The sequence below is a fragment of the Winogradskyella sp. genome, assembly GCF_028282165.1.
Lineage (GTDB): Bacteria > Bacteroidota > Bacteroidia > Flavobacteriales > Flavobacteriaceae > Winogradskyella.
The window spans coordinates 1-57671 of sequence record NZ_JANQIM010000048.1; the positions used below are offsets into that span (position 1 = coordinate 1).

At 35.3% G+C, this 57671-nt stretch carries 52 protein-coding genes and 1 pseudogene (1 of these 53 running past the window's edge); 16 read left to right on the top strand and 37 right to left on the bottom strand.

Features of this window, described 5'->3' with window-relative positions; all coding sequences use genetic code 11:
• The 3 genes and pseudogenes from Q0972_RS17500 to Q0972_RS17510 all read right to left on the bottom strand — a co-directional run.
• Positions 1-2224: pseudogene (locus tag Q0972_RS17500) on the bottom strand (CUB protein); the annotation flags it as partial.
• A 107-nt stretch (positions 2225-2331) separates the two neighbouring features.
• Positions 2332-3156 (bottom strand): ABC transporter permease subunit, encoded by an 825-nt coding sequence (locus tag Q0972_RS17505; RefSeq protein WP_299368556.1) that lies wholly within the window; start codon positions 3154-3156, stop codon positions 2332-2334.
• A 165-nt stretch (positions 3157-3321) separates the two neighbouring features.
• Positions 3322-4221 carry an ABC transporter ATP-binding protein gene (locus Q0972_RS17510; RefSeq protein WP_299368559.1) on the bottom strand — a complete coding sequence of 300 codons (900 nt, stop codon included), beginning with the start codon at positions 4219-4221 and terminating at the stop codon, positions 3322-3324.
• Positions 4222-4345: 124 nt separating this feature from the next.
• Between Q0972_RS17510 and Q0972_RS17515 the strand changes: the two genes are divergently transcribed.
• Positions 4346-5401, top strand: a complete 1056-nt coding sequence (locus Q0972_RS17515; RefSeq protein WP_299368562.1) for a hypothetical protein — start codon at positions 4346-4348, stop codon at positions 5399-5401.
• Between the two features lie 3 nt (positions 5402-5404).
• Here Q0972_RS17515 and Q0972_RS17520 read toward each other — a convergent pair whose 3' ends face one another.
• The 4 genes from Q0972_RS17520 to Q0972_RS17535 all read right to left on the bottom strand — a co-directional run bounded on the left by Q0972_RS17520 (position 5405) and on the right by Q0972_RS17535 (position 9031).
• Positions 5405-5926, bottom strand: a complete 522-nt coding sequence (locus tag Q0972_RS17520) for a hypothetical protein (RefSeq protein ID WP_299368565.1) — start codon at positions 5924-5926, stop codon at positions 5405-5407.
• A gap of 183 nt (positions 5927-6109) precedes the next feature.
• On the bottom strand, positions 6110-7126 hold the full coding sequence (locus tag Q0972_RS17525; RefSeq protein WP_299368568.1) for a COX15/CtaA family protein: 1017 nt from the start codon (positions 7124-7126) through the stop codon (positions 6110-6112).
• Positions 7113-7580, bottom strand: a complete 468-nt coding sequence (locus Q0972_RS17530; protein ID WP_299368571.1) for a GNAT family N-acetyltransferase — start codon at positions 7578-7580, stop codon at positions 7113-7115. The genes Q0972_RS17525 and Q0972_RS17530 overlap by 14 nt, the downstream gene beginning before the upstream one ends.
• Positions 7581-7615: 35 nt before the next feature.
• Positions 7616-9031: an HD domain-containing protein gene (locus tag Q0972_RS17535; protein ID WP_299368574.1), complete on the bottom strand. Its 1416-nt coding sequence runs from the start codon at positions 9029-9031 to the stop codon at positions 7616-7618.
• A 128-nt stretch (positions 9032-9159) separates the two neighbouring features.
• Here Q0972_RS17535 and asnB point away from each other — a divergent pair, with 128 nt between their 5' ends.
• From asnB to Q0972_RS17550, 3 genes are read left to right on the top strand one after another with little or no spacing between them, the layout of a single operon-like run.
• Positions 9160-11031 (top strand): asparagine synthase (glutamine-hydrolyzing), encoded by a 1872-nt coding sequence (asnB, locus tag Q0972_RS17540; RefSeq protein ID WP_299368577.1) that lies wholly within the window; start codon positions 9160-9162, stop codon positions 11029-11031.
• Positions 11024-11770 carry a glycosyltransferase domain-containing protein gene (locus Q0972_RS17545; protein WP_299368579.1) on the top strand — a complete coding sequence of 249 codons (747 nt, stop codon included), beginning with the start codon at positions 11024-11026 and terminating at the stop codon, positions 11768-11770. Before asnB ends, Q0972_RS17545 begins: the two co-directional genes overlap by 8 nt.
• Positions 11771-11774: 4 nt before the next feature.
• Entirely contained in the window at positions 11775-12728 is a 954-nt protein-coding gene (locus tag Q0972_RS17550; protein WP_299368582.1) for a hypothetical protein, read from the top strand.
• Here Q0972_RS17550 and Q0972_RS17555 read toward each other — a convergent pair.
• Positions 12725-13393 carry an FkbM family methyltransferase gene (locus Q0972_RS17555; RefSeq protein WP_299368585.1) on the bottom strand — a complete coding sequence of 223 codons (669 nt, stop codon included), beginning with the start codon at positions 13391-13393 and terminating at the stop codon, positions 12725-12727. The genes Q0972_RS17550 and Q0972_RS17555 overlap by 4 nt on opposite strands.
• 11 nt (positions 13394-13404) lie before the next feature.
• Entirely contained in the window at positions 13405-14253 is an 849-nt protein-coding gene (locus Q0972_RS17560; RefSeq protein WP_299368588.1) for a glycosyltransferase, read from the bottom strand.
• A 70-nt stretch (positions 14254-14323) separates the two neighbouring features.
• Here Q0972_RS17560 and Q0972_RS17565 point away from each other — a divergent pair, with 70 nt between their 5' ends.
• Positions 14324-15097 carry a lipopolysaccharide kinase InaA family protein gene (locus tag Q0972_RS17565; protein ID WP_299368591.1) on the top strand — a complete coding sequence of 258 codons (774 nt, stop codon included), beginning with the start codon at positions 14324-14326 and terminating at the stop codon, positions 15095-15097.
• Position 15098: 1 nt separating this feature from the next.
• On the opposite strand, the gene Q0972_RS17570 is transcribed toward Q0972_RS17565, so the two are convergent.
• Entirely contained in the window at positions 15099-15860 is a 762-nt protein-coding gene (locus tag Q0972_RS17570; RefSeq protein ID WP_299368594.1) for a glycosyltransferase family 2 protein, read from the bottom strand.
• A 41-nt stretch (positions 15861-15901) separates the two neighbouring features.
• On the opposite strand from Q0972_RS17570, the gene Q0972_RS17575 reads away from it, so the two are divergent.
• Together Q0972_RS17575 and Q0972_RS17580 are read left to right on the top strand one after the other, a co-directional pair.
• The gene (locus Q0972_RS17575) at positions 15902-16723 is read left to right on the top strand and encodes a glycosyltransferase family 2 protein (protein WP_299368597.1); all 822 of its coding nucleotides are present in this window, start codon (positions 15902-15904) and stop codon (positions 16721-16723) included.
• Positions 16724-16726: 3 nt separating this feature from the next.
• On the top strand, positions 16727-17548 hold the full coding sequence (locus Q0972_RS17580; protein ID WP_299368600.1) for a glycosyltransferase family 2 protein: 822 nt from the start codon (positions 16727-16729) through the stop codon (positions 17546-17548).
• Here Q0972_RS17580 and Q0972_RS17585 read toward each other — a convergent pair.
• Both Q0972_RS17585 and Q0972_RS17590 read right to left on the bottom strand, forming a co-directional pair.
• Positions 17545-18612 carry a glycosyltransferase family 9 protein gene (locus tag Q0972_RS17585; protein WP_299368603.1) on the bottom strand — a complete coding sequence of 356 codons (1068 nt, stop codon included), beginning with the start codon at positions 18610-18612 and terminating at the stop codon, positions 17545-17547. The two genes, Q0972_RS17580 and Q0972_RS17585, sit on opposite strands and share 4 nt — an antisense overlap.
• An 86-nt stretch (positions 18613-18698) precedes the next feature.
• Positions 18699-19514 (bottom strand): 2,3,4,5-tetrahydropyridine-2,6-dicarboxylate N-succinyltransferase, encoded by an 816-nt coding sequence (locus Q0972_RS17590; protein ID WP_299368606.1) that lies wholly within the window; start codon positions 19512-19514, stop codon positions 18699-18701.
• Between the two features lie 608 nt (positions 19515-20122).
• Between Q0972_RS17590 and ruvX the strand changes: the two genes are divergently transcribed.
• The 4 genes from ruvX to mazG all read left to right on the top strand — a co-directional run bounded on the left by ruvX (position 20123) and on the right by mazG (position 22682).
• Complete coding sequence (gene ruvX / locus Q0972_RS17595; protein ID WP_299368609.1) at positions 20123-20536, top strand: Holliday junction resolvase RuvX; 414 nt, start codon at positions 20123-20125, stop codon at positions 20534-20536.
• Positions 20537-20574: 38 nt separating this feature from the next.
• Positions 20575-21165 carry a peptide deformylase gene (gene def / locus Q0972_RS17600; protein ID WP_299368612.1) on the top strand — a complete coding sequence of 197 codons (591 nt, stop codon included), beginning with the start codon at positions 20575-20577 and terminating at the stop codon, positions 21163-21165.
• 125 nt (positions 21166-21290) lie between these two features.
• Complete coding sequence (locus tag Q0972_RS17605; protein WP_299368615.1) at positions 21291-21725, top strand: DUF5606 domain-containing protein; 435 nt, start codon at positions 21291-21293, stop codon at positions 21723-21725.
• Between the two features lie 183 nt (positions 21726-21908).
• Positions 21909-22682: a nucleoside triphosphate pyrophosphohydrolase gene (gene mazG, locus Q0972_RS17610; RefSeq protein ID WP_299368618.1), complete on the top strand. Its 774-nt coding sequence runs from the start codon at positions 21909-21911 to the stop codon at positions 22680-22682.
• 231 nt (positions 22683-22913) lie between these two features.
• On the opposite strand, the gene Q0972_RS17615 is transcribed toward mazG, so the two are convergent.
• From Q0972_RS17615 to Q0972_RS17675, 13 genes are all read right to left on the bottom strand, one after another.
• Positions 22914-23300, bottom strand: coding sequence for a hypothetical protein (locus Q0972_RS17615; RefSeq protein WP_299368621.1), 387 nt, complete (start codon positions 23298-23300; stop codon positions 22914-22916).
• 20 nt (positions 23301-23320) lie between these two features.
• Positions 23321-25408 (bottom strand): DUF349 domain-containing protein, encoded by a 2088-nt coding sequence (locus Q0972_RS17620; protein ID WP_299368624.1) that lies wholly within the window; start codon positions 25406-25408, stop codon positions 23321-23323.
• Between the two features lie 150 nt (positions 25409-25558).
• Positions 25559-26320, bottom strand: coding sequence for a shikimate dehydrogenase (locus Q0972_RS17625; protein WP_299368627.1), 762 nt, complete (start codon positions 26318-26320; stop codon positions 25559-25561).
• The gene (locus Q0972_RS17630) at positions 26289-27308 is read right to left on the bottom strand and encodes a DUF368 domain-containing protein (RefSeq protein WP_299368628.1); all 1020 of its coding nucleotides are present in this window, start codon (positions 27306-27308) and stop codon (positions 26289-26291) included. Before Q0972_RS17630 ends, Q0972_RS17625 begins: the two co-directional genes overlap by 32 nt.
• Positions 27308-28276 carry a DUF368 domain-containing protein gene (locus Q0972_RS17635; protein WP_299368631.1) on the bottom strand — a complete coding sequence of 323 codons (969 nt, stop codon included), beginning with the start codon at positions 28274-28276 and terminating at the stop codon, positions 27308-27310. Before Q0972_RS17635 ends, Q0972_RS17630 begins: the two co-directional genes overlap by 1 nt.
• Positions 28277-28313: 37 nt before the next feature.
• Positions 28314-29720: a tetratricopeptide repeat protein gene (locus Q0972_RS17640; protein WP_299368634.1), complete on the bottom strand. Its 1407-nt coding sequence runs from the start codon at positions 29718-29720 to the stop codon at positions 28314-28316.
• A 251-nt stretch (positions 29721-29971) separates the two neighbouring features.
• Positions 29972-31147, bottom strand: a complete 1176-nt coding sequence (locus Q0972_RS17645) for an aspartate aminotransferase family protein (RefSeq protein ID WP_299368637.1) — start codon at positions 31145-31147, stop codon at positions 29972-29974.
• Complete coding sequence (locus Q0972_RS17650) at positions 31148-33274, bottom strand: OstA-like protein (protein WP_299368640.1); 2127 nt, start codon at positions 33272-33274, stop codon at positions 31148-31150.
• Between the two features lie 86 nt (positions 33275-33360).
• Positions 33361-34641, bottom strand: a complete 1281-nt coding sequence (locus Q0972_RS17655; RefSeq protein ID WP_299368643.1) for an adenylosuccinate synthase — start codon at positions 34639-34641, stop codon at positions 33361-33363.
• A 13-nt stretch (positions 34642-34654) separates the two neighbouring features.
• Positions 34655-35107 (bottom strand): Fur family transcriptional regulator, encoded by a 453-nt coding sequence (locus Q0972_RS17660; protein WP_299368646.1) that lies wholly within the window; start codon positions 35105-35107, stop codon positions 34655-34657.
• Positions 35108-35292: 185 nt separating this feature from the next.
• Positions 35293-37500 carry a RelA/SpoT family protein gene (locus Q0972_RS17665; protein ID WP_299368649.1) on the bottom strand — a complete coding sequence of 736 codons (2208 nt, stop codon included), beginning with the start codon at positions 37498-37500 and terminating at the stop codon, positions 35293-35295.
• A 235-nt stretch (positions 37501-37735) separates the two neighbouring features.
• A complete protein-coding gene (locus Q0972_RS17670) occupies positions 37736-37945 on the bottom strand; it encodes a hypothetical protein (protein WP_299368652.1) in 210 nt (69 codons plus the stop codon).
• Positions 37946-37974: 29 nt separating this feature from the next.
• A complete protein-coding gene (locus tag Q0972_RS17675) occupies positions 37975-38397 on the bottom strand; it encodes a helix-turn-helix domain-containing protein (protein ID WP_299368655.1) in 423 nt (140 codons plus the stop codon).
• Between the two features lie 99 nt (positions 38398-38496).
• Between Q0972_RS17675 and Q0972_RS17680 the strand changes: the two genes are divergently transcribed.
• Positions 38497-38976, top strand: a complete 480-nt coding sequence (locus Q0972_RS17680; protein ID WP_299368658.1) for an ester cyclase — start codon at positions 38497-38499, stop codon at positions 38974-38976.
• A 6-nt stretch (positions 38977-38982) separates the two neighbouring features.
• On the opposite strand, the gene Q0972_RS17685 is transcribed toward Q0972_RS17680, so the two are convergent.
• Together Q0972_RS17685 and Q0972_RS17690 are read right to left on the bottom strand one after the other, a co-directional pair.
• The gene (locus tag Q0972_RS17685; RefSeq protein ID WP_299368661.1) at positions 38983-40215 is read right to left on the bottom strand and encodes a M48 family metallopeptidase; all 1233 of its coding nucleotides are present in this window, start codon (positions 40213-40215) and stop codon (positions 38983-38985) included.
• A 92-nt stretch (positions 40216-40307) separates the two neighbouring features.
• A complete protein-coding gene (locus Q0972_RS17690) occupies positions 40308-41105 on the bottom strand; it encodes an RNA methyltransferase (protein ID WP_299368663.1) in 798 nt (265 codons plus the stop codon).
• 240 nt (positions 41106-41345) lie between these two features.
• Between Q0972_RS17690 and Q0972_RS17695 the strand changes: the two genes are divergently transcribed.
• Together Q0972_RS17695 and Q0972_RS17700 are read left to right on the top strand one after the other, a co-directional pair.
• Positions 41346-45959, top strand: a complete 4614-nt coding sequence (locus Q0972_RS17695; RefSeq protein WP_299368665.1) for a choice-of-anchor L domain-containing protein — start codon at positions 41346-41348, stop codon at positions 45957-45959.
• Between the two features lie 105 nt (positions 45960-46064).
• Entirely contained in the window at positions 46065-46853 is a 789-nt protein-coding gene (locus tag Q0972_RS17700) for a DUF6503 family protein (protein WP_299368668.1), read from the top strand.
• 153 nt (positions 46854-47006) lie between these two features.
• Here Q0972_RS17700 and Q0972_RS17705 read toward each other — a convergent pair whose 3' ends face one another.
• Entirely contained in the window at positions 47007-48074 is a 1068-nt protein-coding gene (locus Q0972_RS17705; RefSeq protein ID WP_299368671.1) for a DUF3810 domain-containing protein, read from the bottom strand.
• 60 nt (positions 48075-48134) lie between these two features.
• On the opposite strand from Q0972_RS17705, the gene Q0972_RS17710 reads away from it, so the two are divergent.
• Positions 48135-49595 (top strand): aminoacyl-histidine dipeptidase, encoded by a 1461-nt coding sequence (locus tag Q0972_RS17710; protein WP_299368673.1) that lies wholly within the window; start codon positions 48135-48137, stop codon positions 49593-49595.
• Between the two features lie 84 nt (positions 49596-49679).
• Here the strand turns inward: Q0972_RS17710 and Q0972_RS17715 are convergent, their stop codons facing one another.
• Genes Q0972_RS17715 through Q0972_RS17725 form a run of 3 tightly spaced genes read right to left on the bottom strand, consistent with a single transcriptional unit; the run spans position 49680 to position 52433 of the window.
• The gene (locus Q0972_RS17715) at positions 49680-50891 is read right to left on the bottom strand and encodes a peptidylprolyl isomerase (RefSeq protein ID WP_299368676.1); all 1212 of its coding nucleotides are present in this window, start codon (positions 50889-50891) and stop codon (positions 49680-49682) included.
• The gene (gldI, locus tag Q0972_RS17720; protein WP_299368678.1) at positions 50884-51417 is read right to left on the bottom strand and encodes a gliding motility-associated peptidyl-prolyl isomerase GldI; all 534 of its coding nucleotides are present in this window, start codon (positions 51415-51417) and stop codon (positions 50884-50886) included. The genes Q0972_RS17715 and gldI overlap by 8 nt, the downstream gene beginning before the upstream one ends.
• Positions 51414-52433: a bifunctional oligoribonuclease/PAP phosphatase NrnA gene (locus Q0972_RS17725; RefSeq protein ID WP_299368681.1), complete on the bottom strand. Its 1020-nt coding sequence runs from the start codon at positions 52431-52433 to the stop codon at positions 51414-51416. Before Q0972_RS17725 ends, gldI begins: the two co-directional genes overlap by 4 nt.
• A gap of 323 nt (positions 52434-52756) precedes the next feature.
• On the opposite strand from Q0972_RS17725, the gene Q0972_RS17730 reads away from it, so the two are divergent.
• Positions 52757-53176, top strand: coding sequence for a nucleoside-diphosphate kinase (locus tag Q0972_RS17730; protein ID WP_299368684.1), 420 nt, complete (start codon positions 52757-52759; stop codon positions 53174-53176).
• A gap of 107 nt (positions 53177-53283) precedes the next feature.
• On the opposite strand, the gene Q0972_RS17735 is transcribed toward Q0972_RS17730, so the two are convergent.
• The 6 genes from Q0972_RS17735 to Q0972_RS17760 form a co-directional block, all read right to left on the bottom strand.
• Positions 53284-54156 carry a branched-chain amino acid ABC transporter permease gene (locus tag Q0972_RS17735; RefSeq protein ID WP_299368686.1) on the bottom strand — a complete coding sequence of 291 codons (873 nt, stop codon included), beginning with the start codon at positions 54154-54156 and terminating at the stop codon, positions 53284-53286.
• Positions 54156-55031 carry a branched-chain amino acid ABC transporter permease gene (locus tag Q0972_RS17740; RefSeq protein ID WP_299368689.1) on the bottom strand — a complete coding sequence of 292 codons (876 nt, stop codon included), beginning with the start codon at positions 55029-55031 and terminating at the stop codon, positions 54156-54158. Before Q0972_RS17740 ends, Q0972_RS17735 begins: the two co-directional genes overlap by 1 nt.
• A complete protein-coding gene (locus Q0972_RS17745) occupies positions 55031-55462 on the bottom strand; it encodes a hypothetical protein (RefSeq protein WP_299368692.1) in 432 nt (143 codons plus the stop codon). Before Q0972_RS17745 ends, Q0972_RS17740 begins: the two co-directional genes overlap by 1 nt.
• Positions 55452-56537 carry an ABC transporter substrate-binding protein gene (locus Q0972_RS17750; RefSeq protein WP_299368695.1) on the bottom strand — a complete coding sequence of 362 codons (1086 nt, stop codon included), beginning with the start codon at positions 56535-56537 and terminating at the stop codon, positions 55452-55454. Before Q0972_RS17750 ends, Q0972_RS17745 begins: the two co-directional genes overlap by 11 nt.
• 1 nt (position 56538) lies before the next feature.
• Complete coding sequence (locus tag Q0972_RS17755) at positions 56539-57246, bottom strand: hypothetical protein (protein ID WP_299368698.1); 708 nt, start codon at positions 57244-57246, stop codon at positions 56539-56541.
• 212 nt (positions 57247-57458) lie between these two features.
• Positions 57459-57671 carry the end of an ATP-binding cassette domain-containing protein gene (locus tag Q0972_RS17760; RefSeq protein ID WP_299368701.1) on the bottom strand. The gene runs 492 nt beyond the window's last position, so 213 of the gene's 705 nt are visible here — the last part of the coding sequence; the start codon falls outside the window, past its right edge; it ends in the stop codon at positions 57459-57461.

The window sequence follows — 57671 nt, forward strand, 5'->3', positions numbered from 1 at the left end:
TTCCCGTAACATCGTCATTGAAGAGGTTGATGTTGAATGTTGTAAACCCCTCGGGTATCCCATCTTCGTCGCATTGTACTATGGTGATGTCGTTGGCAATAGGGGCGTCATTGATGATTAGATTAAAACTTCCAGTACTATAACAATCTGTATTATCAATATTTTCAATTCTAACATAAATTGGCTCATTAAAAGGGGTAAGATTTGTGTATGTTAGTGGTAATGTAGCGGTATTATTGTCTGCATCGTCTTGTGTAGAATGAAATGTGATGCTTGTTGCATTTTCATCTTGGTTACCACGTATAATGGGAATTAAATCGCTTAACTCTACAGTTGCAAAACCATCCATTGGGTCATTTTCATTATCACAAAATTCAATATTATTTAATTGTGCAATTTGCGGTGTATTGAACACTTCTAATTCAAAAGAAGTCACATCAAAGCAATTGGTATTATCCACATTGTCTACCCTAACATAAATAGTCTGTGGATTACTTATGTTGGAATAGGGAAAAGAAATTTCGTTCTCAAGATTATTAGCATCATCTATAGTTTCAAAATAACGTACATTATATTGGGATGGATTTTGATTTTGTAAGGCTTCAGTATTTTTGATTGTAAAGTCTAATGCATCAAAAATACCATCGTTACCTATGTCATCACAAACAACTAAATCGGATACAGGGTTAGCTACAGGGATTTCAAATATTCCAACTACAGCATTGCCTTCAATTGGGCAATCGCCATTGTTGGGTTCTACATAAACCTCATAAAATCCAGGAGTATCAATAAACAATTGAGACGAGGTTTCGGTCAGTGGGTTGCCATTAAATGACCAAACATAATCTGCACCTGCAATGTCGTCTGCTTGTAAAGTATAACTATTACCTTCACAAAGTTTTAGTTCTGTGGTACTGACACCATTTCTAATGATATCAATTTGTGAATTAAATAAGGATTGGATAAAAGGGGGCAGGCCAATACGGCTTAAGTTTTGATTAGTTCCATTAACATCTAAAAATACGCCTTCTTCGTCATAATCTGCTGCCAAACCATCTGCTTCTGGATTATTTATCACTCCAAGGTAGAAACCAGTGGGCTGACCTGAATTTAATAGGGCGAAATTTAATTGTGCCCTATAAATGCGCCTATCAACTCCTAATTGTAAAGCTCCAGCGCTTATAGTATTTGAAGTATGGATAACTTGTAGGGAATTGGGTATGTCTGTACTCTCTAAATCCCATTGTAAGACTTGGCTGGCACCACCACCACCTGGGCCAAATCCTATAGTTGCATAGGCTTTTCTGTTTTCTGCAGAAAATTCTACACCATAAGGGCTATTGTTATTTTGAGCACTATATAGTTCAATAGGATTTGATACTAGACCGGTATCATTATCAAAATCGAATAAGTAGATACTGCCTCCGGCATTTCCGCCTAGAGCAGTTGATTCACCAAAGTTTGCGGAAATTAATTTAGTACCGTCTGGAGAAGCTTTTAGATACCCTAAGGCATTACGTCTGTAACCTTGTATTGGGATATTTGGCCCCACTACAGATGTTACGGGGTTTGGATCAACGCCATTTTCATCTATTTTAAAGGCGTAGAACGTATCAGCAAAATGCGTGATGACCCAAAATGAAAAACAATCGTCTGCTTTAACAGCGGTAATTTTTTCCGAGCATTTTAATTCTGATGCCAATGGATCGGTAGTATCGTAGGTAATTAGAGGTACATTTTTTTCAACAGCATCTACAGCACCCAAACCACCATCATCTAGAATGTTGATTCTGGAATACATTAAACCGTCGTTAACACCGTCATTAGCCACCGAATTCGGGAAACTAGAAGTATTATCATGATGTGGTTCATCCACAGTAAAGATGTAATAAAAATCTGGATCTTGAGGTTTAGGAACAATAACTCCAGAGGAGGTACTTGAATCATCTCCTCTGAGACCAGTTCCGTTAAGCATAATTTGGTGATTTCTATTCCATACTATACTACCATCAGAATAAAACAGGAGGTTTCCATCTGAATCAGAGATGGATGTACAACCTTCCAAGGTATTGATTTGCCCATTAGTTAAAGCTGTAACCGTGTTATTATTTGTATCAAAACGGACACCAGCATTACGTCCAAAATACCAGTATGAGGCTTCATTTTGCCCAAAAATGGGGCAAGACATAACGGTTAAGAGAAATATAAAACCTATCTTTTTCATAACATCTTTAGTGTAGTACACTCAAGTATCAATACCTATATAACAACTAGAACTCTTATTTTCCCAGTTTTAGTATTGAAATTAAATAGCAATAGCTATCAAAGATATTACAAATCTCTCTTTTTTAATAATCGATAAGATAAAAAGATAAAAAGTGCAGACCAACCCAAGACAATAGCGATTTCGTACCAATGTACCGCGTAATCGTAAATGATATCGGTTTTTTCTGGGAATTTAGTCATGACTATACGTTGAATTGGCTGATCTATTAGTTTATACATGGATTGAACGGGGAAGAAATTAAAAATCTTTTCTGGCAGATCACCGTCAATTTTCCATTCCATAAGTCCATAAATAATGAGCTCTAAAATCCAAGTTATAAATAAGAAACCTAATGCAAAAGCTGACCGTTTTAGCAACATTCCGAAGAATAAACATAGACTAAAGAATCCTACAAGTTTTACAAAGTATGCTAATAGGAACTCTACTTCTCTAAATATAATGGATGCTTCAGTGTAGCTAGAATAATACAAGCCAATTAAAAATGAAGCAACGCCGATTAATAATGTAGCACATAATGAGAAAAAAACGATAGTGTAAAACTTAGAAAGGATAAATTCTTTTTTACTCAGGCCATCGATGAGATTCTGCTTCAATGTTTTATTACTGTATTCGTTACCAATCATACTCACTACGACGATGGCAAAGAAAAACTTAAAATATGAGGCAAAAAACGTAGTGATATGCCAGATAATTGGAAAATTGAAAATACCCAGTTCGCCCAATTCCAACGTAAAAAAACCAAAGAAATTAATCTTTATGGATGAAAGTATTAATACCGTAAACGGTAATAAAAAGGATATAAAAATAAGGATTCGACTTACTTTATTGAGCCAAAGTTTTTGTAGTTCTAATTTAACGAGACGTAACATATAATATCGATTGGTTTTGCATAAATCTTTACAAGAATTATGTTATTTTTTTGACCCTTTAATTTTACTTTGATGCTTCGACTGTACTTACGGTATAGTTTCAGCTACAAGTGTGACTCAACACAGGTAATCTCAGTGTCTACACTTAGGGTAAGTTGGTTTATTTTAGTTTAAATTATCGGTTAATTGTAAAAACTGTTCTTCAAGGCTTTCTTTTCGTTTTACTAAATGAGACAATACAATACCTTTGTCGAACATGAGTTGATTAAAATCTGGAGCTGACATCGGTTGATTTAAAAATGCGGTGATTAAATCACCTTCTACTTTTAGTTTTCCAAAGTTAGAATCGGCTTTCAGTAACTTCAATAATTCATCATTTTTTTCGGTTTTCAATTCAAAGAAACCATGACTGTTAATCATTTCATCCACACGACCTGAGTATAATTTTTCGCCTTTTCTCAAAACTACGACATGAGAACACACCTTTTCTACTTCGTCCAACAGGTGAGAGGCCAACAGAATAGTTGTACCATTTGCTGCTATTTCCTTAATGATCTGTCGTATTTGGTGAATCCCTTGAGGATCTAGTCCATTTGTTGGTTCGTCTAGAATTAGAATTTCTGGGTCGTTAAGAAGTGCTGATGCAATGGCCAAACGCTGTTTCATCCCCAAAGAATAGGTTCTAAACTTATGATCTTTTCGGTCTAGTAAACCTACAATATCTAGTTTTTCTTCAATCTTGCTATGATCTACACCTTTTATTCTACAGACCAGTTTTAGATTTTGTTCTGCAGACATATAAGGATAAAAGTTGGGACGTTCTATGATAGCACCAACTTGTTTTAGGGCATCATGGGTAGTGGTATTACCATCAAACCAATGAAAACCTCCACTGGTTTTATTCACAACATTAAGTACTATACCAAGCGTTGTGGATTTACCGCTTCCGTTAGGTCCTAATATGCCATAGACATTACCTTTGTTAATGGTAAAACTTAAATCTTTTACGGCAGTTAAGTGGCCAAATTTTTTCGTTAGATTGTTGATTGTAAGGATTGGCTCCAAGATATGATCGGTTTTTAAAGATTGATTGGTTCTACAAAATGCTAAATTATTTATAGCTTATGTAGTTAAGACGAAATCTATTAAAATTTGTTACAATTTTTATTAAAAGCATTACATTTAAGCTATGGAAGAAGATGTAAAAATATCGAAAAAAAAGCCTTCCTATCCGGTTTCGAAGGCTTTAGATACTTATCTGTCTAATTACGGAAGAAACATTGATTTACCAATTTTTTATTCTGACTTATTGCGTTTTCAGGGTGCAGTAGAAATATATAATGATAAAGATGAGGACACGTTATGGATTAGAGTGTATTACAATGAATTTGATAGGGATGAGATAAACAGAAGTTTAAAAAAAGTCTATTCGCATCTCATTTCTGACGGTGGCGAATGGATTTTAAAATACCTCAATGTAGATGCTATTGATTTCTGTACATTCGGTAATTCAAAACCCTTTAGGATAAAGGTGAGAAACATTTTAAATGATAACTATACTTATTTTTATGTGAAGAAAGCCGATGCTTCGCGAATTTATGGTTTAGAACTTGAACACATGCTATCTCCATATAGTATCAACTTTTTAGTTTGTAGGGATACCTTGATTGAAGAGCATATTTCGGGTATTCCGGGTGACGAGTTTATTAAGAATAGTTTGGACAATTGTTTGGATTCTGAAAAAGCTCAAATTGCCAAGGAGTTTGTTAAGTTTAATGAACGGTCTATGATTAGACTATTAGGTGATATGCGCTCTTATAATTATGTTATCATACCAATTCATGATTTTGACCACGTAGTATTTAAAATTAGGGCAATTGATTTTGATCAACAATCCTATGAGGGGAATTTAAAGATCTATATGCCTCAGTTTTTTAAGGAAAATTACAAAATGGTACAATTGGTCCAAGATAAAATACAAAATGAGTCTATTGAGCAATATAAGATCGAAGAGCGTTCTATCGTAGCAAAACGTATTATTAGTTTTCAGAATAGGGTTGATGCACTATTGAAATGTATGGTCTCAGACGAAATATCTAATGAAAAACATATAACAAGGCTAAAAGAAGACATTTATAACTATACGCTCGATGTTAACTTTAAGAAAAGTAATACTATGGGCGAAATTGTTAAAAATGCTCTGGATTTTGTAAAAAGGAATTATGAGAGCGTTAAGGCGAGATAGTGCCTAATTCCAGTTTTCATCAAAATCCAAATCTTCGTAGTCATCTACACCAATGTCATCATCATCCAGATAGTCCCCATAGCTATCGGAATCATCTGTGTTGAACATTTTTTCTGGTGCCTCGTCTGGAATTTGCCCGTGCACAAACATTAAATTTGGATAGTCAGTTCCAACAGCTTCATCTACGATCTCGGCGAGCTCAACAAAGAAGGTCCACATATTCAAAAAGTCATATACATAAATGAGCTTCGGTGATGCTTCATGCACTACATCCTTTATAAGTGTTGTGCTCATCATTTTAACTTCGTTACCAGCCTCACTCATATCGAACATAGCTATTTCCTCACCTTGGTTCCATTGTTCATCACTGATATAAAAAGATGCCATTTCCATACCATCAAAACCAAAGGATTGTGTAATGATGTTGTGAAGATCTTCCATGGTATCTGTTTCACGTATTTCTAAATCGCGAAACACATCGTCTTCTGTATCGTTATCTAAGATGACTCTAAATCTGTAAATCATAGTGCAAAGATAATGGAATGCATTTGAATGTTGAAAATTTGATCGCTTCTTCGTTGATATGTTTAGAAGTTGATTTGTTATTGCGTTTTGTGGTTTATAGTTTTTACTAACTACTAACTACTAACTACTAACTACTAACTACTAACTACTAACTACTAACTACTAACTACTAACTACTAACTACTATTTACTAAAGCGATGTAATGTAAAAACCATACTGCTCAACAAAATAAAGGCGCCAACCTGATGCAATACGCCTAACCAAACAGGTACTGCAAGTAAAAGGGTTAAGACACCTAGTAAAAATTGAAAACCAACAATTATTAAAAGACTGTTGACTCCTTTTTTCTGTAAGATTGTTAAATCGTTTCGTGTGGCTTTGTACCATATTGCCAAAATCAATATGACTACGACATAGGCTAAGGTTCTATGAACAAATTGTACGCCACTCTTACCTTCAATAAAATTGAGATAAGTTGGGCTTTGTTCAATATATACGGTTTCGTGAATCAGTTTTCCTTCGCTCATAAATGGCCAGTGATTGTGTATCCAACCGGCATCTAGGCCAGCTACAAAAGCACCATAAATAATCTGAACAACTAAAACAACAAGGCCAATTCTTATAAAATTGCGTAGCTTTTTGTCAATTTCTTTTTTGTTAGGAAATATTAAGTCTAATGCTACCCAAAACGTATAAGCAAAAGTGAGGAATGCCGTAGTTAAATGCGCAGCTAATCTGTAATGGCTTACATCTGGTCGGTCAACCAAGCCACTTTTTACCATATACCAACCCAAAAACCCTTGAAAACCTCCCATTATTAAAAGTATAATGGCTTTCTTAATTGTTGATTTACTCAATTGTTTTCGGATTAAAAAATAAACAAAAGGAATGATAAACACCAAGCCAATAAAACGACCAATCACTCTATGAATCCACTCCCAAAAGTAGATATCCTTAAAGTCTTCTAAGGACATACCGTAGTTGAGCTTTTGGTATTCGGGATATTGCTTGTAAAGGTCAAATGCTTCGTTCCATTCCACTTCATTCATAGGCGGAATAACTCCAGAAATAAGTTTGTAATTAGAAATTGATAATCCTGAATGTGTTAATCTGGTAATACCGCCAACAATGACCATGATAAAGATTAAAACACATCCCGTAAGTAACCAATAAATAACAGCTTTATTATCCTTTTTCATTTTTCAATAATTTTTTTTCAAAACACAGACTATTTTCCATCACTATGTACTGACCATACTTTGGGATGGAGACGTAATTACATTTTTTATAAAAATTAACAGCTTCTACTTGCCGTTTTCCAGTCTCTAATACGGTTGATGTGTATCCTAATTCGGATGCCCAAGTTTCCAATTCTTGGAGAAGGGCTTTAGCGATACCTTTTCCTCTTTCTTCAGGTAAGGTATACATGCGTTTAATTTCTACCTTAGAGGCATCAAAAGGCTTAAATGCACCACATGCAATAGGCTTATTGTCTGAATACGCCATAACAACATGCTTAAGATTATCAATAGAATTATATTGATTATAGAAATCGTGCTCATCTCCATCGGTAATTTTCAGATAGGCATCCAATTGTTTTACCAATTCAATAAAATCTTTATGATTTGAATCTGTTCTTAAAATGTTCATCATATCTTAAATTCCAAATTCCTTGATTTCGTCAATCGTCAATCATCAATCGTCAATCCTAAGGCTTTTCCTTTTTTTAGCATTAATTCGAAAGCAGCTTTATGCTCATTAGGTATTTCGCCTTCGAGAATCGCTTCTTTAATAGCTTCTTTAATAATGCCAATTTCTTTTGAAGGCTGAAGATTAAACGTTTTCATTATCTCTTCTCCGGTTACAGGTGGCTGAAAATTTCTAATCCTGTCGCGTTCTTCAACTTCAACTATTTTTTCCCTAACCAATTTAAAGTTGTTATGGTATTTTTTAAATCTTTTAGGGTTTTTAGTGGTGATGTCTGCTTCACACAGGGTCATTAAATCATCAACATAATCACCAGCATCAAATACCAAGCGTCTTACAGCAGAGTCTGTAACATCGGTTGCCAGTATAATTGGCCTTGAACTCATCAATACCATCTTTTGAACAAACTTCATTTTGTCATTCAATGGCATTTTGAGACGTTTAAAAAGTTTATACACCATTTTAGAACCTACAAATTCATGGCCATGGAATGTCCAACCGATTTTTTGATTAAACTTTTTTGTAGGGGCCTTACCAATATCATGCAACAATGCTGCCCAGCGTAACCATAGATTATCTGTGGTTTTTGTAATATTATCGACAACTTCTAGAGTGTGGTAGAAGTTATCCTTATGGCGCTGACCTTCTACTTCGTCGATCCCTTTTAGGGCTGTAAGTTCTGGCAATATATAATCTAACAGACCTGTTTTTTCTAAAAGCTTGAATCCGATTGAAGGTTTATCGCTTTCAATAATTTTATGCAGCTCGGTAACGATGCGCTCTTTTGAGATGATCTTAATTCTATCTTTATTTGCTGATATGGACTTTAAAGAGTGGTCCTCTATTTTAAAATTCAATTGCGTCGCAAAACGAATAGCTCGCATCATACGAAGGGGATCATCACTGTATGTGATATCAGGATTTAAAGGAGTACGAATAATACCTCTATCTAAATCATCTATACCATTAAAAGGATCTAAAAGGGCACCAAAATTTGATGTGTTGAGACTTAGTGCTAAAGCGTTGATGGTAAAATCGCGTCGGTTTTGGTCATCTTCCAAAGTACCATTTTCAACTACAGGATTTCTGCTATCTTCATTATAACTTTCTTTGCGCGCACCGACAAATTCAATTTCAATATCATTACAGCGCAACATAGCGGTTCCATAAGTCTTAAAGATTTGAACTTTTGGTTGATTAGTTAAATTCTTTGAGACTTGTTGAGCTAGGTCTATACCGCTTCCTATGGCAACAATATCTATATCTTTTGCATTACCGCGCTCTAACAGGTAATCGCGGACAAAACCACCAATAACAAAGCAGTCTAACTGTAATTCTTCAGCAGACTTGCAAATAACAGAGAATATCTCATGTTTTAAGGCCTGTTTGTGGTTCATGTTACCGTTCTAAATTTTGATGTGCAAAGATAAAATATAAGGAGCGTATTGTAAATTAATTTAAATGAATAATGTTTAGATTTTTTCACTTGATATAAATGACTAAGTTTGCCATAAATTAATACTGTATGTGTGGCTTTGCCGGATATTTGACGTTTTCTAATCGTTACGACAGCTCTGTTATAACTTCTATGGCTAATGTTTTGGAGAAGAGAGGTCCAGATGATAGTGGTGTTGAACTGTTTAATGAGGCTGGTTTTCAGTTGGCTTTGGGCCATAGACGCCTGTCTATTATAGACATTAGTACCTTAGGTCATCAACCTATGAATTATAAACATTGGTGGATTGCGTACAATGGTGAGGTTTATAATTTTGATAATATAAAAACCGAGCTTTCCAACTTAGGTCATGTGTTTAAATCCTCTAGTGATACCGAAGTTATTCTTCATGCTTTTGATGAGTGGGGAATAGATGCAATACACAAGTTTATTGGCATGTTCGCCTTTGTTATTTACAATCAAAAAAATCAAGAGCTTACATTGGTCAGGGATAGGGTTGGAGTTAAACCTTTATACGTTTATCAAGACGATAATACATTAATGTTTGCATCCGAGCTTAAATCGTTTTTGGAGTATCCAGAATTTAACAAAAGTATTAACCATGATGCGGCTTATCAGTTTTTTAAATATGGCTTTATACATGCCCCAAACACAATATATAAAAACGCCACTAAGCTAAATCCAGGGAGTTACCTAACGTATAACATCAAAACGAGAGATATACGACAGAAAAGCTATTGGAATATCTTAGATTTTTATAAAAAGCCAACATTACAAGTGTCTTACGAAGATGCAAAATCTCATATAAAGCAATTGATGCAGGATGCTTTCAAATTACGTATGGTGTCTGATGTGCCTGTAGGTGTTTTTTTAAGTGGAGGATATGATAGTGCTTTAGTAACCGGAGTTTTGCAAAGTGAAATGCAAAGCAAGCTAAAAACATTTACCATAGGATTTGACAATAAAGCTTATGATGAAAGCGCTTATGCTGAACGTGTAGCCGATCATTTAGGTACCGAACAACATACGTTTATCTGCTCTGATGAAGAGGCTTTAGATATTATTCCAAAATTAGCAAGCTATTACGATGAGCCTTTTGCAGACCCGTCAGTAGTGCCAACCATGCTGCTAAGTGAGAAAACGAGAGAAAAGGTTACCGTATCACTGTCTGCCGATGGAGGAGATGAACTGTTTTTTGGCTACAATAGATATTCTAAAATCCATAGATATTATGGCAGACTCAAAAAACTATCGGTCTTGGGCTTTGCATTGGGATTAATGTCAAAATTTAAGAAGAAAAACACGATCAAAAAACCCCTATATGCTCATAATGTGTTTAAGAAGAATAGTATACAGCAATTTTTGGATTCCGTTCTTCAGAAATATAAGGATAGTTACTTAAAGACTGTTGTATTAAAAGGGAGACCTATAAAAACGAATTTTGACAAGTCATACACAGGTGTTTTTAAGTTTAAAAAATTATTGGCTATAGATGCAACAACTTATATGCCAGACGATATTTTAGTGAAAGTCGATAGAGCTACTATGGCTTACAGCCTAGAAGGAAGAGAACCACTTTTGGATCATAGGATTATTGAATATGCTGCACAATTGCCTTTCGAATATTTGTATGATACTGGGACAAAATCCAAAAAGCATATTCTTAAGGGTATTTGTCATGACTATATCCCAAAAGCTATAATGGACAGAAAGAAAGTGGGATTTACACCTCCATTAGCAGAATGGTTGCGCAAAGATTTAAAAGCTTTCGTGATTAAAACTTTAGATGCTAAAGAACTCGAGAAGCACGGTTTTTTGAATATCAATAAGTTTCAATCGGAGTTAGATAGGTTTCTAAAAGGTGATAACAGGTACTACGATTTGGTATGGAATGCACTGGTTTTTCAACTGTGGTATAAAAAATGGATAGAAAATGAGTAAGAGAATTGTCGTTTACACCGCAGTATTTGGAAACTATAGTGGCTTAATACCACAACCAAAATTGCCCAATATTGATTTTATCTGTTATACCGACCAAGATATTTCAGCCAAAAATTGGAAAGTAATAAAAGTAGATCCGCCAGTAGCAAATGACAATACCCGAAGTAACCGTTGGTATAAAATCTTACCACATAAACATCTATCGGATCAGTATGACGTAAGCGTTTACATAGATGGCAATATTTGGGTTTTAAAAGATATAAATGAACTGATCGAAGAAAAGATGGCCGTTGCGAAAATGGCTTGTTTTGATCATAATCAGAATATTGGCGACAAACGAAATTGTATTTATGAGGAGTATAAGGCCATCATAGAAGATGGGAAGGAAAGGGGCATTTATAAGGACGATCCAGACACTATGAAGAAACAGATGGAGCGCTTTAGGGAAGAAGGCTATCCGGCAGATAATGGACTTATAACAGCGCCCATCTTAATACGAAAGCACTCAGATAAAGAAATCATAAAAGTTATGGAGGCTTGGTGGCATATTGTAGCTAATGAGAGCAAGCGAGATCAGCTTAGCTTTAATTATGTGGCCTGGAAGCTGAATTTCACAGATTATACCATTATTGATGGTCATGTAAGAACGGGTAATCCTTGGTTCTATACGATTTCGCATAGAAAGAACTACACTTTCAAAATGTTTAAAATTAAACTCAAGAAGTTTTTAAAAGGTTAATATTTTGAAAATAACATTAATAACGCTAGACAATTGGGGCTTTAATGCTTATGTAGTTAAAGAGCTCAAAAATCAAGGACATAATGTCAATCATATCGATTACGACAAATTTAGGTATGAATATCCATCATATTGGAAACGAGTAACAAACTTCTTGTCTAAAACGATCCTAAGAAAAAATATTAAGAAAGAAATACTGCATCAAGAAATAATCAAGCGCATCGATACACTAGAAAAGCAAGATGTTATTTTAATGATAAAGGCCGACTATTTATTGCCAAAGACCATTCAGGAAATTAAGCCCAAATGTAGTAGATTCATAAGTTTCTTTAATGATAATTATAAGAGGGCAAAAAACATAAAAAATGTATACCCATATTTTGATCGTGTTTTTTCGTTTGAAAAAGAAGACGTTCAAACCTTTGGCTTTCAGTTTATAACTAACTTTATATACAGGGAATTGCCTCTTAAGAACGAGAGATTAAATAATGCCCTGTTTAATGTGTCATCATATGATTTAGAACGCTTAAAGGTCATTGAAAACATAGCATATCAATTAGATCTTATAGATGAGGATTATGCCATTTTTAGTATTGGCAAAAAAGCAAAAGCGTATCAGCACAACACTAATATCAATTACACGACTACAAAGCTGAATCTTGTTGAAATTGAAAAGTATGTTGAAGACACTATGGCGTTGTTAGATGTGCATAGAGATAACCAAAATGGTCTAACATTTAGGGTTTTTGAGAGCCTGGGTTACAAAAAGAAATTGATTACAACAAATAGGGATATCGTTAACTATGACTTTTACGACAGTAATAACATATTAGTTGTGGACAAGAACAATGTTGAAATACCAAAATTATTTTTTGAAACACCTTACAAACCAGTTCCAGAAGAAATTTACAATAAATACACCTTAAGACATTGGTGTAAAACAGTTTTAAATGCCTAGTGCCAAAGCGCAACCCTTGAGCCTAGTTTTCTTAATTGCTTAACAAGAGACTTTCCTAGGTTATAATAGTGTTCTTCTTGATCCTTAAAATATTGATGATGGAACTCTATAAACATAAAGTCTACATGTTTGGCAGCCTCAGTCTTAATTAAATCTTCGAGAACAGTATATTCTGAGGATTCAATATCCATTTTAATAATTATTTGATCATATGCATTGGCTTTGTCCTTAATAAGCTTAGATAGTGAAATGGCTTTAACAGTAATACTATTTTCAGTATCGGATTCGTACTTTTTACTGTTGTGATCTTTAATGACAGAGCCACCATCTGAAGTAGCACCTTTTTCGTTTTCGACCAAACCAAAAAAACTTAGATCATCTTCATTTATCCAAGCAGCGGCTTCAATAAAATTGATGTTATTTACAGATTTAAACTTTTCCCTCAAAACCGTCATACAATTTGGGTTTGGCTCAATCAAATATGTGTCGTACAAACTTGACTCAAAATATTGACTAAAGAAGGTATATCCTTGCCCTAAGTTAGAACCGCAGTCTAAGAATAACCCTTGGCCAGATTGCTTTCTTAATCGAGCAGGGTAGCGCTTTAATGCGTTATCTATTTTACGCTGATTTAGTCGTTTTCTTAAAGATTTTAGTAGTCCCATGTATTTTTGATTTATGTACGATTATTATAAAACCCTAGTCTTTTCTTAAGATTTTTAAAGTGATAACTCCAGTAGGAAGAGATATAATTAGCTATACTTTCCAATTTCCATTTGTTTTCGCTTTTTATGTGCTGATCAACATAATCCATTTTCTCCTTCGAGATCTTAAAATCTTTAAAAAAGTCCTTATGGGTCACATTTCCAAAACCTGTAAATTTGTTGACCTTATTTTCTTCGTGAATTATTGATGTCCAGATACTTTCATCTTTAATCTGTAAAATGTTGGACTCATATTTCCAATGATTATGTGGTATGCTCCAAATGGTTTTTGGATCTTTGTTAATCTCAATGAGAGAGGTAAAAGGATTGTATTGATGGAGTTTAAATCCTAATTTTACTTCGGGCAGTATCTGCAATGTATATCCTTTAATATAATCGATAGCCATGAAGTCTTGTCCATTAAATTTTTTCTGAACACTATTAATGTAATGTTGGCCTAAGCAATCATCATTGTCTAACCTTGATGTTATAATATAATCTTCAGAGCAAGAATTAATGTAAGACTTTATCGACGGCAAGAATGCATCCATGCCATCAACAAAAAAGGGTTTAAAATTAGTTAATTCTTGTTCTACATTTTTTATGACGGTCCTAAACTCATCTTTGGTTGAGGTGTCAAAAAACACCAGCCACTCAAAGTTCGTGTTAGTTTGAGACATAACACTCGGAACACAAAAATTTAAAAATAAATCGAATCTGTTTTTATGCCATTCATCCGTTAGGACATCTACTTTATTCTTATTGGTTTTCCAATCCGACTTTTTTAGATTAAAACGTGTAATGAGATAATGCTTAAACATAAGTGACTGTTAGTTGTTGACAAATTTAAAGAATTAAATACCTACTTTTGCAGCCAAATAAGCGCTATTTATGTCTGTAATAATTCATATTCACAAGAATTCGGTATTGACGTCAGAATCTATTCAATTGATGTTGGGCAAGTTTTCTAGTGAGGGTGAGTTAATCGGAACAGGTTACAGAAATGTTATAAAGATTTTAGATATAGATGGTGAGCATTATAACATTAAAGCGTTTAAAGTTCCTAACTTACTTAACAAATTAGTATACCGTTTCTTTAGAAAGAGTAAAGCAGAACGTTCATTTTTATATGCGGAACGGTTGCTGGAGTCTGGTGTTTTAACCCCAAGTCCAGAAGCTTACGTTGAGCACGCAACATTCTTTTTCTTTGGTAAGAGTTACTACATTACTAAGCAGCTCAATTACGATTTTACGATTAGAAAGCTCATTGACGAACCAAAATGCGATGACTACGATAATATTCTAAGGCAGTTTACTCGGTTTACCTTTCAGTTACACGAAAAAGGAATTCACTTTTTAGATCATTCTCCGGGAAATACGTTGATTATAAAAAAAGGTAATGAATATGAATTCTATTTGGTCGATCTTAACCGAATGGAATTTAAAACCTTGAGTTACGACGAGCGGCTAGCCAACTTCGCACGCCTGTCACCAAAAGATTACATGCTAGACATTATAAGCGATGAATACGCGAAGCTCATTAATAAATCACATGAGGAGGTACGGGAACGTATGTATTATTTTTCCAAGAAGTTTTCATCCAGTTTTAACAAGAGAGAAGCTTTTAAAAAGAAGTATTACTTCTGGCGAAAGAAAAAAAAATAGATTAGCTCTTGGCTCTATAGAGTCCTCTAAGTTTGTAATATTTCAAGTAAGTGATTTTGCCAGTTTGGTAGCAAATTCTGAATCCATTCTTACCATCCAAAAAGCCAAGCCTGAGAAAGTAGGCTTTAAAGAAAGCCCAAGATGGGTTCCATAACAATTTCCAAAAAGGAGCTGTCTTTCTATTGTCGAAATAGGCTTTAGCCGCTATACTAGAAAAGTATTCTGTTTTTTTGTCCATTTCGTCATAAGTTTGGTAGGTCCAATGCAGAATATCTCCTTTTAAATGACCCGTCTTAGCTTTTGAATTATATAATTGTACATTATCATGTGGATTAATGCCTTTCCACTCTGCTTTGGTTTTATCGAAAACGCGTAACTTTTTGTTAGGGTACCAATCTGAATATTTTATCCATTGTCCGCAGAAATTATTAAAGCGATTAGCATAATAGCCATCATATTGCCAATTGCCTTTTGAATTTATAATAGATTGTTGAAGTTGTTCGGATAAGGCTTCATCACCATCTAATGAAACCACATGGTCATAAGCAGTTTGTTTTAGGGCAAAATTCTTTTGTTCTACATAACCAAGAAATTTTTGCTCTATAAACTTTACGTTATATCGTTGGCATATAGTTTTGGTCTGGTCTGTAGAAAAGGAATCCACAACGACAATCTCATCAACAACATTGACCAATGATTGTAAACATTTTTCAATGTTACGTTCTTCATTAAAGGTAATGATCACACCAGATAGTTTTAGCATAAATGTAATTTCAGTGTTGTAAAAGTAGTATTTTTGTAGTTATGCAACCATCATTAAAAGCATCTGTAATTATTAGTACTTATAATCAACCAGATTGGTTGAATTTGGTGTTGTATAGTTATGATATTCAAACGTATAAAGGTTTTGAAATTATTATAGCAGACGATGGTTCGGATGAGAAAACCAAAGCCATTATTAATAGATTTTCGGAATCGAGTAAACTCAATGTGATTCATGTTTGGCAAGAGGATAATGGTTTTCAAAAGACAAAGATTCTTAATAAAGCTATTGTAGCTTCAAATGCGGATTATCTTATTTTTACGGATGGTGATTGTATAGCCCGAAAAGATTTTGTAGAAACGCATCTAAAATTAAGTCAGCCAAACTGCGCGCTCTCTGGAGGCTACTTTAAGCTTACAGAAAAGATTTCTCATGCCATTACAAAGCATATTATCCTTAAACAAAAGTGTTTTGATAAGCATTGGCTTTTAGCAAAAGGACAACCAGATAGTTTTAAATTGAATAAATTAACGAAGCTAAGATTTAAAGCAAAATTGTTAAACCTCATTACAACAACAAAGGCAACCTTTGATGGTATGAATGTATCTTGTTACAAAAAGGATATTTTAGCTGTAAATGGCTTTGATGAGCGAATGCAATATGGTGGTGAGGATAGAGAGGTTGGCGAACGAATGATGAACAATGGTGTTCGGTTTTTGCAAGTTCGTTATAGTACGATTTGTGTACATTTGCACCACGAAAGGCCTTATAAACGCATCGACTCTGAAGCCGAAAACCAGAAAATAAGATCGGCAACAAAGCAAAACAGAGAGAAGTGGACTGCGTACGGTATAAACAAATAAAGAATGCAAAAACCAGAAATTTCAGTCATCATAAGCACCTATAATTCTGAGGAATGGCTAGAAAAAGTCTTGTGGAGTTATGAGACACAGACGTTCAAAGATTTTGAAATGGTGGTTGCAGATGACGGTTCTAAACAACCAACATTCGATCTTATCGAAAAAATGAAATCACTAGTCAGTTATTCTATTATTCATGTGTGGCATGAGGATAACGGCTTTCAGAAATCCCAAATTCTAAATAAAGCAATCTTGGCCTGTAATGCCGATTATATTTTAATGAGCGATGGTGATTGCATGGCCAGAAAAGATTATGTAGAAGTACATATTAATGAGCGCGAAGAGGGTTATTTTTTGTCTGGTGGTTACTTTATGCTTCCTATGCATATTTCAAAACTGATTACCAAAGACGATATTATATCCCAACGCTGTTTTAATGTGAAATGGCTGAAGTCCCACGGATTAAAATCGTCATTCAAGAATAATAAGTTGACTGCTAAGGGATTAACAAGTCAATTTTTAAATACTGTAACACCAACAAACGCAAGTTGGAATGGTCATAATGCTTCGGGTTGGAAAAAAGATATCATGGCCATTAATGGATTTGATGAGCGTATGCAGTACGGCGGGCAAGATCGCGAGCTAGGTGAGCGTCTGTTTAATTATGGATTAAAGTCTAAACAGATTCGCTATAGTGCCGTATGTCTTCATTTAGATCATCCTAGAGGCTATAAGACCAAAGAATCCATAGATAAGAATCTAGCAATTAGAGCCACTACCAAAAAGGAAAATCGCAAATGGACCGAATTTGGTATAAAGAAGGATTAGTTCAATCGCTTTAAAAATGCCTTGATTTCATCTTCAAAAAAAGAAGGCTTAAATTCTTCGTATAAGATAGAAGCTTTTGATTTTAGTTGTTTGGGATGGGACACATCTTTATAAATATGTTCTTTATAGTCTTTTAGATGCACGGAAACATGTTTCACACCATCATCAAACATATTCCAGGCTTCTTTTTTAATCCACGGCGAAAAAATGGTGAACGTTGGTATGTAAAGTGCCTTAGCCATATTTATGGCACCACCTTCATTACCTATTAGTGCATTGCAATGCGATGTAATTGCTAAAAAATCCCTTAAGCTTTTTCCAAAAACGTCAAAGAAAATATGCGATTTGGTTTCGAGCAGGCATAATTCAAAAATGGCTTTTGCATCACGCTCTTGCTTGGGTATATAGTTGAATAGAATCTGACTTTTAGGTTGTTCTTTAGCAATGGTGTCAATCACTTCTGCCATGTATCCAAAAGGATAGGTTTTATTTTGTCCACTGCCCAAAACTCCAATCATGAAAAGCGGTTTTTTTAAATCTATACCACTAGATTCTAAAAACTGCTTAGCATTGCTTTTTTCGCCTTCGGTGAGATAGATTTTTGGCCTCACAATTTTACTAGTATCAATATCTAATGGTTCTAGTAACTGCAACCTATTTTCAATAGCTAAACCTGCATTGGTTTTTGCCTCAGGATTATTTTTAAAAGTATGATTGTAAATCAAAGAGTTACGACCTTTATCTATAGATATTCTTATTGTTGCTTTAGATCTTAAGGTGATAATATTGCTAGACAGCAATGCATAAACATCTATAACAACGTCAAATTTTTCTAATCGTAACTGATTGGCAAACTGCCAAAGCTGACGTTTGCTTTTTTCGTGCCTTGGTGTAAAAAAATGGAATTGATCTATAAAAGGATTTCCCTCAACAACAGGATAGGTATGCGAATTTAAAACATAATGTAATTCTGCTTCAGGATATTTCTGTTTAATAGCTTCAAACAAAATGCTTGTAGCTAAAACATCACCTATCATTTTTTGTTGTATAATTAGAATTTTCATATCGAAAACAAAATCAAAAATCCCAAGACCTTAATTCCAACGGTAAGTATTTGGGATTTGTCAATTGTTATTTAGCCTTTTTTAAGCTAAACTGCAACATCGTACTCACGCAGTGCATCATTCAAAGATGTTTTCTTATCGGTACTTTCTTTACGCTTGCCAATAATTAAAGCGCATGGTACTTGAAATTCACCTGCTGCAAATTTTTTAGTATAGCTTCCAGGGATTACCACAGATCGTGCTGGGACTACACCTTTCATTTCAACAGGTTCATCACCAGTAACATCAATAATTTTTGTACTCATTGTCAGTACCACATTGGCACCAAGTACAGCTTCTTTTTCTACGCGAACACCTTCTACAACAATACAGCGACTACCAATAAACGCACCATCTTCGATTACTACAGGTGCTGCTTGCAATGGTTCAAGAACTCCACCAATACCTACGCCACCAGATAGGTGAACGTTTTTGCCAATTTGGGCACAACTACCTACTGTTGCCCAAGTATCTACCATAGTACCTTCGTCTACATAAGCTCCAATATTAACGTAACTTGGCATCATAATGACACCTTTAGAAATATAAGCACCATGTCGGGCTACTGCATGAGGGACAACTCTTATTCCTTTTTCTTCATAGTTACGCTTTAAAGGAATTTTATCATGATACTCAAAAATACCAACCTCAAAGGTTTCCATTTTTTGGATCGGGAAGTAGAGTACTACCGCTTTTTTAACCCATTCGTTAACCTGCCATCCATCTACAACGGGTTCAGCTACTCTTAAGCTCCCAATATCAATGAGATCAATAACCTTTCTAATAGCTTTATTAGTTTCTTCGTTTTTTAGTTGTGAACGATCATTCCAGGCATTCTCTATTATTTGTTGTAATTCTTTCATATGAAAACAGTAGTGAATTTTGCCCCAAAGATAAGTTGATAAAGAGGCTAAAGGAAAAAAATTTTTAAAAATTGTGACTTATCTTAAAAATAGGTGTCTCAATACTGTTAGATATGATGATGACTTGTACTATATAAGTTTGTCTGAGAATTTAATTAATAGCTAATTATTTGAAAACTCCTCTCCCCTTAATTTGAGGAGTTTTCTTTTTCGTAAAACTATAATATTGAAAAATTGCAAAGCAAGGCATTCAATATAACTAGTTAAACGAATCCCGCTCTCGCAGTAGGATCTCATAATTATAATCAGGCAAATCTAAAAATTGTGACCTTATGATTTTTCTTGTGTCTTAAAAGCGTAATTAACGTGATTTATTTATAGAGGGTAAAAAAATCATAGACTTAATTAATAACTAATTTTAAAAACGCTTCTTTTTATGAGGAAGCGTTTTCTATTAGTGGAACTTGATTTTGAAAAGTATATAAAGACGCATTCAAAATTTTAATTGAACTAATCTCGATGACACATCGGGATCTTCTTCAAATAAGCGTTGAATAAGATATTAATGAAAACTTCAGCTTACATTCTTTAATATGTATCTTTGCAAAATGGGACGAATTCTTGCCATAGATTATGGAACAAAACGTACTGGTATAGCTGTTACCGACGAGACGCAAATCATAGCTTCTGGTTTAACTACAGTTGAGACTAAGGACCTACTTCAGTTTCTGAAAGATTATATAGCTACAGAGGACGTTGAGCTATTTGTAGTAGGTGAACCAAAACAGATGGATAATACGGCATCAGAAAGTGAAATTTATATTCAAAAGTTTTTACAAGAACTTGTAATGACAATTCCAGATATACCTGTCGAGCGCGTAGATGAGCGTTTTACATCTAAAATGGCATTTCAAACCATGATCGATAGTGGATTGAAGAAAAAACAACGACAAAATAAAGCCTTGGTTGATGAAATCAGTGCTACCTTAATACTACAAAGTTATTTGGCTTCAAATTCTTAAATAAGAATTGTACTTTTGCACCCGAAAACAGATAGATTATGATATTACCAATTGTTGCATATGGCGATGCTGTACTAAAGAAGAAGGCGAAAGAAATCGATAAGGATTATCCAAATCTAAGTGAGCTCATTGCAAATATGTACGAGACCATGTATGGAGCCTTTGGTGTTGGTCTGGCAGCACCGCAGATTGGTTTGCCTATTCGTTTGTTTTTAGTAGATACTGAGCCCTTTTCTGGCGATGAGGACCTACCCGATGAAGAAAAAGAACAATTGAAGAGCTTTAAGAAGACATTTATTAATGCTAAGATTTTAGAAGAGGACGGTGATGAATGGGCTTTTAATGAGGGCTGTTTGAGTATTCCGGATGTGCGGGAAGATGTCTTTAGACAACCTAAGATTAAGATTCAATACCAAGATGAAAATTTTGAAACCCATACTGAAGAATACGATGGCTTAATCGCTAGGGTTATTCAACATGAATATGATCATATCGAAGGCATTTTGTTTACCGATAAACTATCCTCATTTAAAAAGCGTTTGATAAAAGGAAAATTGACCAATATTTCGAAAGGAAAAATTAAAATAGATTACAAAATGCGCTTTCCTGCTATGAGCAAAAAGCGTTAAATACAATAATAAAGGGTTGTCTCCTTGAGCGTGTCACACTGAGCGTAGTCGAAGTGCTGTCGAGGGGTAAAAGAGCAGGCGAGCCAAAAGGCTTAGACCGCACTCAGCCTAACAAAAAAAATGATATGAGCTTAGACAAAATTTTAGCTATTTCTGGTAAGCCAGGATTATATGAAATCGTTACACAGACCAGAACGGGGGCTGTAGTACAGTCGTTAATTGATAAAAAGCGTATTACGGTTGGAGCACACAGCAATATCAGTATTTTAAGCGAAATAGCTATTTATACTTTAACTGAAGAAGTCCCTTTAAGAGACGTGCTTAAAAAAGTGATGGAAAAGGAAAATGGCCAACCTACTTCTATAAGCCATAAGGATAGTAAGGATATTTTAGAAGAATACTTTTTTGATGTTTTACCAGATTATGATGAAGATCGCGTGTACGCTTCCGATATTAAGAAGGTCATTCAGTGGTATAATTTACTTCAGAAAAATAGTCTTTTAACCTTATTAGAGACCGAAGAAGAAGAAAAAACCGTTGTATCCGAAGAGGAAGAATAAATTAATGGTTGGTTCGAGTGTCCCGATTATGGTCACTGAGCTTGCCCGTGCTGAGCGTGGTCATTGAGCAAAGTCGAAATACAGTCGAAGCATCGAAGTGAAACGTCGGGATGTATCAAGAACATTTAGGGATATCAAATTGACGAATTTCCTGTAATTTAAATTACTTACCATATAGAACATATGTCAGACAAAACAGCCCAACTTAAAGCCTTTGAACGTTTGCTGGTTATTATGGATGAGTTGCGAGAGCAATGTCCATGGGATAAAAAGCAAACTATGGAATCGCTTCGCCATTTAACCATTGAAGAAGTTTATGAACTTGGTGATGCAATCTTAGATCATGACTTGGATGAGGTAAAGAAAGAGTTAGGTGATGTACTATTACATATCGTTTTTTATTCTAAAATTGGTAGCGAGACAAAGGCTTTTGATATTGCAGATGTTTGCCATAGTATATGTGATAAGTTGGTAGAACGCCACCCTCATATTTACGGTAATGTAAAGGTTGAGAATGAAGAAGATGTAAAGCGTAATTGGGAGCAGTTAAAACTTAAGGAAGGAAAGAAAAGTGTGCTTGAAGGTGTGCCGAGAAGTTTGCCTGCTATGGTAAAAGCCAATCGTATACAAGACAAGGTCGCTGGAGTAGGTTTTGATTGGGAACAGCCCGAACAGGTTTTTGAAAAAGTAGAGGAGGAGCTTGCAGAGCTAAAATCTGAAATAGCAAAAGGTAACAAGGATACTATAGAAAATGAGTTTGGTGATGTACTGTTCTCTATGATTAATTATGCACGCTTCTTGAAAATCAATCCCGAAAATGCCCTAGAGCGTACTAATAAAAAATTCATAAAGCGCTTTCAATATCTAGAAAGCAAATCTAAAGCTCTTGACAAACCATTAAAAGATATGACCTTAGCAGAAATGGATGTTTTTTGGGAGGAAGCTAAATCCTTATAGCCTCTGTCATTCCTACGAAAGTAAGAATGATAATAAGTAGTTTTTGTTAAATTTCTAAAAAAAATTATAACTAAACATCCAAGTTCAATTAACAGACGTAGATAAATATATAAAAGCAAAATGTTTTTATAATCTTAGTAGAAATCTTAATTATTATTAAGCGGTTATAATTAAGGTTAATTTAGTTTAGTTAGGGCAAAACCCATCTGTAAGCCACAGATGGGTTTTGATTTATAATTGATCTTTATAGTATTCATCATAATGGTGAGTGAATTCGGATTTCATTATTTCAGAGTTAATGCCCCCAAACTGAATTTCTGTTTCATTTTCTTTTTCGAAAACTGTTATTGAACCTCCCCAACCTTTTAGTTCTTTGTCGTTTTCTTTTAAGACTTTTAGCATTGGGATTATAGCAGTATCTATAAATTTGTGGTTAGGCTCATCATGATTGATAGGTATATTTCTTTTTAAACAAAATGACTTAATAAATTCATACGGAGATTCTGTATTTATAAATGTAATTTTGCCATGCACCACTCCCATTGGAACATCTGCAAACTCGAACAGCGTTTTTCCAATTAGAATTCCATCAAGGAATATTGAATAGATTTTTGCCAATTAAGGTTTCGTAAATTTGCTTAACTATACATCCCACGGATCTTAGCCAATTTAGCTTTCCAGGTTTCTAGTTCTTGTTTATGCTTATCAATGTTCTTTAAAACCTCTTTGACCAATGGGTTGGTCTCATCGACATTAGAGAAAAACTGTAAGTTGTTCTCCAATTGGGTAATTTCAGATTGAACTTCGCCGATTTTCTTTCGGATAAAATTCTGCTCGTTATCCAATAGTCGTGTATCTTCATTATTACTGGCCAGATTTTCGAGCTTACTTTCAAACTTTACCATGTCTAGTTTCGACTTATCCATTTTAAGTTTATCAAAGGCTTCATCAATAGCTTTGTAAAACTTCCCGTCGATATAGCGTTTATTTTGCGGTACATAGCCAATGGCTTTCCAATCGGCAATTCTTGCTTTTAAGGTTTCAACATCAGCTTTGTTATCTCCACTGAACTTCATAGCCTTTAATTCGTCCAATAGTTTTACTTTTTTATCAAACGCATCATACAAATGCTGATTTTCCGCTTTACGCTGGGCATGCATTCTGTCAAAGTAGTAATTACAGGCATCTTTAAATTGCTTCCAAATTTTATCGCTATCCCGCCTTGGGACGTGTCCTATCTTTTTCCAATCGCTTTGTATTTTTTTCATTAAAGGAGTCACCACAGCAAAGTCATCACTATCCTTATTTTCTTCGGCTATCTTAATCAGCTCACGTTTCTTTTGAAGATTTTCGTATTGGTCTTTCTTTAGTTCTTTATAAAACTTATTTTTTCCGCGATTAAAGGTCCTTACGGTGTCCTTAAATTTGGCCCAAGTGGCTTCGTTAACCTTTAAAGGTACTTTACCTGCATTGAAAAAGGCTTCTCTTAAGGCTTCAACTTCTCTAATTTTTTTCTGCCATGCGCCATGCGAATTAGCCGTATCGTCAGCAATGGCTTGTATTTGAGAGATGATTTCTTCTTTCTTTTTAAGATTCTTTTCATAGGCCTTATCGAGATCTGCATAATAAGCCTGGCGCTTGTCATGTATGGTTTTAGTAGCCTTGCTAAAACGCTCCCAAATTTCTTCTCGGTGTTCTTTAGCCACAGGACCTAGCTCTTCTTTCCATAATTTATGAAGTACCTGTAATTCTCTAAAAGACCTATTAATATTATCATCTTTAACCAGTTCCTCGGCACGTTCTATGATTTTTAACTTTTGCTCATAGTTGTGCTTAAAGTCCATATCTCGCAAATCGTTATTGAGATGTAAGAAGTCATAAAAGCGCTCTACATGATGGTGATAGGTGTTCCAAGCATTGTTGTATTTGTCTCTTGGAATGGGACCTGCATTGCGCCATTTTTCTTGAAGGTCCTTAAAATGCTTGTAGGTCGTATTGATGTTTTCTTCAACATTCAACAAGCCTTTTATTTCTTCGATAATTGCTAATCGGTTATCGAGATTTTGCTTTAAGTTTTGCTCGCGTTCTTTGTAATAAGCATTAATAGCCTGCTTGTAATCTTTATATAATTGGTTGAACAGCTTTTTGGAATCGTTGGTGTAATAGAAGTCTATTTCGTTACCACCTTCATTCAGGAATTCTTCTTTTTTCTCTTCAACAAGTTGGTTGAATTTCGCATTGAATTCAGCCTTAATTTGATTGACCTGTTTTGATATGGTCTGAATCTTATGATGCTTTAAAAGTCGATTCAATTCCGTTGCCAGATCTTGCATAGACATGGCATGATAATCTTTTTCTTCTACTTCGTGGCGTTCTGCATTGGCTTCATCTTCAGCATCTTCAGCGTTAGAAGCTTCAATTTCGGCATGTGCTTCAGAGTCGGTAACTTCTGCAATATCAGAAGTGACTTCCCCAACCGTTTCCAAGTTTTCATCTTTAGCTTCATCTTCGGCATCTTCAGTATTTGAAGCTTCAATTTCGGCTTGTACTTCAGAGTCAGTAACTGCTTTAACATCAGATGTGACTTCTTGAGCCGTTTCTGTGTTTTCGATATCGGCTTCAACTGTATTTTCGACTTTAGTAGTCGTTTCTTCTTTTAGAGTAGTGTCTTTAGTTTCTACTTCTTTTTTTCCATCTGCTTCTTGCAGGTTATCATTCTCAGACATGAGTCATATAATTTTATTAGGATGTTAAAGATACTAACAACTCATTGAACTACAAAGGAAATAAAAGTTGAGCTTGGCTTATTAATTATTTATGAGGGCGTTTTGGAGTTTATACGTTTAAATGACTGTTAGCTCAAGACCATTCACTGATTAAGACTTATTCCAAATATCCCAGGATTTTTCGGCCTGAAGTTTCAACATTTCCAACCCGTTAATTGTCGTTGCTCCTTTAATGTCTCCGCAGCTTAGAAATTTGGTTTGCTCAGGGTTGTAGATAAGGTCGTAAAGAATATGCTTCTCTGTTATGGCATCATATGGAATGTCAGGACATTCGTTGACATTTGGAAAAGTACCAATTGGCGTACAGTTGATGATGATGTGATAAGATGAAATGATATCATCAGTTAAGTCTGAGTACAAGAATTTTACACCTTCTTTCTCGTGCCGTGACACATAATCGTACTGAATTTTTAGCTTTTTTAGTGCATAGGCTATGGCTTTTGATGCGCCTCCAGTTCCCAGGATTAAAGCTCGCTTATGATATTTTTTTAAGTATGGTTTTAACGAATTTTTAAAACCATAATAATCTGTATTATAGCCAATAAGCTTTTGGTAGCGTGTGATTCTTATCGTATTTACGGCACCTATTTTACGAGCGCGTTTATTCAAATCATCTAACATCGGAATTACTGCTTCCTTGTACGGAATGGTAACATTTAAACCTTTTAAGCCTGGAGTCGTTTTAATAATAGCATTAAGCTCCTCTATGTGTTGTATATCGAAGTTAACGTAAGAATGTGGCAATTCTTCGTGTTCAAATTTATCTGCAAAATAACCTCTTGAAAATGAATAGGAAATATTTTTTCCTACGAGACCGAATTTAAGTTTTGATTTGTCTTGTGCGTTGTCCATACCATTCTAATCCTAAAACTATAAGGATTCCAAGGACAATATAAGCAATTGCAATATAAGTTTCGGCAGTAGCTTCAGGGAAAAAACGTTCATAGTTCCCAACAATCTGTGAACCAGTAGAATCCAAAATATAACTGCCATCACTATTTGTTTTATAGATGGTTTCTTTCCAAGGCCATACCACGCCAAGTGATCCAACAATAAACCCTACAAGTGTAGCTAAGGTAATATTTTTGTAATGCTTTAGTATGTAATTAAGTACGTGCGAAAAAGTTACTAAACCTGTAACTGAGCCTAACGTAAATACACCTAGGACTTTTAGCATGCGTATCCTTACCTCATCTTTTATGAAGTCAAAATTTCCTGAAAAAATTTCTGTAATTGTATCATATAGTGCATTAACTGAATCAACCAGAAGTAATACATAATTTCCTAGCAAAATTAGAATGAATGAACCCGAGAAACCGGGAAGTGTCATACCAGAAACGCTTACGATACCACAGAAAAAAACAAACCAAAGATTGTCATTTTCCTTAGCAGGATCTAGAAAGCTAATACTGATGCCTATAGCAGTACCAAGGATTAGCGCAGTTATTGTTTTTTTATTCCAAGCTTTAAAATCTTTACTAATGTAGTAGATGGATCCTAAGATCATTCCGAAGAAAGCGCTCCAAACATACAGTTCGTAATTAACGATGAGGTAGTCTAAAATTTTAGAGACACTAAAATAGCTAACCACCATCCCTAAGAACAAAAGCCCTAAAAATCTACCATTGATGTACTGGTAGAAGCTCCCAAAACGACCATTGATTAATAGCTTGAATGCTGTTTTATTGACACGCTGTAATGAGTAAATAAACTCCTCATAAAAACCAGCAACAAAGGCTACAACACCACCAGAAACGCCAGGTACTTTATTTGCAGCTCCCATAGCCAAGCCCTTAATGATCAAAAAGATACGATCCTTAAAAGTTCTTGTGCTCTGCATTAAGCTTTGTTTTTATGACGTCCAAGGTATTCCAAGATCAAGATAGTGGTAATCCCTATAACTGTAAATATGATGGCCAATAACATTTGATTATCGCCTTCATAAGAAGATGGTAATACACTTTTATCCAAAAGCGTAACTTCTTCACCTTTGGAATTAATTCTAGTTTTTAAGATTTTTTTCCACGGCCATATTTTATTCAAAGAACCTATCATAAATCCCGTCAAAATGGCGAGAGTTAGATTTTTTTGATGCTTAAACATCCAATTTAATGCTTTAGAAAAAACTTTTAACCCAACAACGGCACCGATACCTAACAAGGCAAATTTTAAAAGGGCATCCTTGAACAACTCCATATTACCATTGATTAAACCATCTCTTAGGTTGTTTACCGTATCTATAGCTGTTTGGTAAGCCCCTAAAATCAATAAAATAAAAGCCCCAGAAACGCCTGGTAGGATCATGGCAATTATGGCAATGAAGCCGCAAAACAATAGATAAAAAGGACTGTCTGGTGATGCAAAAGGTTCGGCAAGGGTAATGTAATAGGATAGAACAGAAGTCACTATGATGGCTATAATGATTTTTACAGACCAAGTTTTTATTTGTTTGGCTATATATATAATACTTGCCAGAACTAATCCAAAAAAGAAAGACCACAATAAAATAGGTTCATTATGTAATAGCCATTTTATTAGTTTGGACAAGGACAAAATACTAATGGCAATTCCTGAAAAAAGCGCTAATAAGAATGTACCGTTTATGGATTTCCATGCCGTTTTAAAACCTTGTTGTTTCCATACTCTAAAAACGCTCAGGTTAATTCTATCAATACTTTCAATGAGTTCTTCGTAAATGCCAGAAATAAAAGCGATTGTACCCCCTGAAACTCCAGGAACAACATCTGCTGCTCCCATAGCTATACCCTTAAAAGCAACGATTAAATAGTCTAAAAAACGTCTCTGCATTTCTTTTTTTATAAGAAACGCTAAGGTATGGATTTTTTTAGTTGGAAGCCTTTTTAGATTCTGAAATTATAGCCTTTATCATTGGTCTATCAACAAGTTTTGGAAATAGCTCACTGATGATAAAACTGTAGTCGATATTAAGTCTTAAAGCATTTTTAAGGTGAAAGCGACCTTCATCGGTCTGATGCATGGTGAAATATAAGCCACTAAGCCTATATTCTATCTCGGAATTTTCTGGATAGAATTCTGCTGCCTGGGTTAAATTATAAATTGCGGCATCGTATTCACCTAGGGCAATTAGGATATCTGATCGATCTAACCATGTATCTAGCTCGTAATTACCAAGCTCTAAAGTTCGTTTGTAACCAATTTCTGCTTCTTCTAAAAAGTTTAAGCGCTTATTAATTGTAGCAAAAAGTTTCCAATACAATACGTTCTCGCCATCAATATTCACTGCTTTATTGATATAGTGCAATGCTTTTTGATAGTTTAAACGTTTCATGTAGAATTTTGTAATGGCAATCCATCCTTTGTCTAACAAGGCATCTTCCTCAACCGTTTTTTTGAAGAACTGTAATGCCATGTCTTCTTTTCCAAGTTTCTCGTAGCAATGTCCTATTCGTAATAGGGCAAAAGAGGTAGGCTCATCTAAAGCCAAAGTGATCTTATAATTTTCAATAGCTTCTTCGTAATGTTTTAGCTTTTCTAAAACTTTTCCTTTTTCAATATAAGCACCGACAAAGGTGTCATCTGAGATGATGGCAAAATCGAAGGCAGCGTTAGCTTTGGCATAGTCTTTTATGGCAAAATATTGGCGACCTAATTGATGCCAAGCCACTTCGCAGTAGGGATTGGAATCCAAGAAGTTGTTGAGGTAAGCGATAGCATCTTCATTTTGATCCAAAAAATCGTAGCAGTACACAATATTGTGCAGTGCTGAATAATCAGATGGATCGGACTCTAGGCATTTTTTAAAATAGATAACCGCATTTTCAAACTGATCTAAGAACAAGTATTCCATACCAATCAAAGCATAAAGATCGGAATCTTCAGAAGGTGTGCTAGAGACATCAATAGCAATAAGCAATACTTCTATCGCTTTTTCATGTTCATCTTGCTTTGATAACACATTGGCCTTTTGAATAAAAATCTCTTCGTTATTAGGCTCTAAATCATGAAGCATGTCCAAAATATCATCGGCTTCAGAAAATTTATTCTCTATTACCAATATCTCAACTTGGAATAATCTTAAGTTAACTGAGCTAGGATGTTGCGAGAGTCCGAGTTTAATAGCACGTTTTGCTAAAGAAATTTTACCATTTTCGAGATAATGGTGGATAATGTTTTCAAATTCATTTGAATCGAAAAACAAAATATCATTTGTTTTTAACATGGATTCAAATCTAGTAAGCGGAAAGTTTTCGTCGTCGTGACTATAGTTCATAAGCGGTTTAAAGATTCACTCGATAATCGAGATTTAAATACACCAATAGTTATTTTAAAATTTGAGGGCACACCTTTAACTTACTTTGCTTCGGTTAACCCGATGTTATTCATTAATCTAAAATTACAGTTATAGCGTTTAGGACTTGAGTGTTTGGGTTTTTGTTTTTAACAAAATAATTAACATTGTGGTAAAGGTTTATTAAAATATGTTTTGGGTTGATAATCAGAATTTTAAAAAGAGAAGGTAGATTAAATACTATCTAATATGGAAGTGATGATTTGGCAACCTTCTATAATTTCTTCTTTAGAAATTGTCAATGGTGGTGTAATTCTGATGGCCTTAGGTTCAAAAAGTAACCAAAATAGAATTAAGCCTTCATCTTGAGCACGCAGAATAACCTTATTGGTAACTTCTTCACTCTCGGTTATGGCTGCAAGCATTAATCCTTTGCCTCTTATCGTTTTAATATGTTTATGTTGAAGATGTTTTCTAATGAGTTGTTCTTTTTCCAGAACGTCTGTCATTAAATTAGATTCCGTAATTTCTTTTAAAGTTGCCAAAGCTGCAGAGGCTATCACAGGATTACCTCCGAAGGTGGTAATATGACCAAGTTTTGGATTGCTGCTTAAGGTGAGCATCATTTCATTTGAAGCTGTAAAAGCGCCTATCGGCAGGCCACCTCCTAGACCTTTGCCAGTGACTACAATGTCTGGCTTGCAATTGTAATGTTCAAAACCAAAGAGTTTACCAGTTCTGCCAATGCCTGGCTGAATCTCGTCCAAGATAAAAACAGCACCAACTTCATTACATCGTTCTTGTACATTTTTAAGATAGTTGTTAGCGGGTTCAATAAAACCTGCCCCTCCTTGTATGGTTTCTAAAATTACAGCAGCGGTTTTCTCAGTAATCTCTTGTAAACACCAATCACAATTGAATTTAATGTGTTTAATGTCTGGGATTAGTGGTTGAAAAGGTGTTTTACGTTCTTCATAATCCATAAGACTTAAGGAACCCATAGTATTTCCGTGATAAGCATTTCTGGCAGCTATGATTTCTCGTCGTCCTGTATAACGTCTGGCTAACTTTATGCTACCTTCAATGGCTTCAGTTCCAGAATTAACCAAGTAGGTGGTTTCTAAGGGATTTGGCAAATGATTGGCTAAAAATTTTGATAGCTCAAGCGCTGGTTCTTGAATATATTCGCCATAAACCATAACATGTAAGTACTTATCTAATTGTACCTTTACAGCCTCAACAACTTTAGGATGCGAATGTCCTAAACTACAAGCTGAAACTCCAGCTACAAAATCGAGATAAGCTTTTCCTTTTGTATCATAAATATAAGATCCCTTTGCGTGGCTAATTACCATAGCCAAGGGGTGTGGTGTGGTTTGCGCCTGATATTTTAAAAAGTCCTTGTGCAATTATTGACCTTCTTTTTCTTTGACCTTCTTTTTCTCTTCTTTATTTTCAAGGGGTTTATCGCCAGGTTTCAGTAGTGACTTTGTCTTATCCTGTGGTATAAGCTCAATGCTATCTTTTAATTGTTCTTTATCTTCAAGGGGTTTATCACCAAGTTTTAGTAGTGACTTTGTTTTGTCCTGTGGTATAAGCTCAATGCTATCTTTTAATTGTTGTTTGTCTTGAAGGGATTTGTCACCAAGTTTTAGTAGTGACTTTGTTTTGTCCTGTGGTATAAGCTCAATGCTGTCTTTTAATTGTTCTTTATCTTCAAGGGTTTTGTTTACAGGTTTTAATGGTTGCTTCATTGTATCCTGTAATTGAAGTCTAATACTATCCTTTGGATGCTCTGTTTGTTCTTGTTCACTTTCTTTTATTGGTAAGTTACGGGCTGCTTTGTTGGGTTTGTTGGGTACAGCTTCACTAGCTTCCTCAATGCGTTCCATAACACTATCATCTACAAAATCTTCTGGAGGCACATAGTCCTCAAGACCTGTGATTTTTGGCAATACCAAAGGCGGATCATCTTTAAATAAATCCTCAACGGATAGTGGACGTTCTTCGCCTCTCCAATCAAATCCCCTAAGTCGTTTTGAACTTCTTGGAAAGTCTGCTTCGGGAAAAATATTACCGTCTATTTGGTTATTAAAACGCACTTCGTCTATGGCTTGGTCCACGATTTGAATATTGATACTGCCTGATTTCGATTTTTGTATACCGATCAACTCATTGGCATCATTTCGCATATAACGAATAGTTTCGGCATTTTTAATAATGTCTACATTATATATTTCATTATCCCTGAACAATCCGATAAGCCGTTGACCTTTTATCTGATTAAAGCCATCTTCACTCAATGTATCCTTACTCACCAAGAACGCATTATTAAATACCTTTAAGGAATCTAATTTTTCAGTTTCGACATTAGAAATCAAATGAATAGTATCACCAGTCATCTGATTGCCTAAATTCCAAAGTACAGGTTTTCTGGCCAAGGCAAAAACATCTGTAGAGCTATAGCGTGCCAAATTAATCAATTGTGTAAGTCCTGTTTTGTGATCTACATGAATGGAGTCGGCTTTACCAGCCAAATCACTTTTGTATAGCTTGGCGTTATAATAAGCTCTTGTGATTCGGTTATCTTCTTTCCCCGTTACCATTAATGTATCCGCATGCAAATACACTGAATCTTGTTCCTGAACGGTTATCGCCAGTGCTCGTTTAGTGATAAAAACGGAATCCTTATCGCGCCACACCTCGGCATAGTGCCCTTTTACAATACTGTTATTTATGGTGTCGGTAACTGTAATATTGTTGGTGGCTGAAGCAAAACTTCGATTGCGGTCAAAATAAATGCTATCGCCTTCTACGGTTCTATTGTCGTAATAGACTTTAGCATTACGCTGAAAATAACCTGTATTGGCATTGGTATCATAGAAGCCTCGTTCTGTGTAGATTCTACTTGTTTCTCCCACTATGGTCGAGGGTCCAAACAAGTAAGCGTGGCCATTGTCTGGGAAGAAATCGAGACGCTCTGTATTGAGTGTATAATCTGGATTTACGAGTATTACATTTTTGGTAAACTGGTATTTTTTGGCAGTCATGTAATAACGCCCAATCTGGCTTGTAATGGTGCCCGAAGAATCCTTAACGACTTTACCATTGGTATTGTAATAGGCAAGCTGCCGTGTTCGATCAAAATAAAGCTTATCTGTTGTTAACACAGATTGCGGTTCGGTTAAAACCACATCGCCTTGGGCAAATGCCAATTCCGTTTTACCACTGTATTCTACATATTTGGCTACCATGGAAATGGAGTCGCCTTGTTTCATATTCACATTGCTAAAAGCTTCTATATAATCTTGATCTTCGTAATAGATGGCTTTATCGCACCACATATTAACCCCTTTGTGTATAAAATGGACTTGTTGCGATTCGTCACGTAGAAAAACCAAAGCACCATCTTCAATTTCTGGGTCAGATGCTGCTATACCTGCGTACTCAATGGTTATTTTCTGTTTTCCTTGAGAAAAACTGAAAGTAGAAAAGCAAAGTGCAAAAATTAAAATTAGATTATTTAAACGATTCAAAGCTATATGTTTCTTGCAAAGTAACACTTATAGATTTGCTTTAGTATTGGTTAACAGTTTTTTTAACAAAAGAAAAGAGCTTAAAATTATAGCTCCTTCCTCACAATCGTCTGTTTACGATCAGGTCCGACGGACACAATAGTAATAGGAATACTGAGTTCATTTTCCAAGAACTCTACATAGTCATTAAACTCCTTAGGTAATTGAGACGCTTCGGTCATTGCTGTTAAATCCTCTGACCAACCTTTTATATCGGTATAGATTGGTGACACATTTTCGGCTTCAATATTATAAGGCAAATGGTTAATGGTTTCTCCTTTATAATTATAGGCTGTACATACTTTTAAAGTGTCGAAACCAGATAATACATCACCTTTCATCATAATAAGTTGGGTAACACCATTAACTTGGCAAGCATAACGCAAAGCGACTAAGTCTAACCAACCACAACGTCTTGGGCGACCTGTGGTAGCTCCAAATTCATGACCAACGCGTCCCATGGTTTCACCTGCTTCATCAAATAGCTCGGTTGGGAATGGTCCTGAACCCACGCGAGTTGTGTATGCTTTAAAGATACCAAACACATCACCAATTTTGCTTGGCGCAACTCCTAAACCCGTACAAGCTCCGGCAGCAGTTGTGTTAGATGAGGTTACAAAAGGGTAGGTTCCGAAATCTATATCGAGTAATGAGCCTTGAGCACCTTCGGCCAAAATAGATTGCCCAGCGGTTTGTGCTTGATGGATATATTCTTCAGAATCTATAAACTTTAAGGTTTTTAGGGTATTGATACCTTCAAAGAAGTCGGTTTCTAAATCCTCTAAATCGTATTGAATATCCACATCATAGAAATCGATCATAGCTTCATGCTTATCCGCTAAAGCTCTATATTTTTTCTTCCAGTTAGATAGTTCAATATCACCAACTCTAATGCCGTTTCTACCGGTTTTATCCATGTATGTTGGTCCGATACCTTTGAGTGTTGAACCTATTTTCGCCTTCCCTTTCGAAGCTTCACTCGCAGCGTCCAATAAGCGATGTGTAGGTAAAATAATATGTGCCTTGCGCGAGATGTAAAGGGATTTTTTATAATCAACATTTTGCTCATCTAACTTGTCGAGTTCTTTTTTAAATATTACAGGATCAATAACTACGCCATTGCCCACAAGATTTATGGTGTTGTCGTGAAAAATTCCGGAAGGGATTGTGTGCAAAACGTGCTTACGTCCATTAAAGACTAAAGTGTGACCAGCATTTGGTCCTCCTTGAAATCTTGCAATAATATCATATTTAGAGGTGAATACGTCAACAATTTTCCCTTTGCCTTCGTCACCCCATTGTAAACCTAGTAGTAAATCTACCGCCATGTTAAAAAGTTAGTTAGTCGTCTGCTTTACGGTTGCCGTAAAAGTATAGTGAATGATTAGTTATCTCAATATCAAAAACCTCTTCAATGGTTTTTTTTATGGATTGAATGCGAGGATCGCAGAATTCTATAACTTCACCAGTATCTGTGAGAATGACATGATCGTGCTGCTTATCGAAATAGGACTTTTCGTAATGGGCCTGATTTTGCCCAAATTGGTGTTTGCGAACCAGATCACATTCTAACAGCAATTCTATGGTATTGTAAAGTGTGGCTCTACTTACACGATAGTTTTTATTCTTCATTTTGATATATAAGGACTCAATATCAAAATGTTCTTCACTATCGTATATCTCTTGAAGAATGGCATAGCGCTCTGGAGTTTTTCTATGGCCTTTATCTTCAAGGAATTGCGTAAATACACGTTTTACGATTTCCTGATTACTTTCTTCTGTTGTTGCATTCATAATAAGGTGCAAATTTACATAAAATTAAGGGAATTAATAATGTAGTAACTATGTTTTAAGTCGAAAGAAATGAACAAGTTTTCAAAAAGCTTCTTGATAATCTCAATCCAGATAGTCTCAATAGCTATAGGAACCTAAACGGTAGGAACACTCAAAGCAGCAGACTCGAGAATAGTTTGGATATATTATACCCTAGTCACTTTGTCGATCCCGTTAATTTTTTTGAGTTTTTCAATAAGGTTTTTTAACATCGCTTGGTTTTTTACCTCTACTGTAATATCTCCATTAAAAATACCGTCATCACTAGAAAAACTTATGCTTTTCATATTAACGTGTAGGTTCTCAGAAATGAGCGTAGTAATGTCATTAACCAAACCAAGGTTATCAATTCCTGAAAGCTTTATGCTAGATGTATAGGTGCGTTGCGACGAATCTATCCATTTAGCCTGCATGATACGGTAGGCGTAATTAGACTGAAGACTTAAGGCGTTTGGGCAATTCTTTTTATGTACTTTTATACCGTCATTAACGGTTAAAAAGCCGAACACTTTGTCACCAGGAATTGGGTTGCAGCAGTTTGCCAAAGTATAGTTAAGGCGTTCTTCTTCTTTTCCAAAAACCAGCATGTCATATTTAGAGGTAATCTCTTCTTTATCGATATCCTTGGGAACATCTGGTTTTCGTATGCGGTTTTTAATATAGCTCATAAAGGCATTGCTGCGCGAAGAAGCAAAGGCTTTTAATTTTGCATTATCAATAGTGCCAATACCTACACGGTAAAATAAATCTAGTGATGTTTTTAGTTTAAAGTAGTTTACCAATTGGTTGACCGATTTCTCGTTTAGGGTAATCTTGAGTTGCTTTAACTTACGTCTCAAGATCTCTTTACCTTCCTCGGCAATTTCCTTAGTGTGCGCATTTAATGCCGATTTAATCTTACTTCTAGCTCTTGCGGTGGTTGCATAATCAAGCCAATTGGCATTGGGTTTGGCATTTTCGGATGTCAAGATTTCTACACGATCTCCACTTTGCAACTCGTAGCTTAAGGGTACCAATTTACCATTAACTTTTGCGCCACGTGTTGTCATACCCACTTCGGTGTGGATACTAAAAGCGAAATCTAGAGGCGTTGCACCTTTAGGCAAGGACTTTAGATCCCCTTTTGGTGAGAATACAAAAATTTCTTTGGAGTAGAGATTGAGCTTAAATTGCTCTACAAAATCAACCGCATCAGCTTCATTGTTTTCTAAAGCTTCCTGCAGTTTGTTTATCCATAAATCTAGATTATCTTCTTTGTCATTGGCATTTTTGTATTTGTAATGTGCTGCATAGCCTTTTTCGGCAATTTCGTTCATACGTTCGCTACGTATCTGAACTTCGACCCAACGACTTTTTGGTCCAACAACAGTGATATGCAATGCTTCGTAACCCGTTGATTTTGGTGAGGAAATCCAGTCACGAAGTCGAATAGGATTTGGCGTAAAGTGATCGGTAACGATCGAATAGATTTTCCAAGCGAGGAATTTCTCGTTTTCAAAATCTGATTTATAGATGATCCTTACGGCAAACTTGTCGTATACTTCATCAAAGGATACACCTTGTTTTACCATCTTTCTACGAATGCTAAAAATAGATTTTGGTCTTCCTTTTATGACGTAGTTAAGTCCTTCCTTATTTAAAGATTTTTCAATGACTTTGGAAAAGGATTTAATGTAAACATCTTGCTCTTCCTTGCTCTCCTGCATCTTTTCGGCAATGTCTTTATAGACTTCGGGTTCGGTATATTTTAAGCCTAAATCCTCGAGCTCGGTTTTAATATTGTAAAGTCCAATTCTGTGTGCCAGCGGTGCATAGATGTATAAGGTTTCTGAGGCGATTTTTACTTGCTTGTCGTCGCGCATAGAATCCATGGTTTGCATATTGTGCAAACGGTCTGCTATTTTAATAATGATAACCCTAACGTCCTCGTTGAGTGTGAGCAACATTTTACGGAAGTTCTCTGCTTGAAGCGAGACATCCATATCCTTTTTTAAAGATGATATTTTGGTTAGGCCATCCACAATTCTTGCTACGGTTTCACCGAACAAACGTTCAATATCTGCTATGGTATAGTTGGGATTGTCTTCAACCACATCGTGAAGCAGGGCGGAAGCAATAGAGGTGGCATCCAAACCAATTTCTTGGGCGACGATTTTTGCTACAGCTATTGGATGAAATATATAAGCTTCTCCAGATTTGCGACGCTGATCTTTATGTGCGTCGAGTGCCACCTCAAACGCCTGACGAATCAGCTTCTTGTCGTCTTTGGTTAAGGTCTGGTAGCTTACTCTAAGGAGCTCTCTGTAAGCTTTGGCAATGGCTGCATTTTCTTTTTCAATATCCGCTTCAGTCATAACAACTAAAGTAAGCAAACTCTATGAATTGGGCAATGGGTTTTTGAAAGGAAATTTTGGAAAGCTTTAAGGGGCTAAGTATGAAATTTAAAAACAATTTATTGCTATTCTATAAAATATGGTTCTGCTTTTTCCTCCAGAATATCAATCAATTCCTTTTGATAGTATTTAAACTTGTCTGGAATTGACAAAACGATAATCTTATTTTTAAAATGTGACCCGCCATTATTTATGATTAGCTTTCTATGTTTTTTTCCATGGCGAATACCAAATCAGCCCAATTCATTAGTGCTTCCGTTAAAGGTTGCGTACCTTCCTTATTGCAAACCTTGAAATTGGTACCAGCTGAATCGAATTCAAAATCACTAAACTTTTCACTGAAATAATCTGAGGCTGTTTTTGAGCGCTGCTTGTTAGCTGAGCAAACAAATAGAATCTTTTTCATTTTATTATTTTCTATATTTAATTAAAGTTTCAGATTATTAGTTTTTCACTATCAACATTAGCTGCTACTAATTTTGTGACCTCAGCTTTATTTTTTTGCAGCTTTTCTATAAATTCTGGGCTCACATTTAAACCATTTTTATGTTTTGCTGACCACAAGATTATCTCTAATAAAATTGGGATGAGATCCTTTCCTTTTTCTGTAAGTGAATAGATTTTTTGTGTTCTTTGCTTTTCATATATTTTTGATTCAATAATTTCAAGACTTTCCAGTCGTTTTAAGCGATCGGACAAGATATTGGTTGCAATCCCTTCTTTGGAGACCAAAAATTCTTTGTAAAATTTTTTTCCATCAAATACCAAATCGCGAATAACTAGTAAAGTCCATTTATCACCAAGGTATTCTAATGCGTAATTTATAGGGCAATCCGATCTTAGTTCATTTTTTTTCATAAAACACTTGCGTTTTGCAAGTAAATGTGATTATATTTGCTTACTTGCATTTTGCAAGTTAATGATAATTCAACAATTACTATCAAAACATATTAAAAAATGGAAACATTACAGGTAGATCTAAAAAAACTTCAAAAATCAACATGGACGGATGAGGAGTTAAAAAATGCAGAGGTGGTAGCAGCGTTTATTCAAAAACTAATGAATGATCATGATTTTGAATACATAAAAGAAAAATACAGCAGTCATCCTTACAAACAACATAACCAGAGTATGGTTGACGGTATTACAGGAGTGTTAGAGGTGGTATCTAATTTTGCTAAAAAATACCCAGATTATACCTATGATGTTAAGCATTTTTATGTTGATGGTCCTTATGTAACGTTACATTCACACGCTACTAATAACAAAAAACATCGTGGTAATCCACAGAAAGGATTGAATATCATGGATATCTGGAAAGTACAAGATGGCGTAATTATGGAGCATTGGGATGCCGTACAACCTATTCATGGCTCTATGCGGTTTTTATTTTGGATGATTGGCGGCAAATTTAAGAATAAGAATACTTATTTTTAATTAGGCTTACTTCTTCAAATTCCTAACCCTATCCAAAAGTGTTGGATGCGAATAGTGCATAAACACATAGGCTTTATGGGGTGTAAGATTGCTCAAGCTATTCTTTGATAATTTTTTTAGAGAGGTAATTAAAGGGGCAGCTTTGTAAGTAGTTTTGGCATAATCATCAGCTTGGTACTCGAATACTCGAGAAACATAATTCATCACTAAACCTGTAACTTCAGAAATCGGAGAGTAGAGCAAACCAAAAGCAATCAACCCGACATGAAAACTCGGTATTTCAACACCAATGGCATTAGAGAGTAATGGATTAGAAATAAAAATGGATAAAATATAGAGTGTTAACCCAGTGAGTAAAATAGAGGTCACCAAGTTAAAGATAATATGCTTGCGTTTATAGTGCCCTACTTCATGGGCCAATACCGCCACAATTTCTTCATCCTCTAAATCATTAATCAACGTATCGTAAAGCGTCACGCGTTTCTCACTTCCAAAACCAGAAAAATAGGCATTGGCCTTTGTGCTGCGTTTAGAGCCATCAATAATAAAAATTTTATTCAAACTGAAACCTACCGATTTGGCATAGTCCGAAATCTTGTTTCGTAAGTCGCCTTCTTTTAAAGGGGTTTGCTTATTAAACATTGGTACAATAAGCCTTGAGTAAAACATATTCATGAATACCGTAAATAAGGTAACAATACCCCAAGCATAGAGCCAAAATTGATTGCCTGTAAGTTGATAAAACCAAATAATAAGTGCAATGATTCCACCACCAAGAATGGCCATCATTAGTAGTCCCTTAAGTTTATCTAAGATGAATGTTTTTTTGGTGGTCTTGTTAAAGCCAAAGCGTTCTTCTATCACAAAGGTTTTGTAGTAAGCAAATGGTGTGGTGATGATGTCACTAGCTATCATAATAATACCAAAAAATAGGAGTGCAATAGCTACCGGTTTGTCGGAATAACTTCTAGCGATATTATCGACATATTCAAATCCATCTAAGAATAAAAACGCAAGAGTCAATGTTAAAGAAAATAGGGAGGACCATATACCAAATTTATAGTTTGTGGCTTTATAAGCTTGTGATTTTTCGTACTCCTGTAGATCATAAACATCTTTTAATTCGTCTGGGATGGGATCATTAAAGTGTTTTGCGTTTATGGCATTAAGGATCTTATCTTTAATAAAGTTAATGATAATTATACCTATGATGATGTAGAAAAGGGTTTCTGCTTCCATTTTATGTTACTTGTCATTGCGAGCAAAGCGAGGCAATCTGTTCATTATAAGATTGCCGCGTTATTCGTTCCTAATTCCTCGCAATGACATTATTAGTTGAACTTTCGTTGTCTTTTTGCTTCAAAAATAAGAATTCCTGCGGCAACAGAGACATTCATGGAATCTATGACACCTTGCATCGGGATATTGATATTCTTTGTTGATACCTCGCGCCATGCTTGAGTCAATCCTGTAGCCTCAGTACCGACCACAATAGCTGTGGGTAAGGTATAATCTTGATTATAATAAGGTTCAGACTCTTGTAATATTGCTGAGAAAATATTGAAATTATATTTTTTCAAAAATGCAATGGTATCCTCTGTACTTGCCATAGCTATTTCGGTAGTAAATACACAACCAACACTAGAGCGAATAATATTAGGATTGTACAAATCGGATTTAGGGTTGGCAATAATTACAGCATCAACATTAGCAGCATCGGCAGTTCTTAGTAATGCCCCAATATTGCCAGGCTTTTCTGGAGCTTCAGCAACTAAAATAAGAGGGTTTTTTGCCCTAAAATTTAGGCTTTCTAGTTCGTGTGATTTAGATGTCACTACAGCGACTATGCCTTCTGTGGTATCGCGATGTGCCAATTTCTGAAAAACATCCTTAGAAATTTCAATGATATCAATGCCATAACGGCTCATGGCTCGCGCTTCGCTTTCTGAAAATAGATTTGGATAAAACAATAAAGTCTCAATAGTATAACCTCCTTTTATGGCTAATGACAGCTCACGTTTACCCTCAATTAAAAACGTATTTGTCTTTTTGCGCTCTCGCGATTTTTCTTTTAAAAGAACGAGTCGTTTTATCAAAGGATTTTGTGGACTTGAGATGGATTTTATCATAGAACAGAAAGGTAATTAAACCGTTTTTAAAAATACGTTTTTTGACTTCAATTTAGTTAAAATGAAGCATTAATTAGTTTTTAACCTAAATTATCATTCTCTTCGCCTAAAAGACGGGTTGCGACGAAATTAATTTTCTTACATTTAGTTCTTAATTTAAAAAATTACTCAACTCACGCAACGCTTTTACAGTTTTGCCATCTGATAACTACAAAACTCAATTAACTCAATCAACTCTATATGAAAAAACGTCTACTTACCTTTGTTTTAAGCTTCTTCTTTTTATGTTCATTTTCTCAGATAGCCAACCAGCCATCGGATATCATAATTTGTGATGATAACAATGATGGCTTTGCATTTTTTGATTTAACAGTTGTTGCGGCAGAAGTATTAGGCAGCCAAGCACCAACAGACTTTGTTCTTACGTATCATGAAACTTTGGTTGATGCTGATAATGGTACTAATGCTATTCCTTCACCTTTTTCCTATGCTAACGTAGTAAACCCACAAACCATATACCTTCGTTTAGAGGAACTAGCTACTGGGAATTATGCGACTACTAGCTTTAATCTCATTGTTAATTTACCACCATTAGCTGTTCAACCAACACCATTGGAGGTGTGTGATGATAATGGTGATGAAATAGCTATTTTTGATTTAACGGTAAAAGATAGTGAAATTATAGGTGGTAACGCAAGCTTGTCAGTTGCTTATTATGAAACTAATGCAGATGCCCAAGCACAGACAAATGCCATAGCTGATCCAACGCAGTATGCCAATACCTCAGTTGGAGGCCAACCAGCAAACCCACAGACAATTTACGTAGTTGTTACAGATACCAATACAGGTTGTATTGATATTACAACTTTGACCATAAGAGTATTACCTATTCCAACTCCAACTCCAAGCGATCAAATTCCAGCTTTGCAAGTTTGCGATGATGATAGCGATGGGTTTTCGGAATTTGATCTAACTGAAAATGAAGCTTTAATCATGAATGGTGAAGCTGATATAATGGTGAGTTATTACGAGACTCTAAATGATGCTATTAATGGTGCAAATTTTATCGACAATCCTACTCTTTATGGCAATACATTTCCATCCCAACAGACTATTTATGTCAGAGTTGAAAATGCGCTTACAGGTTGTTTTACCATTGTTGATTTTGATTTATTTGTTAGTACAAGCGAAATAGAAGTAGAAATTGTTAGTAATGACCTATTTATTGACCCCAATAATGATCCTTCTGCAACAGATCAAGCTATACTTTGTGGATTTGTAACGGTAACTATTGAAGCCGATTCGCCATTCGCTAATTTATTTATTTGGTATAAAGATGGTTTTGTAATTCCTGGCGAAACGTCTAACGTTCTTACTATTACGGATTCTGGTGTGTATCAAGCTGAAGCATTAGATAATCAATGTACTAATTCTTCTGCGATTTCACAATTAGTTGAAGTTAGTTTATATGATGAGCCACCCATGCTAGATTCTCAAAATATTACTCTTTGTGATGGACCTGAAAATGATGGTGTAGAGAGTTTCGATTTACAGACTTTTACAGAATCTTTAGGGCTAGATTCAGAATTTGTAGTCAGCTATCACACCAGCATAGCTGATGCTAACTTAGCCATTAATGCAGTGAGTTCACCTTACACTTCATCTGGTGAAACTTTGATAATTAGAATTGAAGACGTAGATGCTTTTAATGATGGGTTTCTTGGATGTCGTCAATTGGTAAGTTTAGAATTAGTTATATCTGATATTGCACCATTGCCTAATATTTCAGATTTGGTAGTCTGTGATTTTGATTTAGACGGTGTAACGGAATTTGATTTAACAGTTAAGGACCAGGAAGTGTTGGCTGGCCAAAGTCAATCGGGTCTTACAGTGACGTATCACTTATCTGAGTCAGATGCTATTGATATGCTTAACCCATTAAGTTTACCGTATACTAATGTTACAAATCCACAAACTATTTATGTTGCAGTTACAGCTCCGGGATGCAACACAGAGACACAAAGCTTCAATTTAGTGGCCGACCAAACATGTGAAGTAAGTCAAGATATTGTAATGCAAAATGGCACATTTACATCCTGTGATGGGTTATTTACAGATTCTGGTGGGCCAGATTCTAATTATTCTCCAAATGAAGATTATACAATCACTATCTGCCCCGAAAATGATCAAGATCTTGTAGGATTAAATTTTACGTCGTTCTCTACACAGCTCAATATAGATATTTTATCAATATACGATGGTGATAGTACAGATGCAAACTTAATCGGACTCTATTCGGGTGGTATTAGTCCTGGATTGGTTATAGCATCAGAAGAAAACACTACAGGATGTTTAACATTGACATTTATATCAAATGCCACAGGGAATAGTTCTGGTTGGGAAGCAGAAATCAGTTGTTACCAGGCTTGTCAGGATATCACAGCGATAATAGACAGTACAACACCACAAGCCAGTAGTGGCATTGTGCTTATTCCAGTAAACGGCGATGTTGCTTTTAGTGCTGGTGAGATAACTTTCAATGATGGTACTGAAGCTACTTACAGTTGGGATTTTGGAGATGGGAACTCGGCTTCTGGATTGGATGTTTCCAATACATTCACCACAGCAGGTTCTTACACAGTAACTCTAACCGTTGAAGATGCCAATCCTCTTGGATGTCAGGAGACAGCCTCCATCACTGTTGTTGTTTTAGATGCAATAGTAACTATTAATAATGAGATATACCCAGAATCATTGTTTTCTCCAGAAGAGCTTGTCACTAATGTTTTGATCCCAAATGGTTGTTTTTCCGTTAACATCTTTTCGTCGCAGGTAAATGGTAGTCCGACGGATAACGAAACAAAGAATTACGGTTATTTCAATAGAGGTGATGCTCTAGGCTTTCCTTTCGAAGAAGGTATCGTATTAACAACAGGTGTAGCCTTTCAAGGTGGTAATGCCCTATCCAATATTTTAGTATCCAATGATAACGGACAGCCTGGTGATGCAGATTTAGAGGCAATTGTGAGTGGTGGTAATACCAACGATGCAGCCTTTATAAAATTTAACTTTGTGCCATCATCCGATACGATTAGCTTTAGATATCTTATGGCTTCGGAAGAATATGATGGTTCAACGGAATGTACTTTTGCAGATGGTTTTGCGTTCTTGTTGCGCGAAGTAGGCACTACCGAATATACGAATCTGGCGGTCTTGCCCGATGGTACACCTGTTAATGTCACTAATATTAATAATTCTGGAACTTGTACTTCTAACCCTGAGTTTTTTGCAGGTTATAATATTGGAGACACCAATTATGGTGGAAGAACAGAAGTTTTAACTGCTACAGCTTCAGTAACGCCTAATGTAACGTACGAAATAAAGTTAGTTGTTGCAGACGAAGGTGATAGTATTTGGGATACCGCAATTTTTATAGAGGCTGGTAGCTTTAGCTTAGGAAATGGAGATTGTGACGAAATAGGATTAATTAATGTGAGAGCTTTTAATGACTCTAACACAAATGATGATTTTGATGACGGTGAGCCAAGCTTTACCAATGGTACTTTTACCTACGAAAAGAACAATGATGGTGTCGTAAATGTTGTAAATACCTCTACAGGAAGTTTTACAATTATAAGTACCGATGAAAGTGATACATACGATATCGACTTTGCCATAAATGATGATTACACCAATTGCTATACACAGACCGTAACATCCTTTGATGATGTCAGTGTTTCTTTTGGCGAAGTTGCCCAAGTCGATTTTCCTGTTGATGATAATTTAACGTGTCAGGACTTGGCCGTATATTTAATAAATCCATTTGCCTCACCACGTCCTGGATTTGAGCATAGAAATCTATTGACTATTGAAAATTTAAGTGGTGCGGCCATAGCTTCGGGCTCGGTAGATTTTACTGTAGATGAAGATTTGATCATCAATGCAACATCTGTCAGTAACTCTAACTTAACGGTGACGACGACATCTACTGGATTCACATTAGATTTTATAGATTTGGCAGCTTGGAGTAGCGAAACAGTTGACATTACGTTATTGACACCTGTTTCAGTACCTTTAGATGAGATCGTTACCAATACGGCAACCTATACTACTGTGACCAATGATACGGTGTTAGATAATAATAACGCAACACTCTCCGAAGTAGTTATAGGTTCTTATGATCCAAATGATAAAATGGAAGCTCACGGACCTGAAATTATTTATGACGATTTCGTGGTTTCAGATGAGTATTTATTCTATACCATTAGATTTCAGAATATTGGGACGGCAGAAGCTATTTTTGTCAGAATTGAAGATGTACTAGACAGTCAGTTAGATGAAAACACATTCGAAATGTTACGATCTAGTCATGACTACGTAGTAACAAGAACAGATAATAATCTCGAATGGTTTTTTGATGATATCAACTTGCCTGCAGAGCAAGATGATGCAGAGGGTAGTATAGGCTATGTGTATTTTAAAATTAAACCAAAGCCAGGTTATGCGGTTGGTGATATTGTTTCTAACAATGCAGCGATTTATTTCGATTTTAATGACCCAATAATCACTAATACCTTTACAACGACTTTTGTTGAGCCATTGTCAATTGATGAAAATACAATTGTTGATTTTGACTTATATCCTAATCCAGCAAATTCATTGGTTACTGTTGAGTTTAATAATGTTAATAGCGACTGCATTCTTGAGATTTTTGATATACAAGGCAAACGTTTGTATTCAGAATCAATCAATTCGACGAGAACAATAGATATTTCAAGTTTTAAGGCAGGAATGTACTTTGTGAAGCTAAGTAACAATAATGTTTCTAAAATAGAAAAGTTGGTAGTGGATTAACGTCTCAACAAATAAAAGTTTTTAAAGCTTCAGATCTTTTTCTGAAGCTTTTTTGTAATGGCGCATTTGTGATTACGTCCAACCCAACAACTAAACCATCGAAACATGAAAAATTTAATAGGATTATTAATTATTCTAATAGTGACAATTTCTTGTCAGCAAACGAAAAACAAAACGGACTATTCTAACGACGACTTAGAAATTACTACGAGTATTTATCCAGAAAACATAACCAAAGTGTTTGATGCCCATGGCGGCATTGACCAGTGGAATAAAATGCAAACACTATCATTTACCATGGAAAAACCAAACGGTAAAGAAGTAACAACAACACATTTAAAGACCAGAGCCGAGCTGATCGATACACCAACGTACACTTTAGGTTTTGATGGAGATAGTTTATGGGTTACTGAAAAAGATGGTAATGAATATAAGAGCAATGCAAAGTTTTACAAAGGGTTAATGATGTATTTCTATGCAATGCCATTTATTGTAGGAGACAATGGTATTTTATATGAAGAAGCAGAACCGTTGACTTTTGATGGTAAAACCTATCCAGGCATTTTAATTTCTTATGAAGCAGGTATTGGAGTTTCACCAGATGATCAATACATTATTTATCATGATGCCGATTCTGGACAAATGGAGTGGTTAGGCTATACGGTAACATTTGGAAAAAATGAAAAGAGTAAAGATTTTCATTTTATAAGATACAACAATTGGCAAAAGGTAAATGGTTTGGCAGTACCTAAAAGTATTGATTGGTATACTTATGAAAACAGTAAGCCTGTAGAAAAACGCAATACGGTTGAATTTACTGATATCGTGCTTTCACAAGAAGCACCAGATAATTCTTTGTTTACCAAGCCAGAAAGCGCAAAAACCATTAAATAATTCGATATCATTGCGACGTAGATATTTTCTGTCTGCTGTGGCAATCTTTTTTAGGTTGTATAGATTTTGTAACTCCAAAATCTATTTAAAATCACTAAAATGACAGTAAAAAATGAGTATTGACTACTGAGCATTTTTGAAGCTGAAACGCCTTTACAAGGTCTTATTGTCATAATAATTTACCAAGAGTGCTACCACATAGCTATAGCTCTTCATACCATCAGATTGATTGTTGGTTTTAAGGAAGGTATCGTATGTTTTTTCAAATATAGGTTCTAAAGGATTTTCATAAGATTTCCAGAATTCCTCCACTTCAATGTAATTCTTTATAATGCCCTTATTAACTGTCTCTAAGATCTCATAGTATGCGTCTTTGTCTCTTCGAAAAATTTCAACCAAGCAATACTTTAGTCCAAAAGTATACCCCGAATATTTAAAATAAAGATCTTCATTATAAATAGACGCCAAACAGCCTATAAAATTAGCTTCGTTTTCGGCAGCATAGCCTACTTGATGCGCCGCTTCATGACAAGATGTTGTGGGGAACTTATAGGTTGGGATTAATCCATCAACTTGAGCTTCGTTGGTAAATGGATTGAGGTAGCCCGAAAATCCCATATAAGTCAAAGGAAGACTATAAATTGATTTTTTTAAGCTTTTGGGTTGATACTTAAAGTTAGGATAATCTTGGGATAAGTTATCGTAACCATTTTGCATTTTATCAAATACCTCAGATTTGGAGAAAGGCATAATCACCTTTGTGGAGTCATTCACTGCAATTATATTATGTACTTCATTCGACTTTTTAATGAGGCGTTTTGTAAAAGCAATTAGTTCCTCCGTGGTATAGTCGGCTTCTATATTTAGGGATTCATTAAGCGGAGGTCTGTAATAATTATAGGCCCAAAGGATATGGAATGCAAAATAGGCCAAAGATAGGGTTGCACCAATATCTAACAACCAATTCACCGTATCTTTAAAAACACGTTTCCTATTTAAAATTAGCCATCGAATGATATAGATACTTGCCAATGTATAAAACACATCACCAACAGAAAAAGGAATCCATCCAAACGCATAGCGCATTAACTTAGAAATGAAAATATAAAGGCCATAGCTATAAAATTGCTCAACAAATTGAGGAAAATTCTTTAAGATTTGGATAATTAAAACTTGAACTATAAGAAAGAGCGTTATAAAAAGTTTTTTGTTTTTCAGCATGATTCAAAAATAGAAAATAGTTTTAGTTTGGTTACTTTTGTATAGCTAAAAATAATTAATATGAGTTCAGAAATTAGGGCATTAGAGCCACAAGTACTTTGGAATAAATTTGCAGATTTAAACGAAGTACCTCGTCCATCAAAAAAGGAAGAGCGCGTCATCAAGTTTATGAAGGATTTTGGTAAAAACTTAGGCCTCGAAACCATAGAAGATGAGGTCGGTAATGTCATTATCAGAAAACCAGCTACTGAAGGGATGGAAGACAGAAAACCAATCGTTATGCAGTCGCATTTAGATATGGTGCATCAAAAAAATAATGATACAGTTTTTGATTTTGATACCCAAGGTATAGATATGTATGTTGACGGCGATTGGGTAAAAGCCAAAGGGACCACATTAGGAGCGGATAACGGTTTGGGTGTGGCAACCATCATGGCGATTCTCGAAAGTGATTCTATAGCGCATCCAGATTTAGAAGCCTTGTTTACTATTGATGAAGAGACTGGTATGACAGGAGCTATGGGTCTAAAAGGAGGTATACTAAAAGGTGAAATCCTTTTGAATTTAGATACAGAAGAAGATGATGAAATTGGAGTAGGGTGTGCAGGTGGTATTGATGTTACTGTAAAGGGTCAATATATCGGACAACCTTTTTCAAAAGATGGGATGAAAGCCTATAAAATTGAAGTTAAAGGCTTGCAAGGCGGGCATTCTGGTATGCAAATTCATGAAGGTTTGGGTAATGCCAACAAGATCATGAATCGTTTGTTGTATGCGGTTATCGAGGATATTAGAATAGCTGAAATTGACGGAGGAAGCCTAAGGAATGCCATTCCAAGGGAAAGCATTTCTACGATAGTATTTAGGGAAGATAAGGAAGATGTATTAATAGGTGTTCTAAATTCATTGTCCGAAACCATTAAGAAAGAATTGAAAACAATGGAGCCAGACTTGGAAATGGTTTTTACAGAAATCGATTTCCCAGAAACCGTAATGCCTTTTGAAGCGCAGGAGCAAATCCTTAAAGCATTGTACGCCGCGCATAATGGTGTATATCGCATGAGTCCTGATATTCCTGACTTGGTAGAAACGTCTAATAACATTGCGCGTGTTATTGTTAAAGATGGTGAGATAAAAGTAGGCTGTTTAACACGTAGTTCTGTAGAATCAACAAAAATGGATTTAGCCAATGCACTTAAAGCTACTTTTGAATTAGCAGGGTGCGAGGTTGAATTTTCAGGTAGCTATCCTGGTTGGGCTCCAAATGTAGATTCAGCCATATTAAAAGTAATGGTGCCTATTTACGAACGCTTGAATAATGGTGTAAAACCTCATGTAGCTGCTTGCCATGCTGGTTTAGAATGTGGTATTCTAGGGCAGAATTATCCAGATATGGATATGATTAGTTTTGGGCCAAATATTAAAGGCGCACACTCGCCTGATGAACGAGCACAAATATCTTCTGCACAGAAATATTGGGAGTTTGTCCTTGAAATTTTAAAGCATATTCCTAAGGCTTAATTAGGCATTGGATAATAAAAAAGGCAACTGCACTTCGACTACGCTCAGTGACCGGTTGCCTTTTTTGTTTATGTTTACGAGAGATTACTCTTTTATACTCACCAATTCAATATCAAATACAAGGTTTGTCCTTGCTGGAATTAGAGGTGCTCTACCAGCATCACCATACCCTAAATAATAGGGGATAAATACTCTGGCCTTGTCACCAATTTTCATGTTTAACATAGCCTCTCTAAATCCTGCAACTAACGTAGCAGTTTCATTATAAGGCATAGCAAAAGGCGCGTACTGACCAGCTTGGTCTTGTCGCTCATCATATTTTCCATTTTTTTCTGCTACTTCTTTTTTTGTTGTCCAGAATAAGGTACCATCTTCAAAATAACCTGCACAGTCAATATTCACCTGTTGTGAAGAATTAGGTTGTACACCATTACTTTCATGCGTAAAAATCATAGCCATTCCAGTTGGTGAGTCAATACGACGACCATTGAGTTCTTCATTTTTCTTTAACCAGTCTGCCTTAGCTTGCTTTGCTTTGTCTTCAGCTTCCTTTTTTGCCGCTTCCTTTAAGCTTTTAAAGTATTCTTCGACCTTCGGCATTTCTTCTTCAAATACCTTTGGTGCATCAAAGAATTTGGCGTCTTTTCCTTTTCTTATAATATTGACTTTTTCAATGATCACATCCTCAACAGGCCTGTGATTTCTAGCTCTGGGATCTACAACTTTCACATTGGAAATGGAGTCTTGTACGTCCAGCCCCTTAACCAGTTCTCCAAAAACTGAATGACAGCTCACACCTCTTTGATCACAAGGTTTTAGATTTCCTTTAGCATCATAGAAGTTACCTCTCTCATAAGGCACTTCGGTGATAAAAAATTGACTTCCATTGGTGTTAATACCTCCTGCATTAGCCATAGATAGGATGCCAGGTTTATCGTGTTTTAATTCTGGACTAAAATCTGCTGCAAATCGATATCCAGGAGTGCCTCTGCCATTACCCAATGGATCACCTCCCTGAATCATAAATTTGTCCATAACTCTATGGAAAATAAGGCTATCATAAAAAGGTTTTTCTTTGTATTGTTCTTCAACCATAGGGTGGTTGCCTTCAGCCAATGCAACAAAATTGGCTACGGTTACTGGTACTTTGTCATAATGCAATTTGGCGACCATAGTACCTTTTGTTGTTACAATTTCGGCATAAAGTCCATCTTCTAAATCTGGATAACGTTCTTGGCAAGAGATATTTACCAATACGACTAATACAACGAATGCTGTAAGGGCTTTTTTAATCATTTTCTTGTGTTATTGTATTTAATGTTACTTCGCAAATTAAAGGAATATTGGTTCCTATTTTATTATCATCACCATAGTAACCATAGGCTTTTTGTGATGGGAAAATAAAGGTGACGCTTTCTTCGGGTTTCATCAATTTTAAGCCTTCACGAAGACCTGTGAATAATTCTTGTTTATCCATAACGTAGGTCTTTTGGGCTTCGGCATAAATTTCATTACCATTTAAGTCAGATACTTTGTATTGAAAATCTATAGTGTCTCCAAATTCTGGTTGAATGGTATCGTTTTCAATTTTAGCAGTGTAGTAATACCAAAAACCACTTTCGGAAGCGATATAATCTTTATCCGGATTGTTTTTTATAATTTCTTGGATAAGTAGCTGTTCTTGTTCGTTGAGCTTTTTGTTACGCTCTGCCGATTCTTTAAGGAACGAACCCGACTGAACCGTTTCTGGCATTCGCGCTTCTGGCGATTTACAGCTAAACACTACTAGAGCTAACAATATTATGTAGAGTAGGTGTTTCATTCTGGGGACAATTCATCTTTATATTGCGGTAATATACTAATAAATTTATCAATGGTGGCTTCTAAGCTCTCTTCACTACGCCCACCAGCCGCATTATCATGGCCACCACCATTAAAATGTGCTCTCGAAAATTGATTCACAGAGAATGAGCCTTTACTTCTCAGCGATACCTTTACGATATCGTCCTGTTGGTTTTCAATAAAGATGGCTGCAAAGATAACGCCCTTTAGAGATAACCCATAATTCACAAAACCTTCGGTATCGCCTTTTTTAAAATTGAATTCGTCCAATTCGGCTTGAGATAAGGTAATGTAAGCGGTACGTAACTCAGGAATCACCTTAAGGTTTTGCATCGCTCTTCCAAGAAGTTGTAAACGACTGTAGCTATTGGTATCGAAAACATTATTATGAATCTCAGCATTGTTGGCACCTTTGGCAATTAATTTACCGACCACTTCGTGGGTTCTGCTCGTGGTTGAGGGAAAACGGAACGACCCGGTATCGGTCATAATACCTGTATACAAACAGGTGGCAATGGTACTGTCTATTTTGTCTAGATCATCCAAAAATTCTATGAAATTGTATACCATTTCGCAGGTCGAAGACATGCTGACATCCGAATAGGTATATTTGGCATAGTCGTCGGGTTGTTGATGATGATCGATCATAATTTTTGTGGCTACAGCATTTTCTAAGGCTTCAGTCATCTCACCTGTACGATGTAGGGCATTAAAATCTAAGGTAAAAATAAGCTGGGCTTCATGGATTAAAGCTTCGCTTTTTTCCTGTTGTGTTTCATAAATTAAGATGGTATCATTAGCAGGTAACCATTTTAAAAATTCAGGATAATCATTAGGTGCAATAACGGTTGCGTTATGTTGGTAAGCCTTTAGATAATGGTACAACGCTAGGGTAGAACCCATGGCATCACCATCGGGATTTTTGTGTGGTACAATCACAATATTTTGTGGAATACTTAGGAGTTCTTTTAGCTCTGAAATTTGTGCCTTAATCATAGTTGACGAAGATACAATTTTTAGGGTTTTTGAAAATGGTTTTAATATGAAATTAATATTCTTGTCATTCCTGCGCAGGCAGGAATCTACAATATATTGGTTAGTTTGAATTACTCATTAAGAATCGAATAACAAATAGTCCTCGACAAATCCCGACATTACTTGTTAGGAGACCTGTCTAACGAACAGACAGACTCAAACCGACACAAGTGTTGTAACAATAATTTAATAAATGCTTGGCTTGATAAATTAAAGAAATACATTATTTTTGCAACCTCATTCGCAGAAGCAATTTGCGAAGGCGAACAATTAAAAAAATACACATGGTAACTAACAGAACATTTACAATGTTAAAGCCAGATGCTGTTGAAAAAGGGCACGTTGGCGCAATTATAGAAAAGATTACAGCTTCAGGATTTAGAATCGTGGCGATGAAGTTAACGCAAATGACTACAGCAGACGCTGAGGAATTTTATGCGATTCATAAAGAGCGTCCATTCTTTCCTGATTTGGTAGAATATATGACACGTGGGCCTATTGTTGCGGCTATTTTGGAAAAAGACAATGCGGTAGAGGATTTTAGAACCTTAATTGGTGCCACGAATCCTGCGGAAGCAGCAGAAGGCACCATCCGTAAATTATATGCAGCGTCTATTGGTGAAAATGCAGTACATGGTAGTGATAGTGATGAAAATGCGGCTATTGAAGGGGCTTTCCACTTCTCAGGTAGAGAGATGTTTTAGGGCATAAGCATTTTTTATAACATATTGAAAAACCACCTGGGAGGGTGGTTTTTTGGTTTTTATGGGCCTAGAAAAGGTATTAGTGCAAAAGAGCAGTATGTACTGAGTTAAGCCTGATTTGAAATACTCTTGCTTTTATTGTAACCCATTCTATAGATAACTAATATCAAGGCTATACCATAAATTATTTGACGCATATTGGCTGCAATGGAAGATGGCATCCCAACAAAACGTAGTACTTCTGGAAGCAATACTAAAAATACAGCAGCAAAGAAAATACCCTTTAAACTTCGCATACCACCAATGATGACAATACTTAAAATGAAAATAGATTCATCTATAGTAAAGCTTGTAGGGTCTATATAACTGATATAATGCGCATACAAAACTCCACCTATAGAAGCCAACACAGCACTAATGACAAAGGAAACGACTTTATAGTTGCCTACATTTTTCCCTAAGCTTTTAACGTATACCTCATCTTCACTCAACCCTTGTAGTACTCTACCAAAAGGACTTCGAGTGAGATTATGCAATAAGAACCATACCAAAGCAGCAAAGACTATTGAGAGTAACAAAAAAGAAATTTTAGAATCGAACTCAAAACCAAAGAGACTAAATGATGGTATACCAGGAATACCTAACGGCCCTCTTGTTACCTCTTGCCAGTTATTCATTATTGAAAATATAACCACTTGAATACCTAAAGTAATAATGATATAATAGTCATCCACAGTCTTGATAGCTACTTTAGAAACAACATAAGCAATAGTACCTGAGAGTACCATTGCCAAGGGTAATGTGATTAATACGGAAATCTCGTAACTTACAGAAAGTAAAGCTGTAGTGTAAGCACCAATACCATAAAATCCTGCATGAGCCAAAGAAATTTGTCCGCTATAACCCGCAACCAAACTCAATGATTGGGCCAGTATAGTATAAATGCAAATTAATATAACCAAATGCAGAAAGTAGTCCATTAAATTTCTGTTTTTTTAAGTGGTTTGCCAGAAAAACCATAAGGTTTGAAATACAAAAATATAATGAGTATGATATATGCTGTGGCATTCATCCATTTACTATCTAAGTAATATGCTGCCAAATGTTGGGCAGTTGCAAGTAATAAAGAACCTAATATCAAATATCTCAATTTCCCCATGCCACCAATAATCATCGCAACAACCCCATAAAGTAGCCAGTTAAAACCCATTGTTGGTGTCATATCGGTATCAGCAGCAATGAGAATACCAGTGCAGGCGGCCAACCCAGAGCCAATCACAAAACTCCAAATGATGGCTTTATCTTTGGAAATACCAAGAATACTTGCTAATTCAGGATTAGAGGATACTGCTTTTATTTTTTGACCAGTTGATGTTCTCTCCAGAAACAGCCAACTCAGACCTACCAGAACCGAGCAAGCAAGTATAGTAATTATCTGAACATCTGTGATATATGCTCCTAAAAACTGATGTCCTTCTTTGACGGGCCAAGTACGAAAGCTAAGGGTATTATCTCCCCATACAATCGAAATGACATTTTGAAGTACAACATATACACCAAGGGAGGCTATAAGCATTTGCCAACTTTTTACATTTTTTTTGTGTAAGGGTTTGTAGATAAATCGATTAACTAAAAGCATTAGGCCAATACATATTAAAATAGAAATTGGGATTACCAAAAACAAGGGTAAGTTAAGTTGGATTGAAAAGGAGTAGGTAAAATAGGTACCTAAGGTTATGATGACGGCGTGGGCGATATGGAAAAACCTTTGAGATTTGTAAATATAAGTAAAGGATATGCTAATTAATAAGTATATTGAGAAGGAAGCCAATAAGTTGAATACAACTTGTATCATTATATGATAATATGTTCTATAATAAATTCCGTTGGTTTTGCATTAAAAGTTTTAAAAATGGATGTATGAGTCTTATTTTTCCATTTGTTTTTACTTTCAATAAAAAGTTTTAAATTATACCAAGCTATCGAAAATCTTAAAGTTGTATTATTCACTTTTATTCTTCTTCTATCAAAGTCTAATTTTGGGTTTAAAGTTTCTAACCGGATATTAGAATTAACTAGAGTCCTTAAACAAGTAATTACATCATCGCTTGATTTTAAACTAATTTGGCAAAATGTTATCGCAGCGATATGTTTATTCATTGGTCTACGTCCATCTTCTTCTCCAGGAAAAATAATAAACCAACCGTCATCATCAAAAAAAGGATTGAAGTTTTTGTAATGCTTCAACTCATCTACAAGGCTATTCTTTATTCTATCAATGGTCATTATTTTTTGTTTCGATTTCTAATTGAGTTTTTACGTCTCCATTTGGCAAGAATGAATAAGTGCCCATGGCCCCTTTATATTTAAAACCAGATAAAAATTGCTTAAAACTTGTTTGTTTACTTTTATAGAATTCATATATGATTTTGATGTTATCGTAACCGTATGCTGCATTAAAATCGGGCTCAGTTTTATATTTGCTTTGGTAATTCTCTACAAACTTCTTCATTTCGCTTGTTCTTGATTCAGATTTGTCGTATGTTGGAGCGGTAAAAATTATTTCACCTTGGTAGTCTGTAATTTCCTTGCCTTTTTTATTTGAAAAACTAAAGTTACTATAAACTGTAGGTGAATAGTTGATTTGTTTCAATGACCTAAATAAATCACTATACTCAAACCCATATCCAATAACAATAATACTATTGACTTTGTCATTTTTCAGTCTTGTAGTTATGGCTTTAAAGTCATAGTCACTGATAGGGTAGCTCATATCAATAAAATTGTATTCGGGACTAATAGATTTTAAAGAATTCTCTATATAAGAAACTGTTCCTTTTCCATATGCGTCATTTACATATATCAGACCAATTATATTATCATTTTTCTCTAATATTTTAGAGACAATAAGGTCACCTTCTTGTTTTCCACTTGTGAAAAATCTATAACAGTTAGTACAAGAACTTGTTATATCAGGATGGGTTGAAAGATAAATAGCCTGAACATTTTTTTGTGATAAAGTAGGCTTAGATGCCATTGCAACACTGGTTAAATTTACTACAATAAATTTTGGATTTTCATTATCTAATAAATAATTAGTTGCGCTAGACCCATCTCTAGCATTGCCTTTACTATCCTGAAATTTTATGTTGAGTAGAGGGTCGTTTATTTCACTTTTTGCTAAATCTATTCCACTTTTTATTTGTTCTCCAATTGAAGATAAATTACCAGTTTGCGGTATATTCACTCCTATTGTAAATAGAGCCTCGCTCTTTTGTGTTGAGGACAAAGGAGCAAAAAAGTAAACTAGTGTGCTAAGTATTATCACAATAAATAATATCCATAAAATTGTTTTTTTCATATCAAATAGACTTTAAATGATTAACGATAGATTTTATTTCGGTTGCCGTATCATTGTTTGTGCTAGAATTAGCTCCATTCCACACTAGTTTCGTTTCAAACCTTTCTATATACCAGAATAATTCACTATTACTTAATTTAAGATATAAAAATGCATCCATAGAACTTGGAAATTTGTTTCTAAATTCGTTCAATTTGAGTTCTTTTATTGGTAAGAAGCCCTCGTGAAGAGACTTAACGGAATTATAAGCTTCTGTATCGCTGTTGTTGCCTTCTGAGTTTCTTAAGAACACACGGAGTTTGTTATTTTCGTTATTGATTTTATCAGCAATCTGAATTGTTCTGATTAAGTAAAGTAACATATTTCTTGTAAGCCAAGAATCTCCGTAGAGGTTCGTAAGTGCATACAATTCATCTACATTCTGGTTATGCAGAATGTTTGCTAATTGAGTAGTACATCGACTTATAGAATCAATTGAAACCCCTTCAATATCGAATTCAGATCGCATTTGCCTAAGTAGATCGGCATATACTTCGTCTTGTCTCTTTATATGTGTATCATCACCAGCATCAATTAGTGAAACTATAGTTTGATTTATCTTTCTTTTTAGTTTGCCAAATTCAGAAATGACGTTTGGCAGTTGTTTTCGAAAAATAAGTAACCTAACTCTATGTTCAATACTTTGGATTGTTATTAGAAAAATACACATTAGGCCAATAAATATTAGGAAGTAAAATATCTTGTCCCAGAAATTATTATAATTTTTAAATATCCCAAGAAATAATGCTGGTATATGATCAAATGTTGTAAAAGAGTGTAAGAGAGTATTGATTAATTCGGCTAACATCCAAGCGAGAATAGCCGAAATTAACCAACTTGCTACTTTTTTTCTATTCGACTTTTTTGAAACTAAAGTACTTCTCATATCATAAATTCCTTAATGTATTTTAAACTACCGAGATTTCCCGTATTCCTTCGTCCTAATTTTAAACCGACAACTTTGTCAGCCGTATCCAATAATTCTTTAATTCTATGCTCTATAGTAATTAGCGTTATACCATTCTCTTTTATGGTGTTCAACCACTTTAGTGCAACACTAACGTTATTGCCACTTAATCCAGCTAATGGTTCATC

Coding starts and splice junctions, on each gene's coding strand:
- Q0972_RS17505 (WP_299368556.1), bottom strand. CDS start 3,156: ATGTTACGTCTCGTTAAATTAGAACTACAAAAACTTTGGCTCAATAAA.
- Q0972_RS17515 (WP_299368562.1), top strand. CDS start 4,346: ATGGAAGAAGATGTAAAAATATCGAAAAAAAAGCCTTCCTATCCGGTT.
- Q0972_RS17520 (WP_299368565.1), bottom strand. CDS start 5,926: ATGATTTACAGATTTAGAGTCATCTTAGATAACGATACAGAAGACGAT.
- Q0972_RS17525 (WP_299368568.1), bottom strand. CDS start 7,126: ATGAAAAAGGATAATAAAGCTGTTATTTATTGGTTACTTACGGGATGT.
- Q0972_RS17530 (WP_299368571.1), bottom strand. CDS start 7,580: ATGATGAACATTTTAAGAACAGATTCAAATCATAAAGATTTTATTGAA.
- Q0972_RS17535 (WP_299368574.1), bottom strand. CDS start 9,031: ATGAACCACAAACAGGCCTTAAAACATGAGATATTCTCTGTTATTTGC.
- asnB (WP_299368577.1), top strand. CDS start 9,160: ATGTGTGGCTTTGCCGGATATTTGACGTTTTCTAATCGTTACGACAGC.
- Q0972_RS17545 (WP_299368579.1), top strand. CDS start 11,024: ATGAGTAAGAGAATTGTCGTTTACACCGCAGTATTTGGAAACTATAGT.
- Q0972_RS17555 (WP_299368585.1), bottom strand. CDS start 13,393: ATGGGACTACTAAAATCTTTAAGAAAACGACTAAATCAGCGTAAAATA.
- Q0972_RS17560 (WP_299368588.1), bottom strand. CDS start 14,253: ATGTTTAAGCATTATCTCATTACACGTTTTAATCTAAAAAAGTCGGAT.
- Q0972_RS17565 (WP_299368591.1), top strand. CDS start 14,324: ATGTCTGTAATAATTCATATTCACAAGAATTCGGTATTGACGTCAGAA.
- Q0972_RS17570 (WP_299368594.1), bottom strand. CDS start 15,860: ATGCTAAAACTATCTGGTGTGATCATTACCTTTAATGAAGAACGTAAC.
- Q0972_RS17575 (WP_299368597.1), top strand. CDS start 15,902: ATGCAACCATCATTAAAAGCATCTGTAATTATTAGTACTTATAATCAA.
- Q0972_RS17580 (WP_299368600.1), top strand. CDS start 16,727: ATGCAAAAACCAGAAATTTCAGTCATCATAAGCACCTATAATTCTGAG.
- Q0972_RS17585 (WP_299368603.1), bottom strand. CDS start 18,612: ATGAAAATTCTAATTATACAACAAAAAATGATAGGTGATGTTTTAGCT.
- Q0972_RS17590 (WP_299368606.1), bottom strand. CDS start 19,514: ATGAAAGAATTACAACAAATAATAGAGAATGCCTGGAATGATCGTTCA.
- ruvX (WP_299368609.1), top strand. CDS start 20,123: ATGGGACGAATTCTTGCCATAGATTATGGAACAAAACGTACTGGTATA.
- def (WP_299368612.1), top strand. CDS start 20,575: ATGATATTACCAATTGTTGCATATGGCGATGCTGTACTAAAGAAGAAG.
- Q0972_RS17605 (WP_299368615.1), top strand. CDS start 21,291: ATGAGCTTAGACAAAATTTTAGCTATTTCTGGTAAGCCAGGATTATAT.
- mazG (WP_299368618.1), top strand. CDS start 21,909: ATGTCAGACAAAACAGCCCAACTTAAAGCCTTTGAACGTTTGCTGGTT.
- Q0972_RS17620 (WP_299368624.1), bottom strand. CDS start 25,408: ATGTCTGAGAATGATAACCTGCAAGAAGCAGATGGAAAAAAAGAAGTA.
- Q0972_RS17625 (WP_299368627.1), bottom strand. CDS start 26,320: ATGGACAACGCACAAGACAAATCAAAACTTAAATTCGGTCTCGTAGGA.
- Q0972_RS17630 (WP_299368628.1), bottom strand. CDS start 27,308: ATGCAGAGCACAAGAACTTTTAAGGATCGTATCTTTTTGATCATTAAG.
- Q0972_RS17635 (WP_299368631.1), bottom strand. CDS start 28,276: ATGCAGAGACGTTTTTTAGACTATTTAATCGTTGCTTTTAAGGGTATA.
- Q0972_RS17640 (WP_299368634.1), bottom strand. CDS start 29,720: ATGAACTATAGTCACGACGACGAAAACTTTCCGCTTACTAGATTTGAA.
- Q0972_RS17655 (WP_299368643.1), bottom strand. CDS start 34,641: ATGGCGGTAGATTTACTACTAGGTTTACAATGGGGTGACGAAGGCAAA.
- Q0972_RS17660 (WP_299368646.1), bottom strand. CDS start 35,107: ATGAATGCAACAACAGAAGAAAGTAATCAGGAAATCGTAAAACGTGTA.
- Q0972_RS17665 (WP_299368649.1), bottom strand. CDS start 37,500: ATGACTGAAGCGGATATTGAAAAAGAAAATGCAGCCATTGCCAAAGCT.
- Q0972_RS17670 (WP_299368652.1), bottom strand. CDS start 37,945: ATGAAAAAGATTCTATTTGTTTGCTCAGCTAACAAGCAGCGCTCAAAA.
- Q0972_RS17675 (WP_299368655.1), bottom strand. CDS start 38,397: ATGAAAAAAAATGAACTAAGATCGGATTGCCCTATAAATTACGCATTA.
- Q0972_RS17680 (WP_299368658.1), top strand. CDS start 38,497: ATGGAAACATTACAGGTAGATCTAAAAAAACTTCAAAAATCAACATGG.
- Q0972_RS17685 (WP_299368661.1), bottom strand. CDS start 40,215: ATGGAAGCAGAAACCCTTTTCTACATCATCATAGGTATAATTATCATT.
- Q0972_RS17690 (WP_299368663.1), bottom strand. CDS start 41,105: ATGATAAAATCCATCTCAAGTCCACAAAATCCTTTGATAAAACGACTC.
- Q0972_RS17695 (WP_299368665.1), top strand. CDS start 41,346: ATGAAAAAACGTCTACTTACCTTTGTTTTAAGCTTCTTCTTTTTATGT.
- Q0972_RS17700 (WP_299368668.1), top strand. CDS start 46,065: ATGAAAAATTTAATAGGATTATTAATTATTCTAATAGTGACAATTTCT.
- Q0972_RS17705 (WP_299368671.1), bottom strand. CDS start 48,074: ATGCTGAAAAACAAAAAACTTTTTATAACGCTCTTTCTTATAGTTCAA.
- Q0972_RS17710 (WP_299368673.1), top strand. CDS start 48,135: ATGAGTTCAGAAATTAGGGCATTAGAGCCACAAGTACTTTGGAATAAA.
- Q0972_RS17715 (WP_299368676.1), bottom strand. CDS start 50,891: ATGATTAAAAAAGCCCTTACAGCATTCGTTGTATTAGTCGTATTGGTA.
- gldI (WP_299368678.1), bottom strand. CDS start 51,417: ATGAAACACCTACTCTACATAATATTGTTAGCTCTAGTAGTGTTTAGC.
- Q0972_RS17725 (WP_299368681.1), bottom strand. CDS start 52,433: ATGATTAAGGCACAAATTTCAGAGCTAAAAGAACTCCTAAGTATTCCA.
- Q0972_RS17730 (WP_299368684.1), top strand. CDS start 52,757: ATGGTAACTAACAGAACATTTACAATGTTAAAGCCAGATGCTGTTGAA.
- Q0972_RS17735 (WP_299368686.1), bottom strand. CDS start 54,156: ATGGACTACTTTCTGCATTTGGTTATATTAATTTGCATTTATACTATA.
- Q0972_RS17740 (WP_299368689.1), bottom strand. CDS start 55,031: ATGATACAAGTTGTATTCAACTTATTGGCTTCCTTCTCAATATACTTA.
- Q0972_RS17745 (WP_299368692.1), bottom strand. CDS start 55,462: ATGACCATTGATAGAATAAAGAATAGCCTTGTAGATGAGTTGAAGCAT.
- Q0972_RS17750 (WP_299368695.1), bottom strand. CDS start 56,537: ATGAAAAAAACAATTTTATGGATATTATTTATTGTGATAATACTTAGC.
- Q0972_RS17755 (WP_299368698.1), bottom strand. CDS start 57,246: ATGTGTATTTTTCTAATAACAATCCAAAGTATTGAACATAGAGTTAGG.